Below are 55,386 nucleotides of genomic sequence, written 5' to 3' on the forward strand. Positions count from 1 at the left end.
GCACGGACCGGTCGGTAAGGGTCCACTCCAGCCTCAGACCGGCCAGGCTCGTGCCGAGGTCCGCCTCGATTTCCGGCAGTGCAACGGCAAGGTCTGGCCGGCTGAAGACGACCCGCTGGAAGAAGTCGCCTCCGGCCGGATCGCTGGAGTACTGGTCGAGGGAGACAATGTTCCCTTGGTTCCGGCTGACCAAGGCCGCCACCGCTGAGACTATGCCGGGCTGGTCGGGGCCGTGGACAATCAGGCAGGCCTGGTCCTTGTGGTCGTGGGTATGGAGTGCCATTCGTGCCTCCTCACTCCTGCCCGCCTATGAACCGGCGGACCCAGTCGGCTGTCTCCAGGAGGCCGCCAAAAGTGTAGAAGTGAAGCCCCACTTGGCCAAGGAGCCCATCGCCCTTCACCGCGGATCGATCGGCGAGAACTGCGGCAAGGTCGTTGACAAAGTTGTCTGGACCGGCGACGCCGACGAGGTTGGTGAGTGAAAAGCCGTACTTCTTCACGATCATTGCATTGGCGCCCACACCGAACCGCCTGGCAAAACCCAGAAGGCGTTTTATCCCGGCTGGTCCGGGAGTGCCTACGCGGATCGGAGCGGAGATCCCCCTGGAGCGCACGGCCTCGATCCAGTCAGCCACTGGATCGGTGTCAAAGGCAAACTGCGTCAGGATGACCGCGTTGAGGCCCGCTTCCATGAGTGCCGCGTACTTGTCTTCGAGCGCCCGCCACAGGATCTCCTTCGGAATATCCGGGTGGCCCTCGGGGTACCCGCCGAGTCCGACTTCGCGGACGCCGAACTGCTCCAGGACACCGCTGCGTATCAACGCAAGCGAATCGTGATACGGCCCCTCCGGGCGGGCTGGATCACCGCCGACCGCAAAAATACGCTCGGTGGCGCCAACCTCCTGCAAGCGGCCGAGGAACTCCTTAAGGTGCTGCTCCGACCTCAACCTTCGCGCCGAGATGTGGGGGATGGGAACGAAGCCGAGTTCCCTGGCCGCCTTGGCCGCGGCCACGCGCATCTCAAGGTCTTCGTTGGCCAAAGAGGTCACGTTGATCCGGGTGCCGGGCGGAATTTGCACCCTTGCCTCGATGAGGGCGGGAACGTCCTTGCCGGTCATCTCGAGTGAGAAGTCCCGGATGAGTTCCAAGGAAGCTGCGCGGTTGACGCCGGGCCTGATTCGAGTGGCCATCGGAGGATCCTTTCGGCAGCTGCAACGGTGCACCCTGCACTCGCAATTTTACCTACGTTGATAGGTAAAAGCCATAGGCACCTTTGCGTAGTCCGGGCCTTTCAGCTGTCCCGCAGCGACTCGGGGTCGAGGCGCGCGACGGCGCGGGTGTCCTGGAACGCCCGGACACCCTCAATACCCTGTTCCCTGCCCATGCCGGACTGCTTCATGCCTCCAAATGGTGCCCGCAGGTCGAGCCGGGTGGCACCGTGGTCATTGACCCAGACATAGCCGCAGACCAGCTTTCCGCCCACTCGGCTTGCCGTTGCGGGGTCGGCAGTCCACACGGATCCGCAAAGGCCCGCCCAGGTGTCATTCGCCGCCTGCACCGCCTCATCCTCAGTGTCGAACGGAATGAGCGGGATGACGGGCCCGAACTGTTCCTGGGTGACCACGCGCAGCGAGGGTTCAGGATCGATCACCAGTGCGGGCCGGAGGAAGTTTCCGCCCCGCAGGTCCGGATCCGCCGGAATCACGCCGTACTCCCTGACCTCGGCACCCGAAGCCTTCGCCTCCTCGATAATTTCGCTGACGAAGGCCTTCTGCGCCGGCGAGTGCAGCGGCCCCATGGTGGTCCCCTCATCGAGTCCGTAACCGATCACGGCATTCTCAAGCCGGCTGGACAACCCTTCGGCGAGCTCTTCCAGCCGGGAACGGTGCACATAAATCCGCTTCGCGGCCATGCAGATCTGGCCCGTGGTGTCGAAAATGGACGCGTAGAGACGGTCCAGGTGCGCGTCATCGAGGACGGCGTCGGGCAGGATGATGGCAGCGTCGTTTCCACCGAGTTCCAGCGTCACCCGCGTCAGCGACTTGGCGGCCATCTCCATGATCCGCTTGCCGCCGGAGACGCTCCCGGTGAAGCATACCTTTGCGATGTCCGGGCTGGTGATGAGGGCGGCCATCTCCGCGTCCTTGCCGGTCACGACGTTCAAAACGCCCGGCGGCAGTTTCTCCGCGATCCTCTGGACCACCCGGGTTGTGGCGAGCGGAGCCGTGGGCGGGGGCTTCACAATCGCCGTGTTGCCGGCGAGAAGCGCGTGCGGCAGTGAGGCCGCAAGGATCGCGATGGGCCAGTTGAAGGGCACGATGACCGTGACTACGCCGATCGGCTGGTATTCCACAGTGGTGGACACCGGGATTCCCGGTGCCGGTGGAAGAAGCTTGGTGGCGTCCACCTCTTCGGCCAGGGCGAGTGCGAGGTTCCACCGGATCTCGAACACCAGCGAGTCCACCCAGGCCTCCATGCGGATCTTGCCGTTTTCCTGGGACAGGATGGCGGCGTCCTCGTCGCGGAAATCGGCGATGCCCTCCAGCGCCGCCCCCATCTGCTCTGCGCGCTCCTGCGCGCTCAGGGCGGCCCACCCGGGGAAAGCTGCCTTAGCTGCCGCAATCGCATCATCGACGTCACCCGAGCCCGCCGCGGCCGCGTGGCCGACGATGATGCCCGGCTTTCCCGGGTCCACGATCTCCATGGTCGAGGCAGCCTGGCGTTCGGCGCCTCCGATGTACAGGCCGGTGGTCACCGGCGCGGACGTGTCTACTGTGTTTGTCATGACTTCACACCTCTCTGTGCTGTGTTGCCGGGTTCTTTAATTTTGTCACTGGCGGACAATGGGCGTTCCGTGGGTGTGGAAGGTTTCGATCGTTTTCATGCCCCAGGCTTGCCCCTTTTTGCGCTCCTCCTGCGTCCACTCCACCACCGGCGAGTCAGGATCCAGCAGCAGGCGGGCGCCGGCGTTGGCCAGTTCGATGCGGTTGCCGCCGGGCTCCCAGACGTAGAGGAAGAAGGTCTGGTTGATGGCATGCTTGTGCGGGCCGGACTCGATGTGGATTCCGTTCTCAAGGAAAATGTCGGCCGCCTTCAGGATGTCCTCGCGGGTGTCGGGGGCGAAAGCGACGTGGTGCAGGCGGTTGCCATGCTTCAGCCAGTCGTCCGAGTACACGATGTCGTAGGACTTGTTGTTGAAGTGGAACCACCATGCGGCGTACCCCCCGTCGTCGAGCCTGATGCGTTCGCTCTCACGTGCTCCCAGTGCGTTCAGCACGAATTCGCCATTTGCCACTACGTCCTTGGCGAGGAAGTTGATATGGTCCAGCCGCCTGGCGTTCACGCCCCGGCCGGGAAAGGCCGAGGCCTGGTTCTTCAGTGCGGGCTTGTCGTCCGTGGCGGTGTACCGCTCGGTCTCGTAGTAGATTGCCAGCTCATGCCCGTCCGGGTCGCGGAACGCGTAGGCAGGTCCCGTCCCCACCTCACCGTCCACCCAGCCGATGCCGAGGCCGGTGGCTTCGATGGCCGCCACCCGGCGCTCAAGCGCCTCCTGGCTTGTGGTCCGGAAGGTGGTCCGTCCGACGCCGGCATCGGCCGAGGCGGAGAGCTTGATGGTGTAGAGCTGGTATTCGTCCCACGTGCGCAGGTACACCGACTTCTTCCCAGCTTCCCCGGCTTCTGCCACGACGCGCATGGCCAGCAGGTCACGGAAGAACCAGAGGCTTTCGTCGAAGGTGGGAGTGAGCAGTTCCACGTTTCCCAAGTGGGCGACGTCGAACGAGGTGTACCCGGTCATGGAACAGTCCTCTCCTCAAGGTTGGGGTTACAGGCGGGGGCGCGGGAAAACGCGCCCCTCGAAGATCTTTCGAGCCGTCCGGAGCGCTGCCGAGTGGGTGACGCTGTAGCCATCCGCGGACGGCTCCACGCCGACGTCAACGTCGAAATGGCCGGAGGGATGCTCGACGCGGAAGGGTCGCTCCGGTGCGGGAAACACGGCAAACCCATGCCCCACAGACCCTTCGGCCAGCACTCCCGCTGCGACAGTGAGGGCCCCAAAAACGCCGATTGACGTGTGCACGCGCACGGGCAGGAAGCTGCGCGTGGCAATGGTGCCGCCTGCCTGCGGCGGGGACAGCAGTACGAGCTTCGGTACGGTTGCGCCGCTGACGTCTTCCATGCCCATCACCTCGCCTGCGGCAAGCCTGATTTCCGCGAGGCGGGCCGCCAGCGCGTCGTCCGCTTCCAGGTCGCCGGGCAGTTCGTTGCCGGCTACGCCAAGATCAGCCGCGCGCAGCAGCACGGTGGGCATGCCGTTGTCGACGCAGGTCATTTCCACGCCGGCGACCCGGTCCAGTACCTTGCCCGTTGGAAAGAGCGCCCCTGTCGACGAGCCGGCGGTGGCCTCGAAGTTGAGCCTGATTGGCCCTGCCGTTCCGGGCACGCCGTCGATCGCGAGGGTGCCGTCATAATCCACGGTGCCGCCGGGGGTGGCGAAATACGCCGTGGCGATGCTTCCGGTGTTGACCATCCGGATGCGCACCTCGCTATGGTCGGCACCGGGCGCCACCAGACCGCGCTCCACGGCGAATGGTCCTACGCCGGCCAGGATGTTGCCGCAGTTCTGGCGGCTGGTCACAAACGCCGTATCCACGCCGAGCTGCAGGAAGAGATAGTCAACGTCGGCGCCGTCGTCGGGAGATGCCGAGATGACCGCAACCTTGCTCGTCAGGGGATGCGCACCGCCGATCCCGTCTACTTGGAGCGGATCGGGGGTGCCCATGATCCGAAGCAGCAGATCGTCACGTTCGTCAGGATCTGCAGGCAGGTCCGACGCGAGGAAGTAGGCGCCCTTCGAGGTGCCGCCGCGCATGAGGAGGCAGGGAATGCCTTCATCGGGCGCCATGGCCCGACCCGTACTCCGCCGCGCTCACGTATCGTACGCCTAGTCTGTCAAGCACCGCGCGCAGCCTATTGCGGTCCAGGCTCAGCTCACCCGCGCGGTAGGCCGCACGGGACTGAGCCTCCTTCTCAACCCTCGCGGCGGCGGCCTCGAGGGTTGCCTGGGCGTCGCGGCGCGGCACGCAGAGCACGCCGTCGTCGTCGGCCACGATCACGTCTCCTGGGTGAATAACCACACCGCCGACGGGGATCGGCACATTCACCGAGCCCGCCGTCGCCTTGACCGTACCCTGCGCGTTGATCGCGGCGGACCAGACGGGAAAGCCCATCGCGCGCAGTTCGCGGACATCGCGGACGCCCCCCGTGGTGACAAGCCCGCGCACCCCCCGGTGCTGCAGTGCTGTTGCGAACAGCTCTCCGAACGAACCGTCCAGGGAGGGCGAGGTGGTTGTCACTACCAGCACATCACCTTCGCGGCACTGTTCCACCGCGGCGTGGATCATGAGGTTATCCCCTGGCCAGCACAGGACGGTAACGGCTGAGCCAGCGATCCGTACTCCATCCTGGAGAGGCCTGAGCGAGGCACCCACCAGTCCGCTGCGCCCCATCGCCTCGTGCACCGTGGCGACACCGTGCCCTGCCAGGCCCTCGATGGACAACGCCTCCGCCCGCTGCACGCCGGTGACCACCACGGGTTTCATTCCAGAACCTCCGTGACCTGGGGGTAGTAGCGCATGTAGGCCTCGCCCCTGGTGTCTACGGGCAGTCCGAGGTTTGGTCCTGCATTCCGTTTGACCTGTACCCCGCGCCGAACGGCGAGGTCCGTGTAGTAGTCCCACATGTGCTGCTGGGCGGGGAGGCACTTCATGGCCTGCTGCTTGGCGGGAAAGGCAGAGGTGATATCAAGCAGGACGTCGGGCTTGAAGTCGCACTGCTCGGGCTGGTGCGGCTCGAAGAAGAACACCGGCGGCGCCCCCAACACCTCGCCGGGAGCGTCGTAGCCAATAGCCTGGGCCAGGATTCTGGCTTCGATCGCCAGCCGGGCAGCTGCTGGATGGTCGCCGTTGTAGGGGTCCAGGAGGGGATGGGTCAGCACAACGGTGGGCTGAACCCGGCGATAGATCCGCACGAGCTCATCCAGCAGTTCGCGGCTCGGCAGAAGCGGGTAGTCGCCGGCGTCGAGGAATTCGATTTCTGCGCCCAGGGCCCGGGCGGCCTCCTCAGCCTCCCCGCGCCGAAGCGCCTTGATCTCGTCCAGCGTCTTTCCTGCCAGCCATTGGCTGGCAGATTCGCCACGTTCGCCATAGGAGAGGCAGACGACGACGGCGCGGTCGCCACGGGCGGTGGCGGCGGCAATCGCGCCGCCGGCACGCCAGACGAAATCGCCCGCATGTGCGCTGACGACGAGCAGACTGCCCGGATCGCCCATAGTTCAGTCCTCCCGGAGTGCTCCTGCAACCTGACCTAGCCCGGTATCCGCGGACAGTGCCAGACAACCACTCTCTGGCACCCCGGTCAAGGCATCGGATACAATTTTGTTAGCAATCTCGATCTTAAAGCTCCCGTGCAAATGTCGTGACTGCGTGGCGGGCCGGACGAAGGAGTTCGCAGTGACGGAGACTTTGCAGGAAGCAGTGGACCGGGAGGGCTCGCCGGTAGAGCTGCTGCGGAACTCGCCGGCCCGTCCCCATGTCTTCCCAGTGACTGCCGAGTTCAGCAACTGGCGATCAGAGCAGCATTCCTGGCGCACCAGCTGCGCCCTGCTTGACCAGTCGCACCACATGACGGATCTCTTCCTGCAGGGGCCGGAAGCGGAAAGCCTGCTCCGGGGGCTTGCGGTCAACTCCTTCGCGAAGTTTCCAGTTGACCGCGCAAAACAGTTCATCGCGGTGAACCACCGGGGCCAACTCATCGGCGACGGGATACTCGCCCACCTGGACCAGGACTCCTTCAACCTGGTGGGACACCCGATGGTGATCGACTGGGTGCAGTACAACGCCGAAACAGGAGACCTGGATGTGGAGGTGGAACGGGACGGCAACTCCATCGTGCGTGCCGGCGACCCCCGCCTGTTCCGCTACGAACTTCAGGGGCCCACCGCCGTCGCAATCGTGGAAAAGCTCATCGGCGGCCCGGTCCCGCAGATCGGGTTTTTCCATATGGCACGCTTCCCGATTGCCGGGCTGGAGGTCCGCGGGATCCGGCATGGCATGGCCGGACAGCCCGGCTACGAACTTTTCGGCCCGTGGGCCGAGGGTGCACGTGTTCGGGACCTGCTGCTTGAGGCGGGAGCAGAATTCGGACTTACCCAAGTAGGGGCAAAAGGCTATTCAACAGCCAACCTCGAGTCGGGCTGGGTGCCCTCTCCGGTGCCGGCGATCTTCTCGGACCCCCGGCTGCGGGCCTACCGGGAATGGCTGCCGGCCTCAGCAGCCGGTTCACTCGGCGGCAGCTTCGGCACGGCGGACATTGAGGACTACTACCTGACGCCCTACGACCTGGACTACGGGCGGTCCATCGCGTTTGACCATGACTTCGTGGGACGGGACGCGCTCGAGGGCATGTCCGAAAGGCCCCACCGCCGCAAGGTGACACTCGTGTGGAACCCCGACGATGTCCAGGAGGCGATCGGCTCGCTCCTGCGGCCCGGCCTCCCGGCCAAGTACATCGACCTGCCGAAGGCGCGCTATGCCCTGTACCAGGTGGACCGGGTGCTCCAGGACGGCGCCGACATCGGGCAATCATTCGACTGCGGCTACATCGCCAATGAGCAGGCGTTCGTCTCGCTGGCCAGCCTGGACTCCGGCGCGGCGGTCACCGGTGCCGAGGTCACGGTGCTGTGGGGTGAGCAGCCCAACTCGGCCAAGGTCCAGGTGGAGCCGCACCGGCAGGTTGCCCTGCGGGCCACGGTGGCCCCGGCACCGTTCGTGCAGTACGCACGCGAAAGTTACCGCGCCGCCTAGCGGCGTAGCCATCCACCCGGAATAAACGAAGGAGAACCCCGATGGCCCGGAAGTCCCTGCAGGACGTGCTCGATGCCGCAGGCAACACCGTCGAACTCTTGCGCAACTCTCAACTTGGCACCTACATCTACCCTGTGGTCCCCGCGGAGTTCACCAACTGGCGGCGGGAGCAGCGCGCCTGGCGCGAGACCGCCGTGCTCTACGACCAGTCGCACCACATGGTCAACTTCTTCATGAAAGGCCCCGACGCCCTCAGGCTGCTCTCGGACACGGGCATCAACAGCTTCGCGAATTTCCCGGCGGACACGGCCAAGCAGTTCGTGCCCACGGCGTCCAACGGCGGCGTGATCGGCGACGGCATCCTGTTCCACCTGGCAGAGCACGAATTCGTCTACGTTGGGCGGGCACCTGCTGCGAACTGGCTCCAGTTCCACGCCGAGACCGGCGGGTACGACGTCGAATGCAGGTACGATGACCGCTCACCGTCACGCCCCTACGGGCAGGCCGTACAGCGGGAGTACTACCGCTTCCAGATCCAGGGGCCCAACGCCTGGCAGATCATCGAGAAGCTCAACGGCGGGACCCTCGAACAGGTGAGGTTCTTCCACATGGGGCACCTGGACATTGCCGGAGGGCGGGTGCGCACCCTGCGCCACGGTATGGCAGGAGCCCCGGGGCTGGAGATCTGGGGACCCTATGAGCAGCATGCCAGGATCCGTGAGGCCGTACTCGAGGCCGGTGCCGAGTTTGGAATCGAACCCTGCGGGTCGCGCGCCTACTCCTCGAACACGCTCGAGTCGGGCTGGATACCTTCGCCGCTGCCTGCTGTCTACAGCAGTGACGCCGAGCGCGCCTACCGTGGATGGCTGCCGGCCACCAGCTACGAAGCCATCAACGCGCTCGCGGGCTCCTTCGTCTCGGACAACATCGAGGACTACTACCTCACGCCGTGGGAACTGGGCTACGGCTCCTTCGTGAAATTCGACCATGACTTCATCGGCCGGGACGCCCTTGAGCAGATTGATCCGGCCAGGCAGCGGAAGAAGGTCACGCTGGCCTGGAACGACGAGGACCTCGCCAGGATCTGGGCGTCCTTCCTCGACCGTGACAACCCGGGCTACCAGTTCTTCGACCTCCCGAACGCCAACTACGGTTCGTCGAACTACGATTCCGTGGTGGACGCCGACGGGACTGCAGTTGGCCTCTCGCTCTTCACCGGCGTGACAGCCAATGAACGCCGGGGACTGTCGCTGGCAACGGTTGACGCCAACGTGGACATCGGGACCGAGGTCCACGTGGTTTGGGGCGAACCTGACGGGGGGTCACGCAAGACCACAGTGGAGCGGCACGAGCAGATCAGCGTGCGCGCCGTCGTGAGCCCCGCGCCCTACGCCGTGACGGCGCGTACGGAATACCACGGCGGCTGGCGCACCGCCGGCGCCACTGCCAAGTGAGCCTGCCGGCTTGCCGCGCACGGCAGCCAGGGTTGCACGTCAGGTGACCGGTGCTGGTTCGGACTGGGCGGATGACACTTCGCGGAGGGCATCGATGACGCTGAGCAGGTGGCTTCGCACAGCGTGCTCGGCCGCGTCTGGGTCCCGGCTGACTACGGCGTCGATGATGGCGGCGTGCTCCAACACCGAGACCTTCGCCCGCTGCGGCCGCGACGAGAGCTTGAACTGGTGCCGGACACTCTGCGCGTGCAGGCGGGCCAACACCTCGGCGGCAGTGGCATGGTGGCTGAGTTCGCGGATCCGTACATCGAGGTAAAGGTGCAGGCGCGCGTATTCGACGAGATCACCCTCGGTGACAGACTCGATCATCCGGGCCCTGAGCCGCTCCAGGGCAGCTGCATCCTCGTCGGATATGCGCGCAGCCGTCTTCGCGGCACACAGGCCCTCAACACCGATCCGTACCTCCAGGATCTCGATGGCCTCGTCCACGGAGATCGCCCGGACCCGGGACCCGCGGTTCGGCAGCCGCTCCACCAGGCCTTCACCTGCGAGTTCGAGCAGTGCGGTGCGTACCGTGGCACGGCTCGCCGAGAGCTCCACGCTGAGGTCGGCTTCGATAAGCCGCTGATTGGGTGCGTACTCTCCCCGGATGATCGCGTCACGGATGACGTCGGTGACCCTCGGGTCGCCGGTGGCCGCCGCTTCCGCCTCCAGTGAATGACCGCGAGATGCCATCTGCACTCAACTCCCAGAATCGCCGAACAAGTGAGGGGCCCAGAGTGAGCACCATTTTGTCTACAATCTTAGGAGCAAGGGGGGACAAGGACCGCATGCGGGTCGCCGTCCTGGGGCTTGGGGAAGCCGGGCGCATCTACGCGGAGGACCTTTCCCGGCGTGGAGTGGGCGTTACGGCGGCCGATCCGGCGGTCGCCGCTGTTCCAGCCGGCGTTACCCCCGCCGGTGGCGTCGGCGAAGCCGTGCGTGGAACAGGGGTGGTGCTCAGCCTGGTTGGGGGGCATGCTGCAGAGTCTGTCCTCGAGGAAGCGCTGCCCGGGATGGAACCGGCGAGCATCTTCGCGGACATGAATACAGCGGGCCCCGCAGTAAAGCGGCGATTGGCGGAACGCGCATCCCGGCGCCACATTCAATTCGTCGACGTTGGCATCCTGGCGCCGGTTCCACGCAACCGGCTTGAGACGCCCCTGGTGGTGAGCGGTGCGGGCGCGGAAAACCTGCTGCCTGTCCTCACCGGATGGGGAATCCCGGTGACCAGTGCAGGAGGCGAAGCAGGCGCGGCCGCCGGACTGAAGTTGCTCCGCAGCGTTTTCATGAAAGGTCTCGCGGCCACCGTCATCGAGTCAGTCACCGCCGCCAGGGCAGCAGGGGCCGAGGACTGGCTCGTCGGCCAGATCGCCTCGGAACTGGGCCCTGCCGGACCCGAACTGGTGGAGCGTGTACTTGAGGGCACGGCGCTGCACGCCGCGAGACGGGAAGCCGAGATGCGTGAGGCCCGCTCGTTCCTGGAAACGCTTGGCGTCTCCCACCCCATGACGGACGGAACGCTCGAGTGGCTGCATGCCCTGTCGAATCCAACATAGGCGGCGGGCAGTCCTTACTGACTACGCCCGCAGCCGCGGTGTAGGAACAGGCAGGCTTAGGCGACCCGCCACACGCTGCATTCGTCCGTGTTGATTGCCTTCCGGTGGCCAGTGATCCGGTCCAGGATCCAGACGACGCCGATGCCGGGCGCTGTTTCCTGGACGCTGCCGCGGCGGATCACCACGTCGTCGTAGGAGGGGCCCACGGAAAGGCGGGCTTCGATTTCGTCACCGCGGTGGAGCTGGTCCAGGGCGCGGACTCTGGTTACATGCGTGGTCGCTTTCTTCAACATTGCGTGGCCTCCTGGCTGGAGCTGGTGCCGGCTCTTGCCTGCACTACCAAGTGTGGCGGGGCAATGTTGCGCGCCCGTTTCCCCGCGGTTAGGTACCGGTTAGTTCTTCGAGCCGGTGTTGTTTCTGCGGCACCCTACTGGCAGTCCGGCGGGCGTGGCCGGGAAACGGGACCCCGCTCAGGCGGCGCCGCGGCTGCGGTACCCGGCCAGGAAGTCGGAAATCCTTTCCACCGCCTCCTCGATGTCCAGGACGGACGGAAGGATCACGAACCGGAAGTGGTCCGGTGCGGGCCAGTTGAACGCGGTGCCGTGGGAGACCAGGATCTTCTGCTCCTGCAGGAGGTCCAGGACGAACTGCTCGTCGCTGGCGATCGGGTACAGGTCCGGATCCAGGCGCGGGAACAGGTACATGGCTCCCGACGCCGGCACGCAGGTGACGCCGGGAATGGCGGTCAGCAGTTTGTGGGCGAGGTCGCGCTGTTCCCGCAGCCGCCCGCCCGGACTCACCAGCGCCTCAATGCTTTGGTAGCCGCCCAGGCAGGTCTGGATGGCGTGCTGGGCGGGAACGTTCGCGCAAAGGCGCAGCGAGGCGAGCAGTTCAAGGGCTTCCCGGTAGCCCACGGTGGCCGCGAGGGGTCCGGTGATGGCTACCCACCCCGCACGGTAACCGGGCATCCGGTAGGCCTTGGACAGCCCGCTGAAGGTCAGGCAGCACACGTCTTCCGCCACGGAGGCAGTGTGGATGTGGCGGGCGCCGTCATACAGCACCTTCTCGTAGATCTCGTCCGAAAACAGGACCAGGTTGTGCTTGCGTGCCAGGGCAGCGAACTGTTCCAGGACGTGGCGGGGGTACACGGCGCCCGTTGGGTTGTTCGGGTTGATGATCACGATGCCCTTGGTGCGGCTGGTGATTTTCGCTTCCACGTCCGCCATGTCCGGCCACCAGTTCTCCGCCTCGTCACAGAGATAGTGCACCGGTTTGCCGCCGGTCAGGGTCACGGCGGCGGTCCACAGGGGATAGTCCGGCGCCGGGACCAGGATCTCGTCACCGTTTTCCATGAATGCCTGCAGGCACATGGAGATCAGTTCGCTGACCCCGTTGCCGATCACGATGTCTTCCACGCCGATGTTCATCAGCCCATGGGTCTGGTAGTACTGCGAGATGGCGGTCCGGGCGGTGAAGATCCCCTTGGAATCGCTGTACCCCTGCGCGCCGCGAAGATGGTGGATCATGTCCACGACGACGGACTCCGGCGCCTCCAGCCCGAACGGCGCCGTGTCCCCAAGGTTCATCTTGAGGATGCGGTGCCCCTCGGCCTCCATGTTCTTGGCCGCCTGGAGGATGGGGCCCCGGAGCTCGTAGCGGACGTTCTGGAGTTTGCTGGAGTGTTGCATGGCGCGCATGGTTGATCTTTACACACAGCCGGCGCCCGCCGCCCCCGTTACGGCGCCAGCCGGTCCCCCTTCCGGTGCACCCGGAACCAGCGGTATCCGTAGCGCCCCAGTTCCGCCGTGAAGCCGCCGTCGGGTTCCAACTCCACATTGTCGCCGTCGAACAGGTCCAGCAGCATGGCGTCTTTGTAGGCCTGCGGCGGGGCGTCCTGGCCGCCCACCAGGCCGCTGACCTTTACCGGGTCCTCGCCGAAGTTGTGCAGCAGCACCAGCGTCCCGCCGTCGGAACTGCACGTGTGGGCGAACACGGCGGGCTCGGGCTGGTCGATGACGTTGAATTCACCCCACCCCAGCTCCGCGGACTCGCGGTAACGTGCAATCAGGGTGGCCATGAAATTGAACAGTGAGTCCGGGTCGCGCTTGGCGGCCGCAGCGTTGACGTTCTCCACCCCATACTCACCGCGCACCAGGGGCGCCACCAGGTCCGCCGCTTTGGCACTGGAGAAACCGCCGTTCTTTTCGCTGGTCCACTGCATGGGGGTGCGCACCGCGGCGCGGCTCTTCTGCCGGAGGTCCTCGCCCATGCCGATCTCCTCGCCGTAGAACAGCACGGGGGTGCCCGGCAGCGAGAACATCAGCGAGTACACCATCCGGATCCGTTCCTGGTCGCCGCCCAGCATCGGCGGCAGCCTGCGGCGCAGGCCCCGGCCGTAAATCTGCATGTTCTTGTCCGGGCCGAACGCGGCAAAGACCTCTTGGCGCTCGCCGTCGCTGAGCTTGTCCAGGGTCAATTCGTCATGGTTGCGGACGAACATGGCCCACTGGTTGTCCGGATGGATGGCCGGCCGGCTCTTGAGAGTCTCGGCGAGCGGGCGGGCATCCTGCCGGGCGAGCGACAGGTAAATGTGCTGCATGGACATGAAGTCGAACTGCATGTTCAGCTCGTTGCCCTCGGGTCCGCCGAAGTACTCCAGCTGCTCCTTGTAGGGCAGGTTCACCTCGCCCAGCAGCACCGCGCTGCCGTTGCGGCGGCTCACGAAGCTGCGGAGCGCCGCAAGGTACTCGTGCGGGTCCCGGTTGGCGGCCTCGTCCTTGGGCTGGCCGCGGGTCTCCAGGAAGAACGGCACGGCATCCAGCCGGAAACCGTCCAGCCCCAGTTCCAGCCACAGCCCCATGGCCTTGGCGATCTGGTCCCGGACGCCGGGGTGGGTGACGTTGAGGTCCGGCTGGTGCTTGGCAAACATGTGCAGGTACCACTCGCCGGTGGCGTCATCCTGCGTCCAGAGCGAGTTCTCCTCCCCGGGGAAGACCACCTCGGAGGACGTGTCCGGGGGAGTGTCCTGGCGCCATACGTAGAAGTCCCGGTACGCGTTGTCCGTCGATTTCCGGGCCTCAAGGAACCAGGGGTGCTGGTCAGACGTGTGGTTGACCACGAAGTCCGCGATCACGCGCATACCCCTGTCCTTGGCGGCGCGGATGAACTCCACCAGGTCGCCGAGCGTTCCCAGCCGGGAATCGACGGCGAAGAAGTCCGTCACGTCATAGCCATCGTCCCGGTCCGGGGACGGGTAGAAGGGCATGAGCCAGATGCAGGTCACGCCCAGGGCGGCCAGGTAGTCCACCCGCTGGGTCAGCCCGGCGAAATCTCCGGTGCCGTCGCCGTCGTCGTCAAAGAACGTTTCCACGTCGAGGCAGTAGATGACCGCGTTCTTCCACCACAGGTCTGACGTCTCGGCGAGCCTCATGCCCGGGCCTTCGACGACGGTTCGGCAGCTGCCGCAGCAAGCTGCGGTTCAGCGGCAATGCCGGCAGGGGTCCCGCCGGACGTGCGAAGGTGCGGAAGAACGTCCGCCGCGAACGCGTCGATGAAGGGGGCCTGCTCCTGCCCCACGAAGTGCAGGTAGAGCTCGTCGAAACCGAGCTCCGCGTACCCGGCCAGCCAGTCCACGTGCCGGGCGGTGCTGGCCGAAACGTTCACCGACTTGCGGACCTGGTCCTCGCCCACGTGCTCGCCCACGCCGTCGAAGTGCCCCGCGGTGGGCAGGTCCCAGGGGACGGGCGGGGCGAAGGTGTTGGTCCGCCACTGGTCCAGCGCAATGGCCGCGGCATCCTCTTCGCGGGGTGCCCAGGAGAGGTGGACCTGCAGCACGGCCTTGCCGCGGCCGCCGTTGTCCCGGTAGGCGGCCAGCATGTCCCGGAGCTTGTCCGCGGGCTGGTTCACGGTGACCAGCCCGTCCGCCCACGCTGCGGCACGGCGGGCTGTGTCCACGCTGATGGCGGGCGCTATCAGCGGCGGCGGAGCGTCCGGGACGTCCCAGATCCGCGCCTGCTCCACCGTCACCAGGCCGCGGTGGGTGACCTCCTCGCCGCGGTGCAGCCGGCGGATCACCTCAACGCACTCTTCCAGCCGGCGCTGCCGGATGTCCTTGGCCGGCCAGGTATCGCCGGTAATGTGCTCGTTCATGTTTTCGCCGCTGCCGGGGGCAAACCAGAACCGCCCCGGGAACATCCCGGCCAGGGTGGCGGAGGCGTGGGCGATGATCGCCGGGTGGTAGCGCTGGCCAGGTGCCGTCACCACCCCGAACCGGAGTTCCGTAGTGGCCAGGGCGGCCCCGAGCCAGGACCAGGCGAACCCCGAATGGCCCTGGCGTGCGGACCACGGCTCAATGTGGTCCGAGCACATGGCGGCATCAAAGCCTGCATGCTCCGCGTGCTGGACATCCTGGAGCAGCTGGCCGGGACTGATCTGTTCGTGCGAGGCGTGAAAGCCGACGGTAACCATCGTTAACCTCTACCGTCCGGTACGGTGCCCTGTCGAGGGCATCCCGGGCCCCGGTACGGGAACCGGACTACTTGTCGGATAAGTTTGGAACTTGTAGTACTGCGTTCCTGCCGACGATGCGGGGGCCGGCGGAACGGGAAGGAAGTACCTCAATGGGCGGCGTGCTGATCGGGCTGGCGGTGATCGGCGTCGTGATCGCCGTGGGGTACATCGCCGCGCGCTGCGGCCTGGGCGGCGAGCCCACTGTCACGGCATTGACGCGCACCGCGTTCTTCATTACCAACCCGGTCCTGCTTTTCACCGTGGTCCTGGAGTCAGACGTCAGCGTGGTGTTCTCCGCCTACGTGCCGCTGGCGCTGATTACCGCCCTGGTCACCGCGCTGCTGTATGTGGGGATCAGCCGGCTGTGGTTCCGGAGGCCGCTGGCCGAGACGGCAGTCGGCGCCATGGCCAGTTCCTACGTCAACGCCAACAACATCGGCATCCCCATCACCCTGTACGCCCTGGGGGACGCCACGCCCGTGGCGCCGGTGCTGCTGGTCCAGCTGCTCCTGCTGGCGCCGCTGGTGCTCACCTTGCTGGACCTCTCCGCCGCCGGCAGGTTCTCGCCGCGGCTGATGCTGACGCAGCCGTTCCGGAATCCCATGATCATCGCCACCCTCCTGGGCGTGGTCCTGGCCGCCCTCGACGTGGAGCTGCCTGAGCCGGTGATGGCCCCGCTGGCATTGCTCGGCGGCGCCGCCGTTCCGGTGGTGCTGCTGGCATTCGGCATGTCGCTGCACGGCAGCCGAATGCTGGGCAGCGGCGGGCACACGGCGGAAATCCTCACGGCCACTCTGCTCAAGTCAGCTGTGATGCCGGCGGTGGCGTTCGTCGTCGGGCGCTTCCTGTTCAACCTGGACCAGCACATGCTCCTGGGCGTGGTGCTGATGGCTGCCCTCCCGTCCGCCCAGAACGCCTTCCTTTTTGCCAGCAAGTACGGCCGGGGTGTGGCCGTGGCCAGGGAAACCATCATGTTGTCCACTGCCGCCGCGGCGCCGGCGCTGATCCTCATCGTTTGGCTGCTCGCGGGCTGATCCGGCGCGCCGACGGGCCGGGCAGGGGTTCCGCGCCGGGCGCCTGCCGGGCAAGAATGGGCACATGGAACTTCCCGTGATGCCGCCTGTCCCGCCCATGCTCGCCAAATCCGTCAGCGGCATTGACGCTATTCCAGGGGCCGGGAGCCTCAGCTACGAGCCCAAGTGGGACGGCTTCCGGTCCATCATCTTCCGCGACGGGGACGAGCTGGAAATCGGCAGCCGCAACGAAAAACCGATGACCCGCTACTTTCCCGAGCTGGTGGCGGCGCTGAAGGAGAACCTTCCGCCGCGGTGCGTGGTGGACGGGGAAATCATCGTGGTGGGCGCCTCGGGCGACCGGCTGGACTTCGATACCCTGCAGCAGCGCATCCACCCCGCCGCCAGCCGGGTGAAGCTGCTGGCGGAGCAGACCCCGGCATCCTTCGTGGCCTTCGACCTCCTGGCCCTGGGCGACGATGACTACACCGGCAGGCCCTTTTCCGAACGCCGCGCCGCGCTGGAGAAGGCACTGGCGGCCAGCAAGGCGCCGGTCCACCTCACGGCCGCCACCACGGACAAGGACACTGCCGGCAAGTGGTTCGAGGAGTTCGAGGGCGCTGGCCTGGACGGCGTGGTGGCCAAGAGGCTGGATGGCCGGTATGAACCGGACAAGCGCGTGATGTTCAAGATCAAGCACGAGCGCACGGCCGACTGCGTGGTGGCCGGCTACCGGCTGCACAAGAGCGGGCCGGACAGCATCGGCTCGTTGTTGCTGGGCCTGTACAAGGACGACGGCGGCCTGGCGAGCGTTGGAGTGATCGGCGCGTTTCCGATGAAGCGCCGCAAAGAGCTGTTCCAGGAATTGCAGCCCCTTGTGACCGATTTCGACAACCACCCCTGGGCGTGGGCGAAGCAGGAGGAAGGCGAACGGACGCCGCGGAACGCCGAGGGCAGCCGCTGGAGCGCCGGCAAGGACCTGTCCTTCGTGCCGCTGCGCCCGGAACTGGTGGTGGAGGTCCGGTACGACCACATGGAGGGGGACAGGTTCCGGCACACCGCCCAGTTCAACCGCTGGCGCCCGGACCGGGACCCGGAGTCCTGCACCTACGCGCAGCTGGAGGAACCGGTCAACTTTGACCTCGCCTCCGTCCTGGAGACCGGCCGGCCCTAGCCGTTTCCCCGGACGGCCGGGTTCCGGGCGTCCAGCATGCTCCACAGGCCGTCTGCGCGGCAGGGGATGGACGCGTTCACCAGTGCCCGGCTGTGCGGGTGCCGCGGGGCGGCGAAAAAGTCGCGCGTCTCGGCCACCTCTACAACCCTGCCCTCGAGCAGGACCGCAACCCTGTCGCACATGTACCGCACCACGTCCATATCGTGGGAGATCACGATCAGGGACAGGTCATGCTCGCGCTGCAGCCGCAGCAGCAGGTTCAGGATGGTCCGCTGCGTGAGCGCGTCCAGTGCCGAGGTGGCTTCATCGCAGATCAGGACCCGGGGTTCCAGCAGGAGGGCGCGGGCGATGGTGGCCCGCTGCAGCTGGCCGCCGGAGCATTGGCCGGGGCGCTTGTCCAGCAGGCCGGCATCCAGCTCCACCTCCTTGAAGGCGGCCGCGATCCGCTCGTCCCGCTGTGCCGGCGGCAGGTCCCGCCGGGGCAGCAGCGGCGCCTGCAGGCTGGCCCGCAGGGTCATGCGGGGGTCGAATGCGCCGTGCGGCTCCTGGAACACCAGCTGCACTGCCGTGGGCCGCCGGGCTGCGCCGCCGTCGAACCGCCGGCTGATTGTCCCGGCACTGGCCTCGTCAAGCCCGACGATCGCCTTGGCCAGGGTGCTCTTGCCGGACCCGGACTGGCCGAGCACGCCCAGGATCTCCCCGCGGCGGAGGGAGAGTGAGACGTCTTCCAGCACGGTACTGCCGCGCCTGCGCCCAAAGCGCTTGCCCACCTTGTCGAGAACCAGCACGTCGCCTTCCCCGGGGGACGGACGACGCCGGGATGCGGGTGCCAGCTGGGCCGCGGCCAGCAGGTCCCGGGCATAGTCCGTTGTGGGGCGGCTGAGCAGCTCACCTGCGGGTCCGCCCTCCACGATGCTGCCGGAGTTCATGACCAGGACACGGTCCGCATACGCGGCGACGGAGGCCAGGTTGTGCGTGATGTACAGGATGCCGAGCCCGCGCTCGCGGCGTTCGCGGTCCAGCAGCTGCAGCACCTGGCGTTCCAGCATCTTGTCCAGGGCGGACGTGGGCTCGTCCGCCAGGAGCATGTCCGGCTGCCCGGCCAGCGCCAGGGCGGTCATGGCGCGCTGGGCCATGCCTCCGGAGAGCTGGTGCGGGAAAGCCCTGAGGCCTTTGCCGGGGTCGGCGAAACCCACTTCCTCCAGCAGCTCCAGGGCCTTGGCCCGGGCTTTGTGCCCCCGCAGCCCGGCGTGCAGGCGCAGCGGCTCTTTTAAGTGGTTGCCGATGGTCCGGTTGGGGTTGAACATCCGCTTGGGCTGCTGGAACAGCATGCCCAGCCGCCCGCCGCGGACCGCATTGAGTTCGGGTTCGCAGGCGCGGGTCAGGTCCTGGTCCCCCAGCCGGATGGACCCGCCGGTGATTTCCAGTTGCGGGGGCAGCAGCCGCAGGCAGGACATGGCGGTGAGCGTCTTTCCCGATCCGGAGCTGCCCACCAGCGCCACGAACTCGCCGGGCTCGACGGCGAGGGAGACGTCGGACAGCAGACGGCGGCCGTATCCGCCGTCGTCCGTTTTTTGCCGGACCTCCAGGCGGTCCAGCACCAGCCGGGCGCTCACGTGTCTGCCGCCGCAGGGAGCAGCAAAGGCCCGGCGGCCATGTGGGCGGCGCGCTGGCCCAGCAGCGTGACGCAGAGGGCAACCGTTAAGATGACCAGGCCCGGGGCCAGGATGCCCAGCGGTGCGCGGTCGGCGAACGGTTGCGCCGCGGCCAGCATGGAGCCCCAGTCCGACTGCGGCGGCTGGACGCCCAGGCCCAGGTAGGAGAGGGCGCCCACGCTGATGAGCAGGTGGCCGAACCGCAGGGTGGCCTGGCCCAGGATCGGGGCGGCAAGGTGCGGCAGTACATGCCGGAAGATAATGAAGCGTGGACTGCAGCCCAGCACCCGGGCGGCGTCCACGAATCCGCGGGCGGAGACGTCGTACGCCAGGGTCCGGGCCAGCCGGGCGAAGGGCGTCCAGCCGGTGACGGTGAGCGCCAGCAGCAGGGGGCCGAATCCGGTGCCGAGGGCTGCCACGATGAACAGCGCCACCACCATCTCCGGCAGCGCGAGCAGGACATCGTTGGTGCGGGTGAGGAACTCATCCACCCAGCCGCGGCGCCGGGCGCTAAGGATGCCGATGCCGGCGCCCAGGATACAGGTCAGCACTGTTGCCAGTGCGGCGACGGACATGGAGAACCGGCCACCCTCCAGGATCCGGCTCAGCGTGTCCCGGCCCAGGTTGTCGGTGCCGAGCCAGTGCGCTGCCGACGGCGGTGCCAGGCGCAGTGCCAGGTTTTGCTCCGCGGGCGGGTAGGGCGAGATCCACGGGGCCAGCAGCACAGCCAGGACGATCAGGGCCAGGACCGACGCTGCCACGGTGGTTACGGTGATCCGGCTACGCAAGGGAACCTCCCACCGTGGGGTTGAGGAAGCGGTGGACGAAATCGGCAAGGGTGGTTACCGCCACGGCAAGCGCCACGACCACCACCACGCCGCCCTGTGCGAGGGGGATGTCGCTGTTGACCACGGAATCAAAGAGCAGCCGGCCCATGCCGGGCACCGCGAAGATCACCTCGACGATCACGGAGCCGCCCAGCAGCCCGGCAAACCAGACGGCGAACAGGGTGGACAGGGGTACCAGTCCGTTGGGAATGACATGCCGGACGATGGACTGGGCATGGCTCAGGCCGCGCGCCCGGGCAGCCGGGACGTGGTCCGCTGCTGCTGCGTCGATGATGCCGGCGCGGACCGCGGAGGTGAAGAAGCTGATGGGCCGCAGTGCCAGGGTCAGGGCAGGAAGGACCGCCGAGGACAGGTCGTTCCACCCGGCCGTGGGCAGCACCGAGAGCTTGAGGGCGAAGACCAGGACCAGCACCGGCGCCACCCAGTACTCCGGCATGGCGATGAACGCCTGGGTCACGGCAGTGATGGCCTTGTCCGGCAGGCTGCCGGGACGCAGTCCGGAGATGATGCCGAGCGGAAGGGCGACGGCGGCGGCGAGCCCCAGCGACATGGCCACGAGGCTGAGCGTGACGGCAAGCGCGGGCAGGACCTGCTCGGCGACGGGGGTGCGGCTGACGTAGGACAGCCCCATGTCGCCGCTGAAGAAGTTGCCCAGCCACCGGAAGTACTGGGCGGCCAGGGGATCGTTCAGTCCCAGGCTCTGGGCGAGGGCCTGGACGGAGGAGTCTTCGATGGCATCCCCGGTGACCCTGGACCGGATGATTTTCCGGACCGGGTCGCCGGGGGTGACGTAGGGGATGAGGAACACCGCGAAAGAGGACACAGCGACGGCGGCCACCAGGGTGGCCGTCCGTTTGGCGATGAACTGCAGCATGCGGTGGTCCTGAGGGGCTAGGAGGCGGCCTTGGCCGTCTTTGCCGTCAGGACGTACCGGGAGAGGGGATCCTGCACGTAGTTCAGGACATCCGTGCGGATGGCGTCGGTGGCCTGTTCGTTGACCAGCCAGGCGTTGACCGCCTTGTCCCGGAGGATCTGGCCGGCTTCCGCGTACAGCTTGTACCGTTCGTTCGTGTCCACTGTCTTGGCCGCCTCGGCGATGATCCTGTCGTACTCGGCATCGCAGAAGTGGCTCAGGTTGTACGTGCCCTTGCAGGTGTAGTCGGCCGTCAGGAAGCCGATGGGGTCGGCGATGTCGATCAGCCGGTTGCGCTGGCTGAGAAGCATGTCGTAGTTGCCCGCCAGCACGTCAGGTTCCGCGGAAGCGTATTCCTTTGCCTGGATGGACAGCGGGATGCCGATGGTCTTCAGGTTCTCCTGGATGACCGCGGCGACGTCCGCGAATTCGGCGCGCTCCACGATGGCGATGATCTCCAGCGGGCGGTCAGGGGTGTAGCCGGCTTTTTCCAGCTGGGCGCGGGCCGCCTCCAGGTCCTGCTTGTGCTCCTCCTGCGCGTCACCGGCCCAGGGCTCCGACGGTGCGAAAGGTCCCGTGGCGGGCAGGGCCGCGCCTTCGTAGACGCTGGCAGCCAGGGCCTCCAGGTCCAGGGAATCGCGGATTGCCTTGCGCACGTCGACGTTGTCCAGCGGGGCACGGCCGTTGTTCATATAGAGCGTGGCTGTACGTGGTGAGTCGGCGCCCAGCACGGTGACGCCGGCAGCGCCCTTCAGGGTGGCCAGGCTGGCGACGGGGATGGAGAGGGAGATGTCCGCTTCGCCGGTCTGGACCTGGGCGGCGCGGGTGGCGCCGTTGGTGATGAAGCGGATCTCCGCCCCTGCCAGCTGGACGTCGCCGCCCCAGTAGTTTTCATTGCGGTCAAGCGTCAGCGACTGCTTGGTTTTTTCCGAGACCGGGGTGAAGGGGCCGGTGCAGCGGCCGAACGGGTCCACCTCGGTGTCCTTGTAGGCTGCTGGGGCGAGGATGCCGGTGTTGACGCTCGCCATGCGGTACGGGACCAAAGGGTTCTCGGCCGGGGTGCTCACACGGACGGTGCTTCCGTCCACGGCGCTGACGCTGCTGATCATGGTGCGGTTGAAGGCGCGGGCGGGGACCTTGGCATCCAGGACGTGGTTCAGTGCGGCCACCACGGATTCGGCAGTGAGCTTGGTTCCGTCCTGGAACGACACGTCCTGGCGGATGGTGAAGTCCCAGTCCAGCGGGGAGGATTGCTTCCATTCGGTGGCCAGGAACGGCACAACCTTGCCCTCGGCCTGGTCATACTTGGTCAGCGTCTCCAGGCAGCCGGAGAGGGAGAGGATGTAGGCGGCATCTGATTCGAGGGCCCAGTTGGCCACCGGGGCCCGGAAGTTGTTCACCACGATGCGCTGGCTGGTGTCCGCGGCGGCGGTGCTTTGGACTGACTGCGTCTGGGTGCCGCTGAAGCCGCAGCCGGCCAGGGTGAGGGTGGTGAGGGCTGCCACGAGGACGCGGGGCCGAAGGAACGAGCGCACGAAAATACCGCCTTGCAGGGCTGCCGGGGAAGCAGGAACAAAAGATGGGAACGACTTAGGGTAGCCTTCCCTTCCTGAAAAGTGTGAATTTGATGTCGTTCCCGCCCCCAGATGACTCGGCCGCCCGGCGGGACCGTATGGTCTGCGGCCTGGGCCAAACGTAACTGTTTGCCATCCAAGGCCGCCGCCCTACTCCCGCAGCAGCAGTGGGCGCTCTAGACTCAAGCCAACTGTGCGCAGCAGAGCGGCTGCCACACGACTGCCGGTCGCGGCAGGAGGGAGCTTGGCGGGTGAAACTGGGCATTCCGCGGGAACACCGCGAGGGCGAGCGGCGCGTGGCCGCGACGCCGGAATCGGTCAAGCAACTGGCAGGCATGGGCCTTGAGGTGCTCATAGAGTCGGGCGCCGGTGAAGCCGCCGGACATGCGGATGACGAGTACCGCCAGGCCGGAGCCGCCGTCGTGCCCCTGCTGGAAGCGAAGGAACTCGATGTCCTGGTCCACGTCCGGCCCCTTGACCCGCATACGGCCCTTTCCCTGAAGCCGGGGGCGGTCACCGTTGGCCTCGCCTCGCCGTCGTCCGAACTGGACACCGTGCAGGCGCTCGCGAACGGGCACATCACCTCCTTCGCGCTGGAACTGGTCCCCCGGATCTCCCGGGCGCAGTCAATGGACGCCCTCAGTTCCCAGGCCCTGGTGGCCGGCTACCGCTGCGTCCTGGAAGCGGCCATCCGGCTGCCGCACTTCTTTCCCCTCTACATGACGGCTGCCGGGACGGTGCCCCCCGCCAGGGTCCTGGTGCTCGGCGCCGGCGTGGCAGGGCTGCAGGCCATCGGCACCGCGAAGCGGCTGGGTGCCCGTGTCTTCGCGAACGATATCCGCCCCGCGTCCGCTGACGAGGTCGCATCCATGGGCGGCACCTTCATCCGGCTGGATCTCGAGACGGCGGAAGCGGCCGGCGGCTACGCCCGCCAGCTCAGCAGCGACGCCGGAACCCGGCAGCGGCAGCTGCTGGCACCCCACGTCGCCCAGTCGGACGTCCTCATTACGACGGCGGCCGTCCCCGGCAGGCCCGCCCCGCTGCTGGTGACCCGGGAAATGGTGCAGGGCATGCGGCCCGGCTCTGTCGTCGTCGACCTCGCTGCCGAATCGGGCGGCAACGTGGAGGGCGTGGTCGCCGGCGCGGATATCGCGGTCCCCACAGCCGACGGCGCCGGGCACGTGAGCCTGGTCGGGCTCAAGGATCCGGCCTCCGCCATGGCCTCGGATGCGTCCCGGCTTTATGCCAAGAACGTGGCAAACCTGCTGGCGCTCATGGTGCGGGACGGCACCGTTGCCCCGGACTTCGGCGACGAGGTGCTGGCGGGCGCATGCCTGACGCACGACGGCGGGGTGCGGCACCAGCCCACCGCCGAACTGTTGGCGCAGAGAATCCACGCACGGCAGGAAGGGGCACTCTGATGGACGGAATGAGCCTGCTGACCATCACGGTCCTGGCCGTGTTCGTTGGGTTCGAGGTGGTCTCCAAAGTTTCCAGCACCCTGCACACACCCCTGATGTCCGGAGCCAACGCCATCCACGGCATCATCCTGGTGGGCGCCATCATCGTCGCCGGCCAGGCCGGCGACCCATGGGTCCTGGCCATCGCGCTGCTGGCCGTCGTCCTGGCCACCGCCAACCTGGTGGGCGGCTTCGTGGTCACGGACCGGATGCTGCACATGTTCCACGCGAAGAAAGAGGTCACCCGGCCGGCGGCGAAAAAGGCAGGCAGCAAATGATCCTCCTCGATCCCGCCTGGACGGCACTGCTGTACCTCGTGGCTGCCGTGTTCTTTATCCTGGCGCTGCGCGGCCTCAGCTCCCCGCGGACCGCCCGCCGCGGCAACCTCATCGGGGCACTTGGTGCCCTGATCGGCGTGCTCACGGTGTTCCTGTCCGTGCGGCTGGACAACATCCCCTGGATCCTCGGCTCCATCGCGGTGGGCACCGTGGTGGCAGCCCCGGTGGCCCGGGGCGTGAAGATGACGCAAATGCCCCAGCTGGTAGCCATCTTCAACGGCGTGGGCGGCGGGGCTGCTGCCCTCGTGGCCCTCCTCGAACTGGCCCACACGGACGATCCCTGGGTACGCCTTGCCATCGTGTTCACGCTCCTGGTGGGCGCCGTCTCGTTCGCCGGGTCCGGCGTCACGTTTGCCAAGCTCCAGGAACTGATGACCACCCGTCCCGTGGTGTTTCCCGGGCTCCCCGTGGTGATGGCGGCGGTGCTGCTCGCCGCCGTGGCGTCCGCCGTCGCCGTCGTCCTTACCGGTTCCCCCGTCCTTGCGGTGCTGCTCCTTGTGCTGGGGCTGGCCGCCGGCGTCCTGCTGGTGCTGCCTGTGGGAGGGGCGGACGTTCCCATCGTGATCTCGCTGCTGAACGCGTTCACCGGCCTGGCCGTCGCCGCGTCCGGCGTAGTGCTCGGCAACGTCCTCCTGGTGGTGGCCGGCACCCTGGTGGGCGCCTCCGGTACCATCCTCACGCGCGCCATGGCCGCAGCGATGGGGCGCAGCGTTGCCGGCATCCTGTTCGGCGCCTTCCGGGGAGGGTCGACGGCGGGTTCCACAGCCTTGAGCGAACGTCCCGTCCGGTCCTCCAGCCCGGAGGATGTGGCGGTGCTGCTCGGATACGCGCAGCGGGTGATCATTGTCCCCGGCTACGGCCTGGCGGTGGCGCAGGGGCAGCATACGGCGGCGGAGCTGGCTGACGCCCTGGAAGCGCGGGGCATCGACGTCGATTTCGCCATCCATCCGGTGGCGGGCCGGATGCCGGGGCATATGAACGTGCTGCTGGCCGAGGCCAACGTGCCATATGAATCGCTCAAGGAAATGGGCGAGATCAACCCCGAATTCAAGACGGCCGACGTGGCCCTGGTGGTGGGCGCCAACGACGTTGTGAACCCGGCAGCCAAGACCTCCTCCGGCTCGCCGATCTACGGCATGCCCATCCTGGAGGTGGCCGAGGCGCGGCAGGTGGTGTTCCTCAAGCGCTCCATGCGCCCGGGCTTCGCGGGAATCGAGAACGAGCTGCTGTACCAGCCGCAGACGTCCCTGTTGTTCGGTGACGCGAAGGACTCTTTGGCGCAGGTGCTGGGAGCAGTGAAAGCGTTGTAGCCTCCGCGCGTTGCCGCCACCTGCTCCGAACCCTGCCCCCGGCAGGCTACCCTTCTTTCAGAAGTAGCCTTTCAAAATTGCCACCGAAGGACGCCATGACTGCCACCCGACCCCTCACCCCCCAGCGCGCAGCCATCATCATCAATCCGGCCAAAACGGTGGACATCGATGTCAAGGAGCTTGCAGCCCGTCACGCCGCTGAAAACGGGTGGGGTGAGACGCTGTGGTTCGAGACCACCAAGGAGGATCCCGGCGTCGGCCAGGCGAAGGAAGCCCTGGCCCAGGGAGCCGACATCGTGATTGCCGGCGGCGGTGACGGCACCGTACGGTGCGTGGCCGAAGTCCTCTCCGGCGGCGAGGTGCCGATGGGCCTGCTGCCGCTGGGCACGGGCAATCTGCTGGCACGGAACCTGGGCATGGACATCACGGACTTTGACGGTGCCATGGCCGGCGCCCTCGCAGGAACCGAGCGGAAGATCGACGTGGTCCGTGCCCGCCGGAGCGATCCTGACATGGAACAGCTGTTCCTGGTGATGGCGGGCGTTGGCTACGACGCCACCATCATGGCGGACACGGACGAGGAGCTGAAGCACAAGGTGGGCTGGCTGGCCTACGTGGACGCCGGCATCCGCAACCTGCCAGGCAAGCCGGTCAGGGCTACCGTTGTCATCGACGGCAAGCGGGCCGTGCACCGCGGGGTCCGCAGCGTCATGGTGGGTAACTGCGGCAAGGTCCAGGGCGGCCTGGAGATCTTCCCGGAGGCGAAGATGGATGACGGGCTGCTGGATGTGGCCGTCCTGGCCCCCCACCATGGGCGGCTGGGCTGGCTCTCGGTGCTCGCCGGAATGATCGTCAAGGGCCGGAACAAGGATACTTCCGTGGAGTATTTCCAGGGTAAATCCGTGGAAATCATCCTGGAGCACAAGGACGATTACCAGCTCGACGGCGACCATGAGGGCCAGGGCAAGCACGTCCTGATGACCTTGGATCCGGGGGCCCTGACCCTGCGGATGTAGGTGTTGCTACCCCAGCAACCTGCCCCACCGCGGCTCCAGCAGCGGTGCGTTTGCGAGCTGCAGGGCATGCCACAGCGTCACCGCCACCGAATCCAGCACGGCAACGCCGGTGCTTTCCTCGATTTCGGCCGTGATGTTGGCACCGTAGAGGTTGGTGCACAGGTAGATGAGCGCGTCAGGGGCAGCAGCTGCCAGTTCCCGCGAACCGGGCCGCATTTCATCGTCGGTGACCCGGGCAAATGACTCGTTGTCGCTTAGGCCCAGGGCACGGTGGTCAACTGTCTTGATCCCTTCCCGTTCGTAGGAAGCGATGATTTGGCGGTTGACGTCCTCAGTGTACGGGGTGAACAGCGCCATCCGTTCTGTGCCGAAAGTGCGAAAGGCCTCAAGGTAGGCCAGGGTGGATGTGGTGGCGGGGATGCCGGTGGCGTCGGTAATTTCTGCCACGAGTTCACGGTCGTGTGCAGAACCGAGCCAGGAGCCGGAGGTGCCGTTCCAGGCAATAACGTCCACGTCCGCCGTCGCAAGAAGCCTGGCCGCCTCGCGCATGACGGTCGCATCGAACTGCCGGTCGGAAGAATCGTCCAAGGCGATCCTGGTGACCGGAATACGGGTGAAATGGACCGTGACGTCGGTGCGGTTACCGAGGATCCGGTAGGTCTGCGGCTCCAGGCAGGTGTTGGAGGACGGCACGATCATGCCGATCCTGCGGGCCCGTGTTGTCGCTGGCATATTGGGTGCTCCTAGATGGCTGCGGCGTGGGTAACGCCGGCGGGGGAGGTGGACTGGTGCTGGCGGAAGCCGTTGCGGGCAAGGAAGCGGCCGGCGGCGCCGGGGTCGTGGAATCCCTCCCCGTCCAGCACCACCCGGCCGCGGGAAACAACGACGGCGGGCCAGCCGGCCAGCACATCCCCGTGGAAGGGCGAAAAGTCGGTTCCCATGTGCAGGTTTGCGCCGTCAACGGTGCGCTCCTCGGCGGGGTCGAAGATGACGAGGTCGGCGTCGAACCCTTCGGCGATGCGGCCTTTTCCGGGCACTGCGTTAATCCGCGCCGGGCCGGCGGAGAAGGCCTCCACGAAGGCCTCCACGCTGGCGCCCTCGGCTGTCATTGCCGTGAAGGTGACGGGCATCCTGGTCTCCACGCCGGGCAGGCCATGCGGCATGGCACGGACGTCGTCAGTCCGTTCGCGCTTCTGGGAAAGGTCGTAGCAGGAGTGGTCCGAGGACATGGTGTGGATGGCACCGGTCGCCAGCCGTTCCCTGAGCGCGGCCACTGTCCGGGCGCTGCGCATGGGAGGGCAGCAAGCGAACCACTCCGGAAAGGCTGAGCCGTAAACCGAATCGTCCAGGGTGACGTAATGCGGGCAGGTCTCTGAGAAGGCCTCCAATCCACGGGCGCGCGCATCGGAAACCAGGTCCACCGCCCCGGGTGTGGACTGGTGGACGAAGTACACGGGGGCGCCCGTATATTCGGCCATGGCCAGGGTCTCCTTGACGGAGGTTTCTTCGGCCAGCTCGGGCCGGGTCCGGTGCAGGTGCCCGATGCCGATCCGGCCGTCCTGCGCGTGCTGTTCCGTGCAGTCAGCGATGATGGGGTCGTGCTCGGCATGGATGTAGGTAAGGCCGTCCAGCCGGACCATCTCACGCATGACCTTGAGGATGGTGTCCCCGTCGGCCATGGTGGTGCCACGGTTGGTGGTATACATCTTCACCGACCGCACCCCTTCGGCGGCGAGCTGCTCCAGCTGCCACGGCACCGTTTCGTCCCAGTTGATCACGGCACCGTGAAGGGCGACGTCGCACCGGGATTCGATGGCCAGCTCCTTCTTGTTCAGGACGGCGGCGAGCGGTGTTTCCTGGGCGTCCCGTGGAATTCCGAAATCGATGATGGTAGTGGTGCCGCCCCACAGGGCTGCGGTGGATGTGGTGCGGTAGTCGTCCAGGGTGCGGAAGCGGCCTGTCACCTGGGCAACATGGCAGTGGCCGTCCACGCCGCCGGGTATCATCAGCCTGCCGGCGGCGTCGATGGTACGTGCGGCGGCAGGCGCCGGCCCGGCGGCGTCGGCGAGTTCGGCGACCAGGCCGTCCCGGACCACGATATGGGCGGCCCTGCGCCCATCGCTGTTGACCACGGTGGCATTGGCAATGACAAGGTCTGGTTGGCGGGACATCGGTGTCCTCCTTCGGGGAAAGCTGCTGGTTCAGGCGGTGGGCAGCGCGGGGACTGCGCTGTCCTGGGCTGCGGTGAGGGCTGCGTCGAGGTCCGGGCTGAGGCCGGCGCGGAACTTGGCGGGCGGCGGAGCGAAGGCGCCTGCACGGTGCGGGCCGGACTGGAGTCCCGCCACCGCTTCCGCCATCCGGATTCCGGCGGAGATCCCGTCCACCACGGGAACAGGGATCTGTCCCTTCAGTTCGCGGGCGAGCCCGGCGAGCGGGGCTCCTGCCAGGATGACGACGTCGGCGCCGTCCTCCGCCACGGTCTGGCGGCTCAGTGCCAGCAGGGTTTCCTTGAAGTCCTGCTGGACGGAGCTGATGGCCTTAAGGGATTCGTTGATCGAACGGATGGAGGCCAGCCGTCCGGCAAGGCCGAACCGGTCCACGCAGTCCTGGTACCAAGGCCTGATCCGGTCCGAGATGGCGATGATGGAAAAGCGGTGGCCTTGCAGTGCGGCGGCGCAGAGTGCAGCTTCGGTAATGCCGATGACGGGCACGCCGGCCAGTTCCTTCAGCGCCGGCATCCCGGGGTCGCCGAAGGCCGCAACCACCACTGCATCCACGGCTTCAGCGCCGGGGAGGGTATGCGTGGCAATGATTTCAGCCACGGCGCCGGCTGCCACAAGGGATTCAAAGCGGGTCTCGATGTACTCCATGCCGTAGCGGGCCGTGCGGACCACCAGCTCGGTCCCGGGCGCGGCGGAGCGCAGTGCCTCGGATTCGATCAGGGCTGTGACATCGTCGCTGATGTTGGGGTTGATGACCAGGAGTCGCATTATCTCTTCCGGTGAAGTTGGGGTTCGGTTTTTTGGAAGTCCTCCGGGAATTGCTCCCGGTACTTGCCGATGTGGGACGCAGACTGTGCCGCGGCCCGGTCGGGATCGCCGCTGGCAATCGCGGCATACAGTTCGCGGTGTTCCCTGATCAGCTCCGGCAGGTCGCTCACATGGCGGAACAGCCAGTGCATCCGGCCCTGCAGGGGCTCCAGTGCCGACTTGAGGAAGTTGTTGTCGGCGATGCCTGTGATGGCATCGTGGAATTCGCTGTTGGCACGGTGCGCTTCCATCACGGCGCCCTTGGCCAGGAAATCGTCTGCGCTGTCCAGCAGCCCCTTCAGGTACGCAAGGTCTTCTGCGGTGGCCCTCACCGCGGCGAGCCGGCAGGCCAGGACTTCCAGGGACTGGCGGACATCGAAGAGGTCCTCCACATCCTTGGGGCTCAGGGTGCTGACTTCTGCTCCCCGGGCGCCCCGGTCGCTGATCAGCCCCTCCTGGCGGAGCATGCGGAGTGCTTCGCGGACCGGAAGCCTGGAGACGGAGAATTCAGCCGCGAGGTCGCGTTCCACCAGCCGCGTGCCGGGAGGGTAGTGTCCTTCGAAAATCCGGGTGCGGAGCGTGTCCCGGACGGCCTCGCGCAGCGGGCGTTCTTTGTCCTGGGTTTCTTCTGCGGTCAGCATGGTGCTCCAATCGGATTCTTGGTGGACACGGCTCCCGGCAGCGGGAACGCGGATCAGGTGTTGCTTGGATGGCTAGCTTAGACAGGAAGCCGCTTGTTGTAGTTCAGCGTCAGCACGGAGGCGCCCATGACAATCGCCGAGCCCACGAAGTAGAGCAGCGCCCAGGTGTAGGAGCCCGTTGCACCCACAATCAGTCCCACGGCGATGGGAGTGACGAAGCCGGAGATATTGCCGCTGAAGTTCATCGCCCCGCCCAGGACACCCGCATTCGTGCGGCCGCCCAGGATGGAGGGGATGCTCCAGAACAGGCCCACCCAGCGCAGGAAGAACATGACAAGCGAGAGCAGTGCGACGGCGGTGGCGGGGTCCGCGACCAGCGTGACGCCAACCAGGCCGCCGATGACCACGGCGCTGGAGATGCCCAGCAGGGTGCGCATGACGCGGTTGGCCGACGCGCCGGAGGCCCGCCACTTGTCGGCGATGGTGCCGCCGATGATCTCGCCCACGAAACCTGCTCCGAAGATCACGAAGGTGGACCAGCCGATGGTCTTCAAATCGAAGCCCTTTGCCTGTGCCAGGTATAGGGGTCCCCAGGTCAGCAGGCCGTAGAACACGCCGTTGAACCCCAGCCATCCCAAGCACATGGCCCAGAAGGAACGGAATTTGAGGTAGGGGAGCAATGCGCGCTTGCCCTGGCTGCCATCCAGTTTTGCCTCGGCATCCTCTTCGGCGTGGGAGGCCTCGATGTAGGCAGCCTCGGCCTCGTTGACCCCACGGTGCTCCCGGGGATTGTCGCGGACGTACCACCAGACGGCCACGCCCATGAGTACCGTGGCGGCGCCGGCGATGACGAACGCCCAGCGCCAGCTGCCGGTGGCCGCGATGAGCCCGGCGATGATGATGCCGCCGAGCCCGGCACCCAGGGGAGCGCCGGCGTCGAGGATGGTGGCACCGCGGCCGCGTTCGGATTTGTGCATCCAGATGGCGTTGAGTTTTCCGCCGGCGGGCATCACGCCCGCCTCGGTGACGCCGATGCCCATCCGGGCGATGAACATGCTGAGGAAACCACCTGCCATGCCGGATGCGGCAGTGGCCGCACCCCAGCCGACGCATGAGGCGGTCATGACCTTGCGGGGTCCGAACTTGTCGATCAGCCAGCCAACCGGAATCTGCATCAGGGCGTAGGTCCAGAAGAAGGCGGAGAGCAGGAGGCCCACCAGTTCAGGAGCGAGATTGAACTCCTTTTGGATGATGGGGAGGGCAACCGAGATGGAGCCCCGGTCAATGTAGTTGACGGCAACGAGGACCAGCAGCAGGAGGAAGAGCTTCCAGCGGACGGAGGTGCGCCGTTGCACGCCGTCCTTGCGGGTCTCGCCCGGGGTCTGGTCTGGGGAAGTATCGCCGGCGGACGCCGCCGTTGTCTCGGTGTTTGGAATGGACACAGCTTCTCCTTCACGGGGAAGTATACGGATGGGGAAAGTGCGGGATGGGCGGGCCGGCTCTGAGATGGCGGGTTCCGCGGAATCAGGGGCAACGCGTCGGCCGGCGATCCGGAGCGCCGGCTGTTCAGTTTTGGGATCCCGCTTTGGGATCCCAAGGACAACGGTAGGAGTGACCCGCACCACTGTCAAGGATTTTCCCGAAGTCCCCTCCGGAAACTGCTGCAAACGGATTGTGACCGCCGCGGACCCGCCTGACCCTGCGATATGGATCCCCAGTTAACAGCGCCAACTGTCGTTTTTGACGGCCCAAAACGACAGCTGGCGCCACCTGATTGGGCCAGGGAGCCGGGCAGGCAGTGCTATTCCGGTGGCGCGGGCGACCGGTATGCCAGGATTTCGGCGAGTTCTGCGAGCCGGTGGGCCCGGGCGGACTCTGCCGGTGTGAACGGTTCGCCGGGCCGGGCGAAGGTGATGGGGCCGTGCCATGCGGTGGGGATCTTGAGCCGGGTGCCGGCGTCGTTCGCGGCGGGGGCCGCAGCCTCTTCGGCCGGGGTGAGGATCCGGGCCCGAAGCAGTTCCGCCACGGCAAGCGGCAGTTCCTCAGGTGCATCCGCGATCCGCGCAGCAAGGCTCAGCGCGCGGGTCTGTCCGTCAGCCATCGCCAGGCTGGTGGTGGGCCACACCTGCGGGGCGGAGCCGCCGGCGTCCGCTAATGCATCCAGAAGCTCGCGCTCGCCGATGCCGCCGGGTGCCCCAAGGACAAACTCGTCCAGGACGCCGCCGGGCACCGGATGCACGTGGATGCTCAGGATGTTGGTACCTTTCCGGGCTAGCGCCCTGGTGACACGCTGCAGCGAGCCGGGCTCATCGCGCAGGATGGTGCGCGCCCGCCACAGCGCGGGTGCGGTGCCCAGCTTCCTGCGCAGCCGCAGGGCGGGCGCGTGCAGCCAGCCGCGCAGGATCCTGCTGGCCGAGGGTTCCGCCACCCAGATGACCAGGACAGTGGCGGTGACCGCCAAGGCCAGCACTTTTGCCAGGTATGGAAGCTCGGTGCCCACCACCAGGGCATGCACCAGGAGTTCGATCGGGAGCATCACGGCCACGTTCGCCAAGGTCAGCCGCGCCTTAGTCGGCTCGGGCATCAGGCCGCAGACTTCACAGCTCAGTTCGGCCGCAGGGGAGTTCCGTGCACTGGGCTTCATGGCATAAGCATCACGGGCCGCTGTTTCAGTCGCATTGCCTCCTCGTTCCATTCAAGGGAACGCGCCGGATGGTTTCCGGTGCGTGCCCCTTAGGATTTAGCAGGAACGTCAGCGCGGCCGCCCGTAAGAAACCTCCTCCCGGAAACCGCAGGAAAGGCGCCACTGTCCACGTGAAGATGCTCGCTGAAATGTTCAGCATTGCCCCTGGCAACAAGGACCACCACCCTGCCCTGAGGTGCGCTGTGGGAGTCTTCGTTCCATTGCTCACCCTGGTGCTCCTGGGACGGCTGGACCTGGCGATCTTCGCTTCCTTCGGCGCCTTCACCGGGATCTACGGCCGGGGCGAACCCCATGGCGTCCGCTTCGCGCTGCAACTGCGGGCCGGCCTGCTCATGCTGCTGGTGATCCTCCTCGCCTCGCTGGCCGCGAGGATGCAGGCGGCGTGGGGGCTGGACACCGCAACCACCACCTGGCTCCTGGTGCTAGCCACCACCGTCGTGGCCGGCGCCTGCTCGATGGCCATCTCCTGGTTCCGGCTGCGGCCTGCCGGCTCCCTGTTCCACATCTTCGCCTTCGCCGCCATCGCATCCATCCCCAACCAGCCCCCGCTCTGGCAGGGGATGCTGGTGTCGGTCCTCACCACGGCGCTGTGCCTGCTGATCGGGATCTCCGCGAGGATTCTGCCCTGCCACCGCACCCCCTGGACCCGCCCCCGGCCCATCCGCCGGACCACCGACGAAAAGCGAGCGGCCTGGCTGGAGGGCCTCGGCTACCTGGTGGCTGCCGGACTCGCCGGAGCGCTCGCCACCTGGGCCGGGGAACGGCTGGGATTCGGCCACAATTACTGGGCCATGGTGGCCGCTGTGGTTCCCCTGGTGGGGCACACCACCCGCCACCGTATCCGCCGCGGCATCCAAAGGATCATCGGCACCATGCTGGGCCTGGTGATCCTTGCCGGCGTCGTGCTCCTGGAGCTGCAGCCGTGGCAGACGGTGCTGGTCATGGCACTCTGCCAGTTCGGTGCGGAGATGTTCATCATCCGCCAGTATCTGCTGGCCCAGGTCTTCGTGACACCGCTTGCCCTGATCTCCACGCTTCTGGTGGTCCCGTCCTCGCCGGCCATCCTGCTCCGCGACCGCATCATTGAAACGGTGATTGGAGCCGCCGTCGGCATTGCCGTGGTGCTGGCCCCGGTTGCCTGGCGCCGGTTCCGGGAACGGACGACGGCGGGCTGACCGCTGCCCGGTACGCTGGGTGCCGGACCATTGGCGTACTTCGCGGAGGCCTACACGGGGTGGCCGGGCGCACGCTAGCCGATCAGGCGCCCTATGGCGGCCGCAACGGCGGCCGCGTCCGGCTGGTCGTCGCGCCGTACGGTCAGCAGGTGGAGCAGGAGGCCGTCGCCATAGTCCGCCACATCCCGTGCCCGGGACGGTGCGTCCGGGACGCCCATCGCCACCAGCATCTGTTCCAATCCGCCCACCAGAAGCCGATGCCCGGCCGTCACGGCCTCGGGGTGGTCCAGGGAAAGGGCCATTCGGGCGCGGGTCAGCCCGGTGTGCTGCCTGGCCAGGCCCAGTACCATCGCGGCGAGTTGTCCGGCCAGTTCGGCGATGTTCGACGGCGGGCCGGCCGGGCCGACGTTCCGCAGGAGTTCGGCATCCAGTTGCAGCAGGCGGTCGAGGACTGCATCAACCAGGGCTGCGCGGTTGCGGTAGTAGTTTGACGTTGTCCCTTCCGTCAGTCCTGCTGCGGCATCCACTGCCCGGTGGGTGAGGCCCTTCATCCCCTTGTCCGCTACCACGGCCAGTGCGGCATCGAGCAGTTGGGTGCGGCGGTCCGGCATGAAGCCAGTCTAGTGACCCGCTCCGGTTCTACTACAAAAGTAGTAGGATTTGCGCATGGAAACGATCTCGATCGTCGGAGGCGGCATCGCCGGGCTGGCGCTCGCGGCCTGCCTGGATCAAACCCGGTTTCGGGTCACTGTCCATGAGAAGCGGCCGGAACTGCCCGCCGTCGGGACTGTGCTGGCGATGTGGCCGAACGCCCAGCGTGCCCTGGCCCGGATTGGCATCCTCGCGGAGGCGCGGGCGGCCAGCCCGGTGATCGGCAGCGGTTCCGTCCGTAACGCTGCTGGACAGCCCTGGGTCACGGTGGACGGCGGCGGGATGTTCGGCATCTCCAGGACCCATCTGCTCCGGTTGCTTGATTCGGCCGCGCCGGCAGGCGTCCGCCGCAACACCACGCACGTCCGGCGTCTTCCGGCGGAGGGCGGCCTGGTGGTCGGTGCGGACGGTGTTCACAGTGTTGTCCGCCGCGACGTGTGGGGCGAGGCCAGCAATGCCCGACTTATGCCCTACCTTGCCGTACGCGGCACGGTCCCTTCCCCCGTCACTCCCGGGGACGTTGGGGAGTACTGGGGGCGCGGCGACCTGTTTGGAATCGCGGCCGCGCCGGGCGGCACCAACTGGTACGCCAGCTGGTGCTCCGGGCTCGGCCCGACCGGGATCGACGTGGCAGAGGCGCTGGAGCAGGCACGGCAGCGTTTCGCCGCGCATGCGCCGGCGATCCGCCAGGTGCTGGCTTCTGCCGTTCCCGACTTCTCCCTTGCCCAGAGGATCTGGACCACTCCGCCGCTTCGCAGCTTCGTCCGCGGCCGCGTTGTCCTCTTTGGGGACGCGGCGCACGCAATGACCCCCAACCTGGGCCGCGGTGCTTGTGAGTCGCTCGTGGACGCGGTGACACTGGCAGACCTGCTCAACAGCCTTCCGCCAAGTCAGGCACTCGCCTTGTACAACAGGCAGCGACGGCTGCGCACCCGTGCCCTCAGCATGGGGTCGATGGCATTGATGCGGCTTGCCCTGGCAGACGCTGCCCAGCCCTTCCGGGACCACCTGCTGAACCTGGCCCGATGGCGGAACGGAAGGGCCGCCGTCGGAAGCGGCACAGCGGCCTGATCAGGGCACGGGCGCGGCTGGAAGCTTGCTGTCCTCCCCTGAGGCGGACGCGGCGGCCGGTGGCGGCTCTGCCCCGGGGGAGGCTGGAGCAACTGCAGGCAGGCGCTTCTTTCCCGCTCCTCGGCGGCCGGACCGCCCGTACACCAGGTACATGGTGATGCCGGTAATCACCATCAGGAGCACCGTGTAAACGAAGGTGTTGGCGATCCCTTCCACGCCTTCGGCGCCGTCGGTGTTGGCCTTGATGACCAGGCCCAGCGGCTGGACGAGCGGGTGTGCCAGGAAGATGGCGGTGTCGTAGTCGTCCAGCAGGCTGTTGAAGTTCAGTGCGGTGATGGCGGCGGCCGCGGGAAGCACCAGCGGCAGGAGGATCCTCCGGAACACATAGAGCGTTTTTGCCCCCATGATCGCCGCGGCTTCCTCCAGCGAGGAGTTCACCGACGCGAAGGACGCCTTGAGCATGCGCAGCGTGAAGGGGATCTTCACGGTGACGAACGCGATCAGCAGGATCACCGTGGTTCCGGTGAGAACGGCACCGCCCACCAGCGGATTCGGGTGGTCGTAGCTGATGATCAGGCCCAGGGCCAGCAGTGCCGAAGGAAGGATCCAAGGGATGTGGAGCAGGTATTCGAAAACTGAAGACACCCAGTTCCTGTACCTCTGAAGCAGCCGGGCCACGAACAGCAGGCCGCCGACGGCGATCAGGGCAGCCAGGGCACTGTACACAACACTGACAATGAAGGGCCGCAGCCCGGACTGCTCGGTCAGGACCCGGACGTAGTTGTCCAGGGTCAGGCTCCCCAGGGAGAGCTGACCGGTCTGGATGGCCGCTCCGTCGGCGAACGAGTACAGCACAATGAGCACCACCGGAAGGGTGTACACCGCAAACAGCAGATATGCCACCACATGGACGGCGGCGTTCGCCAGCGGGTTGGTGATCTGCTGCTTCTGCAGCGCCGAGGACACCTTGGACACCGAAAAGTACGTGCCGCCCTTCTCCATGCGGGTCATGACGGTAAGCATCAACACGGTAGCCAGGCCCAGGATCACAGCCAGCAGTGCGGCAAGGTCACGGGAAGTGGGGCTGTTGGTGAACGTCAGGATCATCGGGGTGATGGTCTGGAAGTCCCGGCCGCCCAGCACCTGCGGGGCGCTCAGGGCGCCAAGGCCGGTGAGGAAGGACAGGATGGTCACCGCGAACAGCGTGGGCTTGAGCATGGGAAGCACGATGCGCCGCAGGATGGTCCAGGTGGATGCACCAAGGTTCCGCGCTGCCTCGATGGTCTGATAGTCGACGCCCTTCAGCGCGTTGGCCACGAACAGCATGTGGTTGGTGGTTGTGGCAAAGGTCATGACCACCAGGACGGCAAAGAAACCGGAAAACCACGCAGGATCCATGCCCGGGAACACTTTCACCAGCAGCGAGGTGACGATTCCCTTGTCGCCGTAGATGAACTTGTACCCGGCCGCCAGCACGATGCCGCCGTAGATGAACGTGGAGGCGTAGCCCAGGAACAGGATCCGCGAACCCCGGATCCGGAAATAGTGGGTTACCAGAACTATGAAGATGCCCACCACATTGACGGTGATGGAGAGTGCCACCGCCAGCAGGAAGCTGTTGCCCAGCGCCTTCATGGCCCGCTCCGATGAAAACAGCTTTTCCGCCGCCCGTCCGGAAAAGCTGCCGTCGGGAAAGAAGGTGGCCATCAGCACGTTCACATTGGGCCAGACCAGGAAAGCGGCTATGAACCACGTGAGCACCACGCCCACCACCAGCACGAACGGGGAGCGGGCCATGCCACGGACGGACGTGCTGCTCATGGCAGGGCTACCGCAGCATCCTGCTGCCGCAGGGCAATCCCCGTTTCCGGGTGGTACTGGAGGACGTGGGCCGGCTGGAGGTAGATGGTGGTTTCGGTCCCGGCCTCGGGGTGCGCTCCGCCGTCCTCCCTCACCAGCAGGCGGATCTCCGTGCCGTAGCTTCGCACCACGTACCGGCTGTGCAGGCCGTGATAGGTGCGGGATACCACCTTGCCGGAAATCCCGACGCCGGCGCCCCCGTTGGCAGGAGCGTCCAGGGACGCCTTTTCCACCCGGAGGTAGGACTTGGCGTCCGTGCTGAGCCCGGCCCCTGAGAGCCGGTTCAGCTCTGCGACAAATTCCGGTGTAAGGGCCGAGCTGTCACCAATGAAGTTGCATACGAACTCCGTGGCGGCATGGTCGTAGATCTCCTGTGGCGTCCCGACCTGTTCCACCACGCCCTTGTTGAACACTGCCACCCGGTCGCTCATCGCCAGGGCCTCATCCTGGTCGTGCGTGACATAGACGGTGGTGATTCCGAACTCGCTCTGAAGGTCCTTGAGCTGCTGCCGGAGCTGGTGGCGGAGCTTGGCGTCCAGGTTGGACAGCGGCTCGTCCAGCAGCAGGATCTTGGGCCGCAGCACCAGTGCCCGCGCCACGGCCACGCGCTGCTGCTGCCCGCCGGACAGCTCCGCCACGTTCTTGGCCAACTGCTCGTCGCTCAGCTCCACCCGGCGGGCAATGTCCCGCACCAGGCGGTCGCTGTCGGCCGGCTTCTCCTTTCGGACCCGCAGGCCGAAGGCAATGTTCTCCCACACGCTCATGCTGGGGAAGAGGGCGTAGTTCTGGAACACCATGCCCACCTGGCGTTTGTCGCTGGGAAGCCGGGTGACATCCTTGCCGTCCACCCTGACCGTTCCCTTGGCCGGCTGGATGAAGCCGGCCAGGGTGCGCAGCGCCGTCGTCTTCCCGCATCCGGAGGGCCCCAGCAAGGTGAAGAATTCACCCGGCTGGACGTGCAGGTCCAGGTTGGGAATGGCGGTGAAATCGCCAAAGGTAACTTCGATGTTGTCCAAGCGGATCATGGCAAACCTGTCTGGTGGAGCGGCCCAAGCGGAACGGAACGGAAAGCTGCCGATAACCGGACTACGTCATGTACTCCAGTTCAATCTTTTCCACCCAGGCGCCCATGTTTTCCTGCACGAACTCCCAGTCGATGTCCTGCTGCTTGAGGTCAGCGAAGAAGTCCACCACCTCGGGGTTGGCCTGGGCCGCGGCACCTTCGTTGACCGGCATGGAATTGAACTGTTTGGCGAACTGGCCCTGAACGTCCGCGCTGCCGAACCAGTCAATGAACTTCTGGGCCTGGTCCTTCTTGTCCGTGCCCTTGACGAGGGCAATCTGTTCGACCGCGAGCGGGACACCCACGGAGGGGATCACCGTCTCAACGTTCACATTGAAGGATTTTTCGCGGTCCGCGATGATCGAGGACGGCATCTGCCCCATGTCCACCTCGCCGGAGGCAATGCGGGCAAAGAGGTCGGTCTTCGCCACCGCGGGACTGCCGTTCTGGAAGTACTGTTCCACCTGCTTCCAGCCCTCATTCGAGATGCCCAGGTCTCCGGAATCGTCCCGGTAGCGGCTGAGGATGCCGGCGAAGACGAGCTGCGCGGTGGCGGTGCCCAGGCCTGTCACGCGCTCGTAGCGCTCCTTGAACTCGTCCTTGGTCCACAGGTCCGTCCAGTCCTGCGGGGCAGCATCCTTGGAGATCTTGTCGGAGTTGTACCCCAGCAGGATGGCCTGCTTGACCAGCGGCCAGTACGTCTCGCCGTCGGCCAGTTCCTCGTCCACCTCGCCTGCCCAGGAGGGCTCATAGGGTTCCAGCACGTCCTCGGCCTTGATCTGCGAGAAGTACATGTTGTTCAGCCCGAACGCGACGTCAGCGATGGGATTGTTCTTTTCTGCAATGAGCTTGTTGGTGGCGTCTGCACCACCGGCGCCAACGATCTCGATCTTGAACCCGGCCTCGGCGGCTTTGGTTGTCACCCATTCGCCGCGGCCTTCGCCGTTGGAGTTCGTGTACACCACCAAGGTTTCGCCGGAACCGCCGGCAGGGGAGGAAGCTTCGCCGGAAACGCCCGGGGAAGGGGCACCCCCGCCGCATCCGGCAAGGAGGGTGACGGCGACGGCGGCGGCAACCAAAGTCTGCAATTTACGCACGATCAGGACTCATTTCTGCTGGAACCGGAGCATGTCCGCACAGCCTATAGCCGGGCATGCGGAATAAGGGGCTGTTATTGCTATCGATTCGATAAACAGCCCGGCTGTCCAATGTGGTCCAGTCGAGAGAACTGATGGAAGCGGCGGGGTGAACGCCGGATGAAACGTCACTCCTGGCTGACGGTCTCCGTCAGGTGGTGCGTGGGAATGCGGACCCGGTCGTAGGTGAACTCCGTGTGGCCGGAGATGTACTTGCGGCGGCACGGCCGTTGCCCCGTTGGAGAATGGCGTAGATCTCCGCTTCCTCGTCGATCCACTTCAGCAGGCTGCCGCCAAACAACGTCCCGTTCGCATTCAGGTCCGCGGCCGCTCTTACGCCATGGCGGTATGGGCGGCGCTGCGCGCGTGGATGCTTTTGGCGTAGCAGTAGGAATGCTCCAGACCAACATAAGGGCCGAAATTCGGTACCGGCTCGAACCCGGAATTCTGGTAGAAGTTCCGGCCGTCCGGCTGCGCGGAGCCGGCTTCCGCCTTGATTCGCGTGATTCCCTGCTTGAAGGCCTCCGCCTCCAGTGCCGCAAGGATGGAGCTGGCCACGCCCGAGCCGCGCGTGTAGGGGACCACATACAGCCGTTTGATCTCTGCGGTGGTCGGGTCCAGGAGTCGCAGGCCCCCGCACCCCACGGGTTGGCCCGAGCCTTTGTCATAGGCGACGATGAAGACGGCGCAGTCAGCGCTCGACGGCGGTGTGCCTGGTTCGTGGTCCGTGGTGCCGAAGCGGGCGTCAAGTTCCGCCTGCTGCGCCCGGCGCAGGTCTGCCCCGACGGGATTCGACCAGGAAACCTGGCGGATGTTCAGCCTTGGATTGGTCTGCATACGTGCCTCGTTTCGCCGGAGGGTTATGCACTAAAAAACTAGAAGCATGTGGTTACGCTGGTGTTTCTTCCGGGTAAGGGGCTGGATAACACCGAGGGCTAGCAATAAGCAGGTTACTTGGCGGTCTAGTTATCAGGCAGTCTAAACTATTCCTATGGTTTCCACAGGTAACGAAGGCTCCGGCTACTGGTACGGTCCGGACGGGCAGCTGGACTACGGCGCTGCCGTTTTGAAGTCCCTGCGCGATTACCGCTCGGCAGAAACCACCATGCGCCGTTCCACCAGGGATTCCATGGGGATGGGGGAAACCGACCTCCTGGCGCTGCGGTACCTTCTGCGGGTGCAGGCCTCGGGCAAGGCCGTGGTGCCCAAGGACCTGAGCCAGTTCCTCGGCATCACCAGCGCCTCCACTACCTCGCTGATCGACCGGCTGGTGGCGAGCGGCCACGTCCGGCGCGAGGCCCACCCGTCGGACCGCCGGTCCGTCGTGATCGTCCCCACGGTGGAATCGGACAAGGAAGTGCGCGAGACGCTGGGTGCCATGCACCGCCGGATGATGAATGTTGCGGAAAGCCTGACCGCGGAGGAGGCGCGCGTGGTAGTGGAATTCCTGAAGCGGATGACTGACGCGGTCAGCGCGCAGGACGCCGGCCATGCAAAAAGTAGCTAGTTGGACTAGCTAGCCTGGCTAGTAATACGTAAGCTTACGATCGGTCCTTTGAATGAACTGCCCGATGGAGTCGTGAGCCTGTTGATCACTTTTACCGAAGTTTTGCCGCAGCAGAGCAACGGAACACACTGCGGTATGCCCATGGAACTGGTGACTCCTGCCATCGGGGGTGGCGCGGTGGTCTACACCTTCGAACCGGAAGGACCAGGAGCGGTGGAACTGCCGCCGGTCTGGCGCTGCCAGTGCGGTTTCCAGCTTGACGCCTGGCAGCCTTCCACTTCCACCGACTGGCATGCCACGGCGGCGGCCACTCCCGTCGAGGCCGCTGCGCCGAACGCCGCATGAGCGCGCCCGCCCTGGCACCCCCGGTTCGTGGGCGCCGCGAAACGCATCCTGCCGCAGACGGCGTCCTCGCCGGACGGTTCCTGCTGCGGGAACGCCTTGGACGCGGTTCCGTTGCGGAGGTGTTCCGGGCTGTTGACATCACCGGCGGGCCGGATGTTGCGGTCAAGCTGGCAGTGGAGAACTCGGACAAGCAACACGGGCGCATCCGGAACGAAGCGGCTGTCCTGGCAGCCCTTCATCACCCGTCCATCATCAGGTTCATTGCGCAGGGCGTAATGCCGTCCGGCGGTCCGCACGGCGGACTGCCGTTCGTTGTGGAGGAGCTTGCGCTGGGAACCAGCCTTGCAGAGGCCGTCCGCAGCAACAGCAAACAACCAGGGGAGGTAGCCGGCTGGGCGGTCGGGCTGTTCGGCGCGCTCGCCCATCTGCATGGCCGTGGGCTGGTGCACCGCGACATCAAGCCCGCAAACCTGATGCTGAGCGGACTGCGGCGGAGTCCGGTGCGGATCATCGACTTCGGGATCGCCGCGGCCGCGGGGTCGGCGCCGGAACCCGGCATATCCTCCGGCACCGTGCACTACATGAGTCCAGAACAGGCATCCGGCGGGGAAAGCGAACCGTCCTGGGACGTTTACTCGATGGGGCTTGTCCTCTTGGAACTCCTGACCGGGGCCAAGGCATTTCCCGGGACCGCCATCGAGTCACTGGTGGCCCGGACGCTCCGCAGCCCCCATATTCCGGACTCGCTGCCGCCCGCCTGGCAGTCCTTCCTCCGCTCCCTGACGGCGATGGTCAGTGCAGAGCGGCCGACGGCGGCAGAGGCCGCGCGGATGGCGTTCGGGTTTCTCCCTGAACCCGCCCACGAGGCCATCAGCCCCTGCCGCAGGACGGCTGTTTTTCCTGCCCGCAGCATCCGACAGCTCGTCTAGGGGCCGGTCACGTCCCTGCCCATGGGGTCCTCCGCAGTCGGGTCTGCCAGGGCCAGCCCGCCGATCGGGCTTCCATCCCAGTGAATCAGCTTCCAGCCGGCATCGGGGTCGCCTTCGAGGGCCACGATTCCCGTGTTGGCCAGCACATGGCGGGCAGCGAATTCATGGTCGGCGTCCTCGGCACGACGGCCCGCCCAGGTTCGGATCGCGGCGCCATGGCTTACCAGCGCGGCGGTTCCATGCTTGCCCCGGAAGGCACGTTCCACTACCTGCTCGATAGCGGCATCAAAACGTTCAAAGAAGGCATGGCCGTCAGGTCCCCCCGGCATGCGCCGGCCAAGGTCGCCAGCGGCCCAGGAGATGACCGTTCCCATATACCGCTTGTGCGACTCGTGGTCCGTGAGTTTCTCCAGCGAGCCGGCCTCGATTTCATGCAGGCCATCCAGCACTTCGACGTCAAGGCTGCGCAGCCTGCCCAGCGGAGCAGCTGTGATTTGGGTCCTGATCAGCGTGGACGCGTACAGGGCACCGATTGGCTCATTGGCCAGGGACCGCGCCATGGCTTCGGCCTGCCGCTCACCAAGTTCTGTCAGTCCGGGCCCCGGATGGGCGGTATCCAGCTGGCCGAGGACGTTGCCGGGGGTCTGTCCGTGGCGGATGAGCAGCAGCTTCATGCTCTCCAGTTTCGCACCCCGGGGACCCGGCTGCGGACCCGTCAGCTGCCCCTGATAACGCGAAGGCGCCGGGCCTTTTCCAAGCCCGGCGCCGCCGTCGTAATTCTCCTGCGCCCCGCGGCGGACCTACTTGAGGTGGTCCACCAGCTGGTCCGCGATGCCCGTGTACTTGCCCGGTGTCAGCGCGAGCAGCCGTGCCTCCGCATCGGCGGAAAGGCCAAGGCTCTGCACGAACTCCCGCATTCGCGCGGCATCCACGCGCTGGCCGCGGGTAAGGTCCTTGAGCCGCTCGTAGGGGTTCTCCATGCCCTTGACGCCGGCAACGGCCTCGGCACGCATGACCATCTGGATGGCTTCGCCCAGCACTTCCCAGTTCGTGTCCAGGTCGCCGGCCAGCACGTCCTCGGCAACGTCCAGGCGCTCAAGGCCCTTGGCCACGTTGGAGATGGCCAGCAGCGAGTGCCCGAACGCGACGCCGATGTTGCGCTGGCTGGAGGAGTCCGTGAGGTCGCGCTGCCAGCGGGAAGTAACCAGTGTCGCCGCCAGGGTGTCCAGCAGGCCGTTGGAGATCTCCAGGTTCGCTTCGGCGTTCTCGAAGCGGATCGGGTTCACCTTGTGCGGCATGGTGGAGGAGCCGGTGGCCCCCGCAACCGGGATCTGCGCAAAGTAGCCGATGGAGATGTAGCTCCAGATGTCGGTGCAGACGTTGTGCAGGATGCGGTTGAAGCGGGCCACGTCGGCATACAGCTCCGCCTGCCAGTCGTGGCTTTCAATCTGGGTGGTAAGGGGGTTCCAGGTCAGTCCCAGGCCCTCTACGAAGGACCTGGAAACCTGCTGCCAGTCGGCGCCGGGAACGGAGGCAACATGCGCGGCGTAAGTGCCGGTGGCGCCGTTGATCTTGCCGAGGTACTCGGTCCTTGCGATCCGGTCCAGCTGCCGGTTCAGGCGGTGAGCGGTGACCGCGAGCTCCTTGCCCAGGGTGGTGGGCGTGGCCGGCTGCCCGTGCGTCCGGGAGAGCATGGGGACCGAGCGGTTGTCCTCCGCCATCTTGCTGATCTGGGCCACCAGGGCGCGGGCGGCGGGGAGCCACACGTCCTCCACAGCACCCTTGACGCCGAGGGCGTAGGACAGGTTGTTGATGTCCTCCGAGGTGCAGCCGAAGTGCACCATGGCCGTCAGGTTTTCGATGCCGATGGCGGGAAGGCGCCTGCCGATGTAGTACTCCACGGCCTTCACGTCGTGAACCGTCACGGCTTCGATTTCCGCGAGTTCGGCCACGGAAGCGGCATCGAATTCGGTGACGATGGCACGGAGCTGGTCCTGCTGGCCCTGGCTGAGCGCGCCGGCGCCGGGGAGCACGTTGTTACTGGTCAGGTGGATAAGCCATTCAACTTCGACAGCCACACGGTCGCGGTTCAGGGCAGCTTCGGACAGGTAATCCACCAGCGGCGCGACGGCGGACTGGTAGCGGCCGTCCAGGGGACCGAGGGCGACCTTTTCCTGTGACGCGGCGAGGGCCAGGCGTCCTGAGGGCGTACGTGTATCAGCTGTGGCGGCAGTTTCAGGCATGTGCTGATTCTTTCACGAACTCCGGTGGCCCCCGAAGCGTGCCTGCCCACGTTACTTGTCCACATAGCCGACGGCGGTGCTGGGGATGGTGCCGGGCTTTCCTTAGCGTTGGCGCATCAGTAAAGCGATGCGGGCCGGCGGGAGCTGCCCGGGATGGGGAATGGGTCATGGGGAACGTGTTGGGGGACGGCATGCCGGGAGCTGCAGACCATGTCGCCGCCGATCTCATGCCACTGGCCGGGCGGCTTGCATCCTGCGTGGCAGGAGTCGAGGAAGTCATAGCCGGACTGCGTGAGATCCAACTGCTCGACTGGCAGTCGCCGGCCGGCCAGGCTTACCGGAACACCGTCGCCCGGCAGGGTGCTGCCCTGCGCCAGGCGTCGGACTGCCTGGAGGAAGCCAGAGCCGCCGTTGCACGCCACGCCCAGGAGAGCTTCACGGCTGCCCTTGCCAAAGGCCAGCTGTAACGCACGCCGGACAATCCATGGACAACGACCGCATCCAACTGTTCGGCCCTGGCAGGGACGGACACCTGACGATCCGGGGCGGCAGCAGTGGCATCAGCGTCCAGCTCGAAGAGCTGACAGCCGGCGCGGAGAAACTGGATGCCCTTGCCGGGGACCTCGTTGCCGTGGAGCAGGAAGCGGGACGGATCCTGGACCACCTCTGCTGGGTTGACCGGCAGCCGGCGTGGTCCGGCTCCGCGCACCTTGCCGCCGTCCGGAACAGCCAATGGCGCGTCCAGGCTGCCAGGGCAGAGTTGCAACGTACCAGCAGCCAGATTCGTGCCTGCCTCCGCGACTACGAGGACGCGGAGTGGCGTGCCAACGTGGGCCGGTTCTTCGGCATCACCAGGATGGAGGAGTTCAGCAGCTCGTGGGACACCATGGCGGCAGCAGGAGTCCCGGACCGGAGAACCACGGAATCCATCATCACCGTGCTGGGACTGGCGGCTCCCGACGTCCGGGCAAGGATTGACCAGGAACCCTTCGTCCGGGACGCCCTGATGTTCCTGGTGGCAAATTACGTCCCGCGGCCTATCGCCGTACGGCCGGAAGAACCCGTCCGGGTGGAGCTGGATACGTCGCCCGCCGGCCTTCTGGAGCGGATCCGGGACGTCGATGCCCGCGGTCCCGGACACGTTGAGGTGCTGGAGGTGGAGAACGGCGGGGAGGCGACGTACGTGGTGGTCCTTCCCGGCACCCAGGCGTCAGGAAGATACGCGGGCGGTGACAACCCCTTCGACGAAGCCGGCATTCTGGAAGGAATGCTGTACGGCTCGGAGGAACTGAACCGGGCCGTCCTTGATGCTTTGGCATTGGCCGGGGCGGAACGTGGCGCGGCCGTGGTCGCGGTGGGCTACAGCCAGGGCGGAATCCATGCCATGAACCTGGCTGCCGATCCCCGCGTGCTGGAACGGTACGACGTCAAGTATGTGCTGACGGCGGGCTCCCCGGTGGCCGGAACCAGGCCCGGAGAGGAAGTCAGCGCACTGCATCTTGAGCATGAAGCAGACTGGGTGCCTGGAAGCGATGGTGAGGCCAACCCGGAAACCCGGAACCGGGTCACCGTCTCCACGTCCACGCCTGTCTCGTCCCGGGAGGATAAGGGGCTGGGCCCTGGCCACAGCTTCGATGGGTACCAGGAAGCGGCGCGCCTCGTGGCCGACAGTAACGATCCGTCCCTGGTGCACTCCACAGCGGTGCTGGCCGGGGTCCTCGGAGCCGGCGGTACGGCTACGGCCACCCGGTTCTCCCTGTCGCGCACGAAGGGCCCTGCGCAAACGCTCACCCCGCAGGACCCCCGCGCCCATGAGCGGGGACACGGCGGGCGGTAGCCCCGGCGCCGCGGCTAGCGCTTCCGTGCCCCAGGCAGCACGCCGGCCACAACCGAAACCAGCGAGATGATGATTGCGGCCAGCACAGCGGTCCAGAAGAAGGAGTCGATGGTGAACTCCACCGGTGTGTAGCTGCTGATCCAGGACGTCAGGTAGAGCATTGCCGCATTGATGATGATGGTGAACAGCCCCAGGGTCGGGATGGTGATGGGCAGGGCGAGGAACCTGACCAGCGGCCTGACGAAAGCGTTCACAATGCCAAAGATGGCGCCAATGAACAGGTAGGCCAGGACAAGCCCGACGGCGTCGGTGCCCGCCGTGACGCCGCTGTCCGCAACGGCTTCGGAAGCGGCGGAGCTGGCGATTTCCAGTCCCGGCAGAAGCCAGCTCGCCACCCACAGCGCGGCGGCGTTAATGATGATCCGAAGAATGAAGGAGCCCATTGACCCGTGCTTGCACAGAGCCTTGCACACGGGAGGGCGGGACCGAGAGAAGTAGGCTGGGTTGCATGACGTCTTCAGAGGCCCTGGCCGGCGGGATTCCGCCGCGCCCGGTGGTGGGCCGGCTGCCCCGCTATGCGGCGGGGAAGCCGCCAGTCGCCGTCGAAGGCTTGGCCAGCTACAAGCTCTCCTCCAATGAGAACCCGCTTCCGCCGCTCCCCGCCGTCGTTGAGGCCATCGCGCGCCAGCAGGACTTCAACCGCTATCCGGACCCGCTCAGCAGCCGGTTGCGGGCGGCCCTCGCCGAATTCCTGGACGTCCCGGCGGATGACATCGTCACAGGAGCCGGCAGCCTGGGCGCGCTGAACCAGGTCCTGGCCACGTTTGCGGGCCAGAATGACGACGGCAAGCCCGATGAGGTCATCTACGCGTGGCGGTCGTTCGAGGCCTATCCCATCAGCGTCGGACTGGCAGGCGCCGAGAGCGTCCGGATCCCGGTCACCGCCGATGGCCGGCACGACCTGGCAGCCATGGCCGCCGCAGTCACCGCCCGCACCAAAGTGATCCTCCTGTGCACGCCCAACAACCCCACCGGTCCTGCGCTGGCAGCAGCCGAAACTGAAGCCTTCATCCGCTCCGTGCCCTCCAACGTGGTGGTGGTCATCGATGAGGCGTACCAGGAGTTCGTCCGGGCAGCTGACGCGGTGGATGGCCTGGTGCTCTACCGCAAATACCCCAACGTGGTGGTGCTCCGCACGTTTTCCAAAGCCCATGGTTTGGCAGGGCTCCGCGTGGGCTACAGCGTGTCCAATCAGGGGCTCACGCAACACCTCAGGGTGGCCGCCACCCCGTTCGCCGTGTCGCAGATTGCAGAAAAAGCCGCAATCGTTTCGCTGCAAAATTTTCCGCAGGTTGTAGAAAGGGTACAAACGCTCGTGGATGAGCGGACCCGGGTGGAAACCGGCCTGCGGGACTTGGGCTGGGCTGTTCCCGATGCCCAGGGAAACTTCGTCTGGTTGGCCCTGGGTGCTGACAGCACACGCTTTGCAGACCTCGCCGCCGCACGGGCCCTGTCCGTCAGGGCGTTCCCAGGGGACGGGGTCAGGGTCAGCATCGGTGAGCAGGAGGCCAACACCCGGTTCCTGCAGTTGTGTGCGGACTATACAAAGCCCTCAGGTGCTTCCTAGCGCTTAACAAGTACCGCCGCGCCTACCTACTGAAGATAAAGTTAGGATCAGTAAGCCAATGTATATGCCGCAAGAGGAATGTATTCCCTCAGAGGCATATATCCCAGCGACATGCATTGCATCCGGATGCGGCAAGCAAGGAGACGGTATGGGCACACATCTGCCTTCCACCGAGTTTGACGGAACAGCGGTAGACGACCAGCGGGAAGCTGATGCGGAAGCCGTCATGGGCGAGCCCCCGGCGCAGATGGTTCAGCTGCTCGGACCTGATGGCAAGCTCGGCGCCGACCCGATCTACAGCAAGTACGCAGACAAGCTGACGCCGGACCGCATGCGCGGGCTGTACGCGGACATGGCCGCGATCCGCCGCTTCGATGTTGAGGCCACCGCCCTCCAGCGGCAGGGGCAGCTTGCCCTGTGGGTTCCGCTGACCGGACAGGAAGCAGCGCAGATCGGCTCGGGCCGGGCCAGCCAGCCGCAGGATTACATTTTCCCCACCTACCGGGAACACGGCGTCGCACTGACCAGGAACGTGGACCTCGCGGAACTGCTCCGCCAGTTCCGCGGAGTGTCCAATGGCGGCTGGAACCCGAAGGACACGAATTTCCACCTGTACACCCTGGTGCTCGCCGCCCAGACACTCCACGCGGTGGGCTACGCCATGGGCATCCAGCGGGACCAGAAGCTGGCCGCGGCGGCCGGCACGGCCGGGCAGGAACCGGACGCCGCTGTAATTGCCTACTTCGGCGACGGTGCCAGTTCCGAAGGCGACGTCCACGAATCCATGGTCTTCGCCTCCTCCTACAATGCCCCCGTGGTGTTTTTCTGCCAGAACAACCACTGGGCCATTTCAGTCCCCACCAACGTGCAGACGCGCGTTCCGCTGTCCAACCGGGCCAAGGGCTACGGCTTCCCGGGCATCCGCGTGGACGGCAACGATGTAATCGCGGTGCACGCCGTCACCGAGTGGGCCCTGGAGCACGCCCGGCAGGGCAAGGGCCCTGTCCTGATCGAGGCCTTCACCTACCGCGTTGGCGCGCACACCACCGCTGACGATCCCACCAAGTACCGCCATTCGGCTGAAGAAGACGCCTGGCGTGCCAAGGATCCGCTGCTCCGGCTGGAGAAGTACCTCCGTGCCGAGGGCCTGGCGGATGATGAATTCTTCGCCAGGGTCAAGGCCGACGGTGACGAACTCGCGGCCTATGTCCGGCGCACCACCCATGACCTGGAGACTCCGGACATCCGCTCCGCCTTTGCCAACACCTACGCTGAGGCCCACCCCCTGGTGGCCGAGGAACTGGCATGGTTCGAAGAATACGAGGCCGGGTTTGCCGGCCTGGACTCCTCCGCGGAACAGGGACAGGCAGCAGCAAAGGCGGGCCACTGATGACCACCATGACCATCGCCAAGGCGATCAACCAGGGCCTGCGTGCCACCTTGGCCGGCAATCCCAAGTCACTCCTGATGGGCGAGGACATCGGTCCCCTCGGTGGCGTGTACCGGGTGACCGACGGGCTGATCGGCGAGTTCGGCCCGGACCGGGTGGTGGATACCCCGCTGGCTGAGTCCGGCATTATCGGCACCGCCATCGGCCTGGCCCTGCGAGGCTACCGGCCGGTCTGCGAGATCCAGTTCGACGGGTTCGTCTTCCCCGGCTTCAACCAGATCACCACCCAGCTGGCCAAGATGCACGCCCGCAGCAATGGCAACCTCACGGTGCCGGTGGTCATCCGCATCCCTTACGGCGGCGGCATCGGGTCCGTGGAGCACCATTCAGAATCGCCCGAAGCGCTGTTCGCCCACACCGCAGGGCTCCGGATCATCACCCCGTCCAACCCCCACGACGCCTACTGGATGATCCAGCAGGCTGTGGACTGCCAGGACCCGGTGATCGTCTTCGAGCCCAAGCGCCGCTACTGGCTCAAGGGCGAGGTGGACACCGAAGCACCTGGCCACGCTGCCGACCCCTTCAAGGCCCATGTCCTTCGCGAAGGCACCGATGCCACCGTCGTCGCCTACGGGCCGCTGGTCCCCGTCGCCCTCGCCGCCGCCAACGCTGCCGAGGAAGACGGCCGCAGCGTGGAAGTCATCGACCTCCGCTCCATCTCGCCGCTCGACTTTGACACCGTCACCGCCTCCGTCCAGAAGACCGGCCGCCTGATCGTCGCCCACGAGGCGCCCACGTTCGGCGGAATCGGCGGCGAGATCGCGGCCCGCATCAGCGAGCGGGCCTTCCATTCGCTTGAAGCCCCCGTCATTCGCGTGGGCGGCTTCCACATGCCGTACCCCGTCGCGAAGGTGGAGGAAGACTACCTTCCGGACATCGACCGCATCCTGGAGGCGCTGGACCGCGCCCTCTCCTACTGAGGACACCATGACTCTCAACAAGTTCAACCTGCCCGACGTCGGCGAGGGCCTGACTGAGGCCGAGATCGTCTCCTGGAAGGTCAAGCCCGGCGACGCCGTTGCCATCAACGACGTCCTCTGCGAAATCGAAACGGCCAAATCCATCGTGGAACTGCCGTCCCCCTTCGCCGGGACCGTCACCGAACTGCTGGTTCCGGAAGGGGTGACCATCGACGTCGGCACGGCCATCATCAGCGTCAGCGACGAGGTGGAAGGCGATCCAACGCCCGCTGACGTGCGCGCCCCGGAAGTACCCCTGCAGCCGGTGTACGGCACGCTGCCGGTTGATGAAGAGGGCGCTAAGGACGACGCCGGCGCCCAGGACAATGCCCCGGCCGGCGGTCCGCTGGTGGGTTCCGGCCCCAAGGCCGACGCCGTCAAGCGCCGCCCGCGCAAAACGCAGCCCTCCGCCGCCGTGACCGTCAACGCCCCGGAGGTGGAACCGGTCCAGCCACGCACGGCGGCTGAGGTCGTCCAGGCCCCGCGCCCCGCCGCTGCGTCCCCGGCAGGAGCTATCGACAACCGGCCTACCCTGGGCGGCACCATCACCGGGCTGGTCAACCGTGTCCTGGCCAAGCCTCCCGTCCGCAAAATCGCGCGGGACCTGGGCATCGATCTGGCGGATGTGGTGGCCACCGGTTCCCGCGGCGAGGTGACCCGCGAGGACCTGGTGAGCTACCAGGCCCAGCGCGACGCCGAACTGGACAAAGCGGACGGATTCTGGGGCAAGGCGGGCAAGCCGCAGGACCAGCGGATTGAACGGATTCCGGTCAAGGGCGTCCGCAAGGCCACGGCCAGGGCGATGGTGGAGTCGGCCTTCTCCGCTCCCCATGTCAGCATCTTCGTGGACGTCGATGCCAGCCGGACCATGGAGTTCGTCAAGAGGCTCAAGTCGTCACGGGACTTTGAGGGCATCCGGGTTTCGCCGCTGTTGATCCTGGCCAAGGCCGTCATTTGGGCTGCCGCACGGAACCCCAGCGTGAATGCCACATGGGTGGACAACGCCGACGGCAGCGACGCCGCCGAGATCCACGTCAAGCACTACATGAACCTGGGCATCGCCGCAGCAACACCGCGCGGCCTGATGGTCCCGAACATCAAGAACGCCCAGGACCTCTCACTCAAGGAACTGGCCCTCGCGCTAAACAACCTTGCCACCACGGCACGGGCCGGCAAGACCCAGCCCGCTGAAATGCAGGGCGGCACGCTGACCATCACGAACATCGGGGCACTGGGCATCGACACGGGGACGCCCATCATCAACCCGGGCGAGGTGGCCATCGTGGCGTTCGGCACCATCAAGCAGAAGCCCTGGGTCCTTGAGGGTGAGGTCATCCCGCGCTGGATCACCACCCTTGGCGGCTCCTTCGACCACCGGGTAGTGGATGGGGACCTGTCCGCGCGCTTCATGGCCGACGTCGCGGCCATCCTGGAAGAGCCCGCGCTGCTCCTGGACTAAGGGACGTGGTTGTCAACAGCAACACCATCCGGGCGAAGAACAGGACAGCCAGGTGGCTGACCGAGGCGTTCCAGCCGCCTGTGGTGGTCAGCGTCCAGCTGCTGATCAGCCCCCTGACGGAGGACGGGTTCCCCGGGACCATGGTGTATGGGGCGCTGGCAGCCCTGTTCGTCTGCGTGCTCCCGCTGATCCTGCTGCTGGTCCTGGTGCGGCTTGGAAAGGTCACCGACCACCACGTCAGTGACAGGAAGCAGCGTGCGCCGGTCCTGCTCATGGCGCTGGCTTCGATCCTGGCCGGGCTGCTGGTCCTGGAGGCGGCCGGGGCGCCGCGGAGTGTTGTTGCCATGGTCCTCGCCGTTGTGGGCGGGGTGGTGGTCCTGGCCGCTGTAAGCCCGTTCTGGAAGATGAGCGGCCATGCCGCCGCCATCTCCTGCTCCACCGTTATCGCCGTCCTGATGCTGGGGCCGGCGTGGGCGCCGCTGCTGCTCCTGGTGCCGGCGGTCGGCTGGTCACGCGTGGTGCTTCGCGCCCACACCGTTGCTCAGGTGGTGGCAGGCTCACTATTCGGCGGGATGGTGATGGCGGGCATCTGGTGGATGCTTCAGGGCCTGATGGCGCCGTAGGACATCGTGGTGAACATCTCGAGGGCGGCCGGATCGGCGGTGTTCCCCAGGGCCACAGCCGCTGCCGTCAGCAGCACACCCATCGTGGCCGCTATTCCGGCCCACGCCGTCAGCAGCTTCCAGTCCTCGCGCAGCACGCTGCCCACGGTTGCGGGAAGCTGCAGGTCCGGCGCGATGAGGTTCGGCGCGCTGTCAACGCTGCCGTCATCCAGCAGCGCCACAACGGTGCCGTTGCTGCGGTCAACCCGCATGGAGCAGATGTGGTTTCCGTGGCGGGCCAGGAGGATGTCGTGACCTACGAGCTGGCGGCGCTGGAGAGTGATCAATGGTGCCCCTTGATAGTGGTGTCTGCCGTTGTCCGCACCGTTGGGGCCTGATCCAATTTTATCTTTGCGCTCAGGGCTTAAATGGCGTATAGGGCGTGAGAACGGACACCCCCCGGGGCGACGTTGGCCACCAGGGGGAGTGTCCGCGGTAACTCCTAGTCGGCGTCGTAAGTGTTGGCGATGTAGACGTCGCAGGGCGCGTTGTGGGCCACGCTGTTCGCCACACTGCCCAGGACCCGGCCGATGCCCTGCATCCTGCGGTTTCCCACTACGATGATGCGGGCCTCCATCCTGATGGCCTCCTTGATCAAGGCGTCAGCGGGCCGCCCGCGGGCAGCCGAGTACGTTACCTTCCCGCCGCCCCCCAGTGATTCAGCCACTGTCCGCGCCACGTGCTCGGCAGCATCGGCGTCTGAGACGATCCACTGGTCGCTGCCGCTGCCAAACACCTCTGTCCTGTCACTGTCGAAGGCGGTAACGACGTGGAGTGAGGCATCCAGGGCCAAGGCCAGGTCCCGGGCAGACTCTGCCGCCTTCTTTGCGGTTCCGCTGCCGTCGACTCCCACAACGATGATTCCGCTCATATGTTTGCTCCTTTGCTTGGTTCCGCGGCACTGGTGAGGCCAACGCTACAGCGCGGCGATGGCTTCCTGAAGCACCGGGGCCAGCCGGCGCACTCCCTCGGTAATTGCTTCGGGGGGCACGGCGCTAAAGGCGAGGCGCAGCTTGTTGGACGGATCGTCCGACGGCGTGAAGGCGGCGCCGGGGATAAAGACCACGCCCGCGTCAATCGCCTTGTGCAGCAGCGGGTAGGTGTCCAGTCCTTCCGGCAGCGTCACCCAGACAAAGAAGCCGCCCTCCGGGCTGGTCCATGTTGTCCCCGCGGGCATGAACTCCTTCAACGCGGCCAGCATCGCCTGGCAACGGTCGGCGTACAGGCTCCGGTAGGTCTGGATCTGGCCCTGCCAGTCGTATTCGCGGAGATAGGCGGAGACGAGCATCTGGTTCAGGGTTGGCGGGCACAGCGTGACGGATTCGGCGGCAAGGTAGTACCGGCGCTGCAGGTGCTCCGGCACCAGGGCCCAGCCGATGCGCAGGCCGGGAGCGAAGATCTTGGAGAACGAACCCATGTAGATGACGTCGTCTGGGTTCCCCGCGCGCAGCGGTGGCAGGGGCTCGCCGCTGTAGCGCAGCAGGCCGTACGGGTTATCCTCGAGGATCAAAATATTCGCGTTGCGGCATATGTCGACCACCTGCTGTCGGCGTTCCTTGGCGAGGGTGATTCCGGAAGGGTTGTTGAAGTTGGGGATGGTGTAGAGGAATTTGATGCTCTTGCCGGACAGCTGGAGCGCCGCGATCTTCGCCTCCAGCAGCTCCAGGACCAGGCCGGATTCGTCCATGTCCACTGTTTCCACCTGGACCTGGTACGACTCGAACGTGTTGAGCGCTCCCACATAGGTGGGATCTTCCACCAGCACCACGTCACCTGGATTGCAGAAGACTTTGGTGGCCACATCCTGGGCTGACTGGGAACCGGCGGTGATCACCACGTTCTCCGGCAGGGCACCCAGGATTCCTTCGGCGGCCATCACCTCGCAGATTTGTGTCCGCAGCTCCAGGGTCCCCTGGCCGGTCCCGTACTGCAGCGCGGTCAGGCCGTCCTCTGCAATGATCCGGGCCGTTGTGGCCGCGAGCCGGTCCAAGGGCAGGGACTGCAGGTAAGGGCTTCCGCCGGCAAGGGAGACCAGGCCCGGGCGCATGGAGATGTCAAAGACGTCGCGCACCGCCGACTGCCGGATATTCGCGGCCCGGTCCGAGAACAGTTCCTCGTGCCGGTGGGCGGACGTGGCGGCCCGTTCGATTGCATCTATTGCTTCCGCTGGCAGCGTCCCTGCTGCGTCGATTGTTTCGTGGCTCACACGGACAGGATACAGCTGAAGGTTGCCTGAAAAGCAACACCTGTTGCGCCAACGTGCCCTGCCGGCTAATCCTGGCGCAACACTTCAGCGAGGGGTTGTCCGTTCACG

Annotated in this window: 55 protein-coding genes (2 of these 55 running past the window's edge); 21 read left to right on the forward strand and 34 right to left on the reverse strand. The window is 66.3% G+C overall.

Annotated features, from left to right (window positions below):
* From purU to AC5RUO_RS12910, 7 genes are all read right to left on the reverse strand, one after another.
* Positions 1-283, reverse strand: partial view of a formyltetrahydrofolate deformylase gene (gene purU, locus AC5RUO_RS12880; RefSeq protein ID WP_494103729.1) — the 5' portion only. The gene continues 590 nt to the left of window position 1, outside the view; 283 of the gene's 873 nt are visible here — the first part of the coding sequence; it begins with the start codon at positions 281-283; its stop codon lies off the left edge, out of view.
* A 10-nt stretch (positions 284-293) separates the two neighbouring features.
* On the reverse strand, positions 294-1,190 hold the full coding sequence (locus AC5RUO_RS12885; protein WP_494011470.1) for a methylenetetrahydrofolate reductase: 897 nt from the start codon (positions 1,188-1,190) through the stop codon (positions 294-296).
* Between the two features lie 101 nt (positions 1,191-1,291).
* The gene (locus tag AC5RUO_RS12890) at positions 1,292-2,785 is read right to left on the reverse strand and encodes an aldehyde dehydrogenase family protein (protein ID WP_494103730.1); all 1,494 of its coding nucleotides are present in this window, start codon (positions 2,783-2,785) and stop codon (positions 1,292-1,294) included.
* Between the two features lie 45 nt (positions 2,786-2,830).
* Positions 2,831-3,796 (reverse strand): VOC family protein, encoded by a 966-nt coding sequence (locus tag AC5RUO_RS12895; RefSeq protein ID WP_494011472.1) that lies wholly within the window; start codon positions 3,794-3,796, stop codon positions 2,831-2,833.
* A 27-nt stretch (positions 3,797-3,823) separates the two neighbouring features.
* Complete coding sequence (locus tag AC5RUO_RS12900; protein WP_494103731.1) at positions 3,824-4,903, reverse strand: 4-oxalomesaconate tautomerase; 1,080 nt, start codon at positions 4,901-4,903, stop codon at positions 3,824-3,826.
* On the reverse strand, positions 4,890-5,600 hold the full coding sequence (locus AC5RUO_RS12905; RefSeq protein ID WP_494011474.1) for a 4-carboxy-4-hydroxy-2-oxoadipate aldolase/oxaloacetate decarboxylase: 711 nt from the start codon (positions 5,598-5,600) through the stop codon (positions 4,890-4,892). Before AC5RUO_RS12905 ends, AC5RUO_RS12900 begins: the two co-directional genes overlap by 14 nt.
* Positions 5,597-6,328 (reverse strand): PIG-L deacetylase family protein, encoded by a 732-nt coding sequence (locus AC5RUO_RS12910; RefSeq protein WP_494051940.1) that lies wholly within the window; start codon positions 6,326-6,328, stop codon positions 5,597-5,599. Before AC5RUO_RS12910 ends, AC5RUO_RS12905 begins: the two co-directional genes overlap by 4 nt.
* A 181-nt stretch (positions 6,329-6,509) precedes the next feature.
* Between AC5RUO_RS12910 and AC5RUO_RS12915 the strand changes: the two genes are divergently transcribed.
* A complete protein-coding gene (locus tag AC5RUO_RS12915) occupies positions 6,510-7,862 on the forward strand; it encodes an aminomethyl transferase family protein (RefSeq protein ID WP_494011476.1) in 1,353 nt (450 codons plus the stop codon).
* Positions 7,863-7,903: 41 nt separating this feature from the next.
* A complete protein-coding gene (gene ligM, locus AC5RUO_RS12920) occupies positions 7,904-9,316 on the forward strand; it encodes a vanillate/3-O-methylgallate O-demethylase (protein ID WP_494011477.1) in 1,413 nt (470 codons plus the stop codon).
* A gap of 39 nt (positions 9,317-9,355) precedes the next feature.
* On the opposite strand, the gene AC5RUO_RS12925 is transcribed toward ligM, so the two are convergent.
* A complete protein-coding gene (locus AC5RUO_RS12925; RefSeq protein WP_494051937.1) occupies positions 9,356-10,051 on the reverse strand; it encodes a GntR family transcriptional regulator in 696 nt (231 codons plus the stop codon).
* Between the two features lie 95 nt (positions 10,052-10,146).
* On the opposite strand from AC5RUO_RS12925, the gene AC5RUO_RS12930 reads away from it, so the two are divergent.
* Positions 10,147-10,914 (forward strand): NAD(P)-dependent oxidoreductase, encoded by a 768-nt coding sequence (locus AC5RUO_RS12930; RefSeq protein WP_494103732.1) that lies wholly within the window; start codon positions 10,147-10,149, stop codon positions 10,912-10,914.
* Positions 10,915-10,970: 56 nt separating this feature from the next.
* On the opposite strand, the gene AC5RUO_RS12935 is transcribed toward AC5RUO_RS12930, so the two are convergent.
* The 4 genes from AC5RUO_RS12935 to AC5RUO_RS12950 form a co-directional block, all read right to left on the reverse strand.
* The gene (locus tag AC5RUO_RS12935) at positions 10,971-11,207 is read right to left on the reverse strand and encodes a hypothetical protein (RefSeq protein ID WP_494011480.1); all 237 of its coding nucleotides are present in this window, start codon (positions 11,205-11,207) and stop codon (positions 10,971-10,973) included.
* 177 nt (positions 11,208-11,384) lie between these two features.
* A complete protein-coding gene (locus AC5RUO_RS12940; protein ID WP_494103733.1) occupies positions 11,385-12,611 on the reverse strand; it encodes a pyridoxal phosphate-dependent aminotransferase in 1,227 nt (408 codons plus the stop codon).
* Between the two features lie 38 nt (positions 12,612-12,649).
* Positions 12,650-14,344 carry an alpha-amylase family protein gene (locus AC5RUO_RS12945; protein ID WP_494011482.1) on the reverse strand — a complete coding sequence of 565 codons (1,695 nt, stop codon included), beginning with the start codon at positions 14,342-14,344 and terminating at the stop codon, positions 12,650-12,652.
* Entirely contained in the window at positions 14,341-15,381 is a 1,041-nt protein-coding gene (locus AC5RUO_RS12950; protein WP_494103734.1) for a TIGR03885 family FMN-dependent LLM class oxidoreductase, read from the reverse strand. Before AC5RUO_RS12950 ends, AC5RUO_RS12945 begins: the two co-directional genes overlap by 4 nt.
* Before the next feature lie 152 nt (positions 15,382-15,533).
* On the opposite strand from AC5RUO_RS12950, the gene AC5RUO_RS12955 reads away from it, so the two are divergent.
* Complete coding sequence (locus AC5RUO_RS12955) at positions 15,534-16,457, forward strand: AEC family transporter (protein ID WP_494011484.1); 924 nt, start codon at positions 15,534-15,536, stop codon at positions 16,455-16,457.
* Positions 16,458-16,521: 64 nt separating this feature from the next.
* Positions 16,522-17,610: an ATP-dependent DNA ligase gene (locus tag AC5RUO_RS12960; protein WP_494011485.1), complete on the forward strand. Its 1,089-nt coding sequence runs from the start codon at positions 16,522-16,524 to the stop codon at positions 17,608-17,610.
* Here AC5RUO_RS12960 and AC5RUO_RS12965 read toward each other — a convergent pair.
* From AC5RUO_RS12965 to AC5RUO_RS12980, 4 genes are read right to left on the reverse strand one after another with little or no spacing between them, the layout of a single operon-like run.
* Positions 17,607-19,226, reverse strand: coding sequence for an ATP-binding cassette domain-containing protein (locus AC5RUO_RS12965; RefSeq protein WP_494103735.1), 1,620 nt, complete (start codon positions 19,224-19,226; stop codon positions 17,607-17,609). The two genes, AC5RUO_RS12960 and AC5RUO_RS12965, sit on opposite strands and share 4 nt — an antisense overlap.
* Positions 19,223-20,053, reverse strand: a complete 831-nt coding sequence (locus AC5RUO_RS12970) for an ABC transporter permease (protein WP_494103736.1) — start codon at positions 20,051-20,053, stop codon at positions 19,223-19,225. Before AC5RUO_RS12970 ends, AC5RUO_RS12965 begins: the two co-directional genes overlap by 4 nt.
* Positions 20,046-20,987 carry an ABC transporter permease gene (locus tag AC5RUO_RS12975; RefSeq protein ID WP_494011488.1) on the reverse strand — a complete coding sequence of 314 codons (942 nt, stop codon included), beginning with the start codon at positions 20,985-20,987 and terminating at the stop codon, positions 20,046-20,048. Before AC5RUO_RS12975 ends, AC5RUO_RS12970 begins: the two co-directional genes overlap by 8 nt.
* A gap of 17 nt (positions 20,988-21,004) precedes the next feature.
* Positions 21,005-22,561 (reverse strand): ABC transporter substrate-binding protein, encoded by a 1,557-nt coding sequence (locus AC5RUO_RS12980; RefSeq protein ID WP_494103737.1) that lies wholly within the window; start codon positions 22,559-22,561, stop codon positions 21,005-21,007.
* A 290-nt stretch (positions 22,562-22,851) separates the two neighbouring features.
* On the opposite strand from AC5RUO_RS12980, the gene AC5RUO_RS12985 reads away from it, so the two are divergent.
* The 4 genes from AC5RUO_RS12985 (at position 22,852) to AC5RUO_RS13000 (ending at position 26,724) form a co-directional block, all read left to right on the forward strand.
* Positions 22,852-24,021 (forward strand): Re/Si-specific NAD(P)(+) transhydrogenase subunit alpha, encoded by a 1,170-nt coding sequence (locus tag AC5RUO_RS12985; protein ID WP_494011490.1) that lies wholly within the window; start codon positions 22,852-22,854, stop codon positions 24,019-24,021.
* Entirely contained in the window at positions 24,021-24,338 is a 318-nt protein-coding gene (locus AC5RUO_RS12990; RefSeq protein ID WP_494011491.1) for an NAD(P) transhydrogenase subunit alpha part 2, read from the forward strand. The genes AC5RUO_RS12985 and AC5RUO_RS12990 overlap by 1 nt, the downstream gene beginning before the upstream one ends.
* Positions 24,335-25,708: an NAD(P)(+) transhydrogenase (Re/Si-specific) subunit beta gene (locus AC5RUO_RS12995; RefSeq protein ID WP_494103738.1), complete on the forward strand. Its 1,374-nt coding sequence runs from the start codon at positions 24,335-24,337 to the stop codon at positions 25,706-25,708. The genes AC5RUO_RS12990 and AC5RUO_RS12995 overlap by 4 nt, the downstream gene beginning before the upstream one ends.
* A 95-nt stretch (positions 25,709-25,803) precedes the next feature.
* On the forward strand, positions 25,804-26,724 hold the full coding sequence (locus AC5RUO_RS13000) for a diacylglycerol/lipid kinase family protein (protein ID WP_494011493.1): 921 nt from the start codon (positions 25,804-25,806) through the stop codon (positions 26,722-26,724).
* 6 nt (positions 26,725-26,730) lie between these two features.
* Here the strand turns inward: AC5RUO_RS13000 and AC5RUO_RS13005 are convergent, their stop codons facing one another.
* The 6 genes from AC5RUO_RS13005 to AC5RUO_RS13030 form a co-directional block, all read right to left on the reverse strand.
* Positions 26,731-27,456 carry a maleate cis-trans isomerase family protein gene (locus tag AC5RUO_RS13005; protein WP_494011494.1) on the reverse strand — a complete coding sequence of 242 codons (726 nt, stop codon included), beginning with the start codon at positions 27,454-27,456 and terminating at the stop codon, positions 26,731-26,733.
* A gap of 11 nt (positions 27,457-27,467) precedes the next feature.
* Positions 27,468-28,895: an amidohydrolase family protein gene (locus AC5RUO_RS13010; RefSeq protein WP_494103739.1), complete on the reverse strand. Its 1,428-nt coding sequence runs from the start codon at positions 28,893-28,895 to the stop codon at positions 27,468-27,470.
* A 30-nt stretch (positions 28,896-28,925) separates the two neighbouring features.
* Positions 28,926-29,714: an aspartate/glutamate racemase family protein gene (locus AC5RUO_RS13015; protein WP_494103740.1), complete on the reverse strand. Its 789-nt coding sequence runs from the start codon at positions 29,712-29,714 to the stop codon at positions 28,926-28,928.
* Positions 29,714-30,394, reverse strand: a complete 681-nt coding sequence (locus AC5RUO_RS13020) for a GntR family transcriptional regulator (RefSeq protein ID WP_494011497.1) — start codon at positions 30,392-30,394, stop codon at positions 29,714-29,716. Before AC5RUO_RS13020 ends, AC5RUO_RS13015 begins: the two co-directional genes overlap by 1 nt.
* 77 nt (positions 30,395-30,471) lie before the next feature.
* Complete coding sequence (locus tag AC5RUO_RS13025) at positions 30,472-31,836, reverse strand: MFS transporter (protein ID WP_494103741.1); 1,365 nt, start codon at positions 31,834-31,836, stop codon at positions 30,472-30,474.
* 359 nt (positions 31,837-32,195) lie between these two features.
* Complete coding sequence (locus AC5RUO_RS13030) at positions 32,196-33,038, reverse strand: ACT domain-containing protein (RefSeq protein WP_494103742.1); 843 nt, start codon at positions 33,036-33,038, stop codon at positions 32,196-32,198.
* Between the two features lie 170 nt (positions 33,039-33,208).
* On the opposite strand from AC5RUO_RS13030, the gene AC5RUO_RS13035 reads away from it, so the two are divergent.
* Positions 33,209-34,273, forward strand: a complete 1,065-nt coding sequence (locus AC5RUO_RS13035) for an FUSC family protein (RefSeq protein ID WP_494103743.1) — start codon at positions 33,209-33,211, stop codon at positions 34,271-34,273.
* 74 nt (positions 34,274-34,347) lie between these two features.
* Here AC5RUO_RS13035 and AC5RUO_RS13040 read toward each other — a convergent pair whose 3' ends face one another.
* Positions 34,348-34,884, reverse strand: coding sequence for a TetR/AcrR family transcriptional regulator (locus tag AC5RUO_RS13040; protein ID WP_494103744.1), 537 nt, complete (start codon positions 34,882-34,884; stop codon positions 34,348-34,350).
* A gap of 55 nt (positions 34,885-34,939) precedes the next feature.
* Between AC5RUO_RS13040 and AC5RUO_RS13045 the strand changes: the two genes are divergently transcribed.
* Positions 34,940-35,995 (forward strand): FAD-dependent monooxygenase, encoded by a 1,056-nt coding sequence (locus tag AC5RUO_RS13045; RefSeq protein WP_494103745.1) that lies wholly within the window; start codon positions 34,940-34,942, stop codon positions 35,993-35,995.
* Here the strand turns inward: AC5RUO_RS13045 and AC5RUO_RS13050 are convergent, their stop codons facing one another.
* The 4 genes from AC5RUO_RS13050 to AC5RUO_RS13065 form a co-directional block, all read right to left on the reverse strand.
* Positions 35,996-37,816 carry an ABC transporter permease gene (locus tag AC5RUO_RS13050; RefSeq protein ID WP_494011503.1) on the reverse strand — a complete coding sequence of 607 codons (1,821 nt, stop codon included), beginning with the start codon at positions 37,814-37,816 and terminating at the stop codon, positions 35,996-35,998.
* On the reverse strand, positions 37,813-38,880 hold the full coding sequence (locus tag AC5RUO_RS13055) for an ABC transporter ATP-binding protein (protein WP_494011504.1): 1,068 nt from the start codon (positions 38,878-38,880) through the stop codon (positions 37,813-37,815). Before AC5RUO_RS13055 ends, AC5RUO_RS13050 begins: the two co-directional genes overlap by 4 nt.
* Positions 38,881-38,941: 61 nt before the next feature.
* Positions 38,942-40,015, reverse strand: a complete 1,074-nt coding sequence (locus tag AC5RUO_RS13060) for an extracellular solute-binding protein (RefSeq protein ID WP_494103746.1) — start codon at positions 40,013-40,015, stop codon at positions 38,942-38,944.
* Between the two features lie 372 nt (positions 40,016-40,387).
* Positions 40,388-40,891: a GNAT family N-acetyltransferase gene (locus AC5RUO_RS13065; RefSeq protein WP_494011506.1), complete on the reverse strand. Its 504-nt coding sequence runs from the start codon at positions 40,889-40,891 to the stop codon at positions 40,388-40,390.
* Between the two features lie 154 nt (positions 40,892-41,045).
* On the opposite strand from AC5RUO_RS13065, the gene AC5RUO_RS13070 reads away from it, so the two are divergent.
* From AC5RUO_RS13070 to AC5RUO_RS13080, 3 genes are all read left to right on the forward strand, one after another.
* Positions 41,046-41,561, forward strand: a complete 516-nt coding sequence (locus AC5RUO_RS13070; protein WP_494011507.1) for a MarR family winged helix-turn-helix transcriptional regulator — start codon at positions 41,046-41,048, stop codon at positions 41,559-41,561.
* Between the two features lie 135 nt (positions 41,562-41,696).
* Positions 41,697-41,906, forward strand: a complete 210-nt coding sequence (locus AC5RUO_RS13075; protein ID WP_494011508.1) for a hypothetical protein — start codon at positions 41,697-41,699, stop codon at positions 41,904-41,906.
* Positions 41,903-42,835, forward strand: coding sequence for a serine/threonine-protein kinase (locus tag AC5RUO_RS13080; protein WP_494103747.1), 933 nt, complete (start codon positions 41,903-41,905; stop codon positions 42,833-42,835). The genes AC5RUO_RS13075 and AC5RUO_RS13080 overlap by 4 nt, the downstream gene beginning before the upstream one ends.
* Here the strand turns inward: AC5RUO_RS13080 and AC5RUO_RS13085 are convergent.
* Positions 42,832-43,509 (reverse strand): histidine phosphatase family protein, encoded by a 678-nt coding sequence (locus AC5RUO_RS13085; RefSeq protein WP_494011510.1) that lies wholly within the window; start codon positions 43,507-43,509, stop codon positions 42,832-42,834. The genes AC5RUO_RS13080 and AC5RUO_RS13085 overlap by 4 nt on opposite strands.
* 126 nt (positions 43,510-43,635) lie before the next feature.
* A complete protein-coding gene (purB, locus tag AC5RUO_RS13090) occupies positions 43,636-45,078 on the reverse strand; it encodes an adenylosuccinate lyase (protein ID WP_494011511.1) in 1,443 nt (480 codons plus the stop codon).
* A gap of 167 nt (positions 45,079-45,245) precedes the next feature.
* Here purB and AC5RUO_RS13095 point away from each other — a divergent pair, with 167 nt between their 5' ends.
* On the forward strand, positions 45,246-45,545 hold the full coding sequence (locus AC5RUO_RS13095; protein ID WP_494011512.1) for a hypothetical protein: 300 nt from the start codon (positions 45,246-45,248) through the stop codon (positions 45,543-45,545).
* A gap of 17 nt (positions 45,546-45,562) precedes the next feature.
* Positions 45,563-46,915: a hypothetical protein gene (locus tag AC5RUO_RS13100; protein WP_494103748.1), complete on the forward strand. Its 1,353-nt coding sequence runs from the start codon at positions 45,563-45,565 to the stop codon at positions 46,913-46,915.
* Positions 46,916-46,929: 14 nt separating this feature from the next.
* Here the strand turns inward: AC5RUO_RS13100 and AC5RUO_RS13105 are convergent, their stop codons facing one another.
* A complete protein-coding gene (locus tag AC5RUO_RS13105) occupies positions 46,930-47,358 on the reverse strand; it encodes a phage holin family protein (protein ID WP_494103749.1) in 429 nt (142 codons plus the stop codon).
* A 65-nt stretch (positions 47,359-47,423) separates the two neighbouring features.
* Here AC5RUO_RS13105 and AC5RUO_RS13110 point away from each other — a divergent pair, with 65 nt between their 5' ends.
* From AC5RUO_RS13110 to AC5RUO_RS13130, 5 genes are all read left to right on the forward strand, one after another.
* Positions 47,424-48,542: a histidinol-phosphate transaminase gene (locus AC5RUO_RS13110; protein WP_494103750.1), complete on the forward strand. Its 1,119-nt coding sequence runs from the start codon at positions 47,424-47,426 to the stop codon at positions 48,540-48,542.
* A gap of 148 nt (positions 48,543-48,690) precedes the next feature.
* Positions 48,691-49,932 (forward strand): pyruvate dehydrogenase (acetyl-transferring) E1 component subunit alpha, encoded by a 1,242-nt coding sequence (gene pdhA / locus AC5RUO_RS13115; protein WP_494103751.1) that lies wholly within the window; start codon positions 48,691-48,693, stop codon positions 49,930-49,932.
* Positions 49,932-50,912: an alpha-ketoacid dehydrogenase subunit beta gene (locus AC5RUO_RS13120; RefSeq protein WP_494011517.1), complete on the forward strand. Its 981-nt coding sequence runs from the start codon at positions 49,932-49,934 to the stop codon at positions 50,910-50,912. The genes pdhA and AC5RUO_RS13120 overlap by 1 nt, the downstream gene beginning before the upstream one ends.
* Before the next feature lie 7 nt (positions 50,913-50,919).
* Positions 50,920-52,410, forward strand: a complete 1,491-nt coding sequence (locus AC5RUO_RS13125; RefSeq protein WP_494103752.1) for a dihydrolipoamide acetyltransferase family protein — start codon at positions 50,920-50,922, stop codon at positions 52,408-52,410.
* A 5-nt stretch (positions 52,411-52,415) separates the two neighbouring features.
* On the forward strand, positions 52,416-53,033 hold the full coding sequence (locus tag AC5RUO_RS13130; RefSeq protein ID WP_494011519.1) for a phosphatase PAP2 family protein: 618 nt from the start codon (positions 52,416-52,418) through the stop codon (positions 53,031-53,033).
* Here the strand turns inward: AC5RUO_RS13130 and AC5RUO_RS13135 are convergent.
* From AC5RUO_RS13135 to AC5RUO_RS13150, 4 genes are all read right to left on the reverse strand, one after another.
* Positions 53,012-53,359, reverse strand: a complete 348-nt coding sequence (locus AC5RUO_RS13135; RefSeq protein WP_494011520.1) for a hypothetical protein — start codon at positions 53,357-53,359, stop codon at positions 53,012-53,014. The genes AC5RUO_RS13130 and AC5RUO_RS13135 overlap by 22 nt on opposite strands.
* A gap of 155 nt (positions 53,360-53,514) precedes the next feature.
* Positions 53,515-53,943, reverse strand: coding sequence for a universal stress protein (locus AC5RUO_RS13140; RefSeq protein WP_009357938.1), 429 nt, complete (start codon positions 53,941-53,943; stop codon positions 53,515-53,517).
* Between the two features lie 45 nt (positions 53,944-53,988).
* Positions 53,989-55,278, reverse strand: a complete 1,290-nt coding sequence (locus tag AC5RUO_RS13145; RefSeq protein ID WP_494103753.1) for an aminotransferase-like domain-containing protein — start codon at positions 55,276-55,278, stop codon at positions 53,989-53,991.
* Positions 55,279-55,343: 65 nt separating this feature from the next.
* On the reverse strand, positions 55,344-55,386 hold the end of the coding sequence (locus AC5RUO_RS13150; protein WP_494103754.1) for a GerMN domain-containing protein. The gene runs 779 nt beyond the window's last position; the window shows 43 of its 822 coding nt (coding positions 780-822); its start codon lies off the right edge, out of view — the gene reads right to left on this strand; the stop codon is at positions 55,344-55,346.

The organism is Arthrobacter sp. Y3221087, from assembly GCF_059089905.1.

Bases quoted from the DNA above. Each gene is read 5' to 3' on its own strand.
- AC5RUO_RS12885 (WP_494011470.1), bottom strand. From the start codon at position 1,190: ATGGCCACTCGAATCAGGCCCGGCGTCAACCGCGCAGCTTCCTTGGAA.
- AC5RUO_RS12890 (WP_494103730.1), bottom strand. From the start codon at position 2,785: ATGACAAACACAGTAGACACGTCCGCGCCGGTGACCACCGGCCTGTAC.
- AC5RUO_RS12895 (WP_494011472.1), bottom strand. From the start codon at position 3,796: ATGACCGGGTACACCTCGTTCGACGTCGCCCACTTGGGAAACGTGGAA.
- AC5RUO_RS12900 (WP_494103731.1), bottom strand. From the start codon at position 4,903: ATGGCGCCCGATGAAGGCATTCCCTGCCTCCTCATGCGCGGCGGCACC.
- AC5RUO_RS12905 (WP_494011474.1), bottom strand. From the start codon at position 5,600: ATGAAACCCGTGGTGGTCACCGGCGTGCAGCGGGCGGAGGCGTTGTCC.
- AC5RUO_RS12910 (WP_494051940.1), bottom strand. From the start codon at position 6,328: ATGGGCGATCCGGGCAGTCTGCTCGTCGTCAGCGCACATGCGGGCGAT.
- ligM (WP_494011477.1), top strand. From the start codon at position 7,904: ATGGCCCGGAAGTCCCTGCAGGACGTGCTCGATGCCGCAGGCAACACC.
- AC5RUO_RS12925 (WP_494051937.1), bottom strand. From the start codon at position 10,051: ATGGCATCTCGCGGTCATTCACTGGAGGCGGAAGCGGCGGCCACCGGC.
- AC5RUO_RS12930 (WP_494103732.1), top strand. From the start codon at position 10,147: ATGCGGGTCGCCGTCCTGGGGCTTGGGGAAGCCGGGCGCATCTACGCG.
- AC5RUO_RS12935 (WP_494011480.1), bottom strand. From the start codon at position 11,207: ATGTTGAAGAAAGCGACCACGCATGTAACCAGAGTCCGCGCCCTGGAC.
- AC5RUO_RS12940 (WP_494103733.1), bottom strand. From the start codon at position 12,611: ATGCGCGCCATGCAACACTCCAGCAAACTCCAGAACGTCCGCTACGAG.
- AC5RUO_RS12945 (WP_494011482.1), bottom strand. From the start codon at position 14,344: ATGAGGCTCGCCGAGACGTCAGACCTGTGGTGGAAGAACGCGGTCATC.
- AC5RUO_RS12950 (WP_494103734.1), bottom strand. From the start codon at position 15,381: ATGGTTACCGTCGGCTTTCACGCCTCGCACGAACAGATCAGTCCCGGC.
- AC5RUO_RS12955 (WP_494011484.1), top strand. From the start codon at position 15,534: ATGGGCGGCGTGCTGATCGGGCTGGCGGTGATCGGCGTCGTGATCGCC.
- AC5RUO_RS12960 (WP_494011485.1), top strand. From the start codon at position 16,522: ATGGAACTTCCCGTGATGCCGCCTGTCCCGCCCATGCTCGCCAAATCC.
- AC5RUO_RS12975 (WP_494011488.1), bottom strand. From the start codon at position 20,987: ATGCTGCAGTTCATCGCCAAACGGACGGCCACCCTGGTGGCCGCCGTC.
- AC5RUO_RS12990 (WP_494011491.1), top strand. From the start codon at position 24,021: ATGGACGGAATGAGCCTGCTGACCATCACGGTCCTGGCCGTGTTCGTT.
- AC5RUO_RS12995 (WP_494103738.1), top strand. From the start codon at position 24,335: ATGATCCTCCTCGATCCCGCCTGGACGGCACTGCTGTACCTCGTGGCT.
- AC5RUO_RS13000 (WP_494011493.1), top strand. From the start codon at position 25,804: ATGACTGCCACCCGACCCCTCACCCCCCAGCGCGCAGCCATCATCATC.
- AC5RUO_RS13005 (WP_494011494.1), bottom strand. From the start codon at position 27,456: ATGCCAGCGACAACACGGGCCCGCAGGATCGGCATGATCGTGCCGTCC.
- AC5RUO_RS13010 (WP_494103739.1), bottom strand. From the start codon at position 28,895: ATGTCCCGCCAACCAGACCTTGTCATTGCCAATGCCACCGTGGTCAAC.
- AC5RUO_RS13015 (WP_494103740.1), bottom strand. From the start codon at position 29,714: ATGCGACTCCTGGTCATCAACCCCAACATCAGCGACGATGTCACAGCC.
- AC5RUO_RS13020 (WP_494011497.1), bottom strand. From the start codon at position 30,394: ATGCTGACCGCAGAAGAAACCCAGGACAAAGAACGCCCGCTGCGCGAG.
- AC5RUO_RS13030 (WP_494103742.1), bottom strand. From the start codon at position 33,038: ATGAAGCCCAGTGCACGGAACTCCCCTGCGGCCGAACTGAGCTGTGAA.
- AC5RUO_RS13040 (WP_494103744.1), bottom strand. From the start codon at position 34,884: ATGCCGGACCGCCGCACCCAACTGCTCGATGCCGCACTGGCCGTGGTA.
- AC5RUO_RS13045 (WP_494103745.1), top strand. From the start codon at position 34,940: ATGGAAACGATCTCGATCGTCGGAGGCGGCATCGCCGGGCTGGCGCTC.
- AC5RUO_RS13050 (WP_494011503.1), bottom strand. From the start codon at position 37,816: ATGAGCAGCACGTCCGTCCGTGGCATGGCCCGCTCCCCGTTCGTGCTG.
- AC5RUO_RS13055 (WP_494011504.1), bottom strand. From the start codon at position 38,880: ATGATCCGCTTGGACAACATCGAAGTTACCTTTGGCGATTTCACCGCC.
- AC5RUO_RS13065 (WP_494011506.1), bottom strand. From the start codon at position 40,891: ATGCAGACCAATCCAAGGCTGAACATCCGCCAGGTTTCCTGGTCGAAT.
- AC5RUO_RS13070 (WP_494011507.1), top strand. From the start codon at position 41,046: ATGGTTTCCACAGGTAACGAAGGCTCCGGCTACTGGTACGGTCCGGAC.
- AC5RUO_RS13075 (WP_494011508.1), top strand. From the start codon at position 41,697: ATGCCCATGGAACTGGTGACTCCTGCCATCGGGGGTGGCGCGGTGGTC.
- AC5RUO_RS13080 (WP_494103747.1), top strand. From the start codon at position 41,903: ATGAGCGCGCCCGCCCTGGCACCCCCGGTTCGTGGGCGCCGCGAAACG.
- AC5RUO_RS13085 (WP_494011510.1), bottom strand. From the start codon at position 43,509: ATGAAGCTGCTGCTCATCCGCCACGGACAGACCCCCGGCAACGTCCTC.
- purB (WP_494011511.1), bottom strand. From the start codon at position 45,078: ATGCCTGAAACTGCCGCCACAGCTGATACACGTACGCCCTCAGGACGC.
- AC5RUO_RS13095 (WP_494011512.1), top strand. From the start codon at position 45,246: ATGGGGAACGTGTTGGGGGACGGCATGCCGGGAGCTGCAGACCATGTC.
- AC5RUO_RS13100 (WP_494103748.1), top strand. From the start codon at position 45,563: ATGGACAACGACCGCATCCAACTGTTCGGCCCTGGCAGGGACGGACAC.
- AC5RUO_RS13105 (WP_494103749.1), bottom strand. From the start codon at position 47,358: ATGGGCTCCTTCATTCTTCGGATCATCATTAACGCCGCCGCGCTGTGG.
- AC5RUO_RS13110 (WP_494103750.1), top strand. From the start codon at position 47,424: ATGACGTCTTCAGAGGCCCTGGCCGGCGGGATTCCGCCGCGCCCGGTG.
- pdhA (WP_494103751.1), top strand. From the start codon at position 48,691: ATGGGCACACATCTGCCTTCCACCGAGTTTGACGGAACAGCGGTAGAC.
- AC5RUO_RS13120 (WP_494011517.1), top strand. From the start codon at position 49,932: ATGACCACCATGACCATCGCCAAGGCGATCAACCAGGGCCTGCGTGCC.
- AC5RUO_RS13125 (WP_494103752.1), top strand. From the start codon at position 50,920: ATGACTCTCAACAAGTTCAACCTGCCCGACGTCGGCGAGGGCCTGACT.
- AC5RUO_RS13140 (WP_009357938.1), bottom strand. From the start codon at position 53,943: ATGAGCGGAATCATCGTTGTGGGAGTCGACGGCAGCGGAACCGCAAAG.